At 56.2% G+C, this 57,671-nt stretch carries 47 protein-coding genes and 4 tRNA genes (1 of these 51 running past the window's edge); 17 read left to right on the forward strand and 34 right to left on the reverse strand.

Annotation, left to right across the window (positions count from 1 at the left end):
• Positions 1-137 precede the first annotated feature (137 nt).
• The 8 genes from ACOTW6_RS19905 to syd all read right to left on the reverse strand — a co-directional run bounded on the left by ACOTW6_RS19905 (position 138) and on the right by syd (position 8,472).
• A complete protein-coding gene (locus ACOTW6_RS19905; RefSeq protein WP_063132980.1) occupies positions 138-1,283 on the reverse strand; it encodes a glycerate kinase in 1,146 nt (381 codons plus the stop codon).
• A 77-nt stretch (positions 1,284-1,360) separates the two neighbouring features.
• The gene (gene gudD / locus ACOTW6_RS19910) at positions 1,361-2,698 is read right to left on the reverse strand and encodes a glucarate dehydratase (protein WP_032619132.1); all 1,338 of its coding nucleotides are present in this window, start codon (positions 2,696-2,698) and stop codon (positions 1,361-1,363) included.
• A gap of 15 nt (positions 2,699-2,713) precedes the next feature.
• Positions 2,714-4,054, reverse strand: a complete 1,341-nt coding sequence (locus tag ACOTW6_RS19915; RefSeq protein ID WP_026094263.1) for an enolase C-terminal domain-like protein — start codon at positions 4,052-4,054, stop codon at positions 2,714-2,716.
• Positions 4,054-5,409 carry a galactarate/glucarate/glycerate transporter GudP gene (gene gudP / locus ACOTW6_RS19920; RefSeq protein WP_213789025.1) on the reverse strand — a complete coding sequence of 452 codons (1,356 nt, stop codon included), beginning with the start codon at positions 5,407-5,409 and terminating at the stop codon, positions 4,054-4,056. The genes ACOTW6_RS19915 and gudP overlap by 1 nt, the downstream gene beginning before the upstream one ends.
• A gap of 308 nt (positions 5,410-5,717) precedes the next feature.
• Positions 5,718-6,167 (reverse strand): flavodoxin, encoded by a 450-nt coding sequence (locus tag ACOTW6_RS19925; protein WP_032619131.1) that lies wholly within the window; start codon positions 6,165-6,167, stop codon positions 5,718-5,720.
• A 15-nt stretch (positions 6,168-6,182) separates the two neighbouring features.
• Positions 6,183-6,968, reverse strand: coding sequence for a tRNA pseudouridine(65) synthase TruC (gene truC, locus ACOTW6_RS19930; RefSeq protein ID WP_062933161.1), 786 nt, complete (start codon positions 6,966-6,968; stop codon positions 6,183-6,185).
• Positions 6,965-7,294 carry a YqcC family protein gene (locus ACOTW6_RS19935; protein WP_017382834.1) on the reverse strand — a complete coding sequence of 110 codons (330 nt, stop codon included), beginning with the start codon at positions 7,292-7,294 and terminating at the stop codon, positions 6,965-6,967. Before ACOTW6_RS19935 ends, truC begins: the two co-directional genes overlap by 4 nt.
• Before the next feature lie 632 nt (positions 7,295-7,926).
• Complete coding sequence (gene syd / locus ACOTW6_RS19940) at positions 7,927-8,472, reverse strand: SecY-interacting protein (protein ID WP_213789024.1); 546 nt, start codon at positions 8,470-8,472, stop codon at positions 7,927-7,929.
• Between the two features lie 69 nt (positions 8,473-8,541).
• On the opposite strand from syd, the gene queF reads away from it, so the two are divergent.
• From queF to xni, 5 genes are all read left to right on the forward strand, one after another.
• Positions 8,542-9,384: an NADPH-dependent 7-cyano-7-deazaguanine reductase QueF gene (queF, locus tag ACOTW6_RS19945; RefSeq protein ID WP_047050207.1), complete on the forward strand. Its 843-nt coding sequence runs from the start codon at positions 8,542-8,544 to the stop codon at positions 9,382-9,384.
• 116 nt (positions 9,385-9,500) lie between these two features.
• Entirely contained in the window at positions 9,501-10,865 is a 1,365-nt protein-coding gene (ppnN, locus tag ACOTW6_RS19950) for a nucleotide 5'-monophosphate nucleosidase PpnN (RefSeq protein ID WP_003862748.1), read from the forward strand.
• Between the two features lie 504 nt (positions 10,866-11,369).
• On the forward strand, positions 11,370-12,659 hold the full coding sequence (locus ACOTW6_RS19955) for an HAAAP family serine/threonine permease (RefSeq protein WP_045907382.1): 1,290 nt from the start codon (positions 11,370-11,372) through the stop codon (positions 12,657-12,659).
• 62 nt (positions 12,660-12,721) lie between these two features.
• The gene (locus ACOTW6_RS19960) at positions 12,722-14,089 is read left to right on the forward strand and encodes an L-serine ammonia-lyase (RefSeq protein WP_047050212.1); all 1,368 of its coding nucleotides are present in this window, start codon (positions 12,722-12,724) and stop codon (positions 14,087-14,089) included.
• 112 nt (positions 14,090-14,201) lie between these two features.
• A complete protein-coding gene (xni, locus tag ACOTW6_RS19965; RefSeq protein ID WP_213789023.1) occupies positions 14,202-14,957 on the forward strand; it encodes a flap endonuclease Xni in 756 nt (251 codons plus the stop codon).
• Positions 14,958-15,014: 57 nt separating this feature from the next.
• Here the strand turns inward: xni and rlmM are convergent, their stop codons facing one another.
• The 4 genes from rlmM to ACOTW6_RS19985 all read right to left on the reverse strand — a co-directional run bounded on the left by rlmM (position 15,015) and on the right by ACOTW6_RS19985 (position 18,038).
• Positions 15,015-16,115 carry a 23S rRNA (cytidine(2498)-2'-O)-methyltransferase RlmM gene (gene rlmM / locus ACOTW6_RS19970; protein ID WP_063132983.1) on the reverse strand — a complete coding sequence of 367 codons (1,101 nt, stop codon included), beginning with the start codon at positions 16,113-16,115 and terminating at the stop codon, positions 15,015-15,017.
• Entirely contained in the window at positions 16,108-16,503 is a 396-nt protein-coding gene (locus tag ACOTW6_RS19975) for a DUF423 domain-containing protein (RefSeq protein WP_003862756.1), read from the reverse strand. The genes rlmM and ACOTW6_RS19975 overlap by 8 nt, the downstream gene beginning before the upstream one ends.
• Before the next feature lie 39 nt (positions 16,504-16,542).
• Entirely contained in the window at positions 16,543-17,460 is a 918-nt protein-coding gene (gene gcvA / locus ACOTW6_RS19980; protein WP_003862758.1) for a glycine cleavage system transcriptional regulator GcvA, read from the reverse strand.
• Positions 17,461-17,810: 350 nt separating this feature from the next.
• Positions 17,811-18,038: a YgdI/YgdR family lipoprotein gene (locus ACOTW6_RS19985; protein WP_015571738.1), complete on the reverse strand. Its 228-nt coding sequence runs from the start codon at positions 18,036-18,038 to the stop codon at positions 17,811-17,813.
• A 191-nt stretch (positions 18,039-18,229) separates the two neighbouring features.
• Between ACOTW6_RS19985 and csdA the strand changes: the two genes are divergently transcribed.
• Entirely contained in the window at positions 18,230-19,435 is a 1,206-nt protein-coding gene (gene csdA, locus ACOTW6_RS19990; protein ID WP_062933165.1) for a cysteine desulfurase CsdA, read from the forward strand.
• Positions 19,435-19,881 carry a cysteine desulfurase sulfur acceptor subunit CsdE gene (gene csdE, locus ACOTW6_RS19995; protein WP_015571740.1) on the forward strand — a complete coding sequence of 149 codons (447 nt, stop codon included), beginning with the start codon at positions 19,435-19,437 and terminating at the stop codon, positions 19,879-19,881. The genes csdA and csdE overlap by 1 nt, the downstream gene beginning before the upstream one ends.
• Here csdE and tcdA read toward each other — a convergent pair.
• Positions 19,872-20,678, reverse strand: a complete 807-nt coding sequence (gene tcdA, locus ACOTW6_RS20000) for a tRNA cyclic N6-threonylcarbamoyladenosine(37) synthase TcdA (RefSeq protein ID WP_015571741.1) — start codon at positions 20,676-20,678, stop codon at positions 19,872-19,874. The two genes, csdE and tcdA, sit on opposite strands and share 10 nt — an antisense overlap.
• Positions 20,679-20,753: 75 nt before the next feature.
• A complete protein-coding gene (gene mltA / locus ACOTW6_RS20005) occupies positions 20,754-21,851 on the reverse strand; it encodes a murein transglycosylase A (protein ID WP_015571742.1) in 1,098 nt (365 codons plus the stop codon).
• A 208-nt stretch (positions 21,852-22,059) separates the two neighbouring features.
• Here mltA and ACOTW6_RS20010 point away from each other — a divergent pair.
• The 4 genes from ACOTW6_RS20010 to ACOTW6_RS20025 all read left to right on the forward strand — a co-directional run bounded on the left by ACOTW6_RS20010 (position 22,060) and on the right by ACOTW6_RS20025 (position 22,499).
• A tRNA-Met gene (locus tag ACOTW6_RS20010) sits at positions 22,060-22,136 on the forward strand.
• A 44-nt stretch (positions 22,137-22,180) separates the two neighbouring features.
• A tRNA-Met gene (locus ACOTW6_RS20015) sits at positions 22,181-22,257 on the forward strand.
• Between the two features lie 44 nt (positions 22,258-22,301).
• Positions 22,302-22,378 (forward strand) — tRNA-Met (locus ACOTW6_RS20020).
• 44 nt (positions 22,379-22,422) lie between these two features.
• A tRNA-Met gene (locus ACOTW6_RS20025) sits at positions 22,423-22,499 on the forward strand.
• Positions 22,500-22,588: 89 nt separating this feature from the next.
• On the opposite strand, the gene amiC is transcribed toward ACOTW6_RS20025, so the two are convergent.
• Positions 22,589-23,842 carry an N-acetylmuramoyl-L-alanine amidase AmiC gene (amiC, locus tag ACOTW6_RS20030; RefSeq protein ID WP_017382840.1) on the reverse strand — a complete coding sequence of 418 codons (1,254 nt, stop codon included), beginning with the start codon at positions 23,840-23,842 and terminating at the stop codon, positions 22,589-22,591.
• Positions 23,843-24,069: 227 nt separating this feature from the next.
• Here amiC and argA point away from each other — a divergent pair, with 227 nt between their 5' ends.
• Entirely contained in the window at positions 24,070-25,401 is a 1,332-nt protein-coding gene (gene argA, locus ACOTW6_RS20035; RefSeq protein ID WP_015571744.1) for an amino-acid N-acetyltransferase, read from the forward strand.
• 33 nt (positions 25,402-25,434) lie between these two features.
• Here argA and recD read toward each other — a convergent pair whose 3' ends face one another.
• From recD to rppH, 12 genes are all read right to left on the reverse strand, one after another.
• On the reverse strand, positions 25,435-27,255 hold the full coding sequence (gene recD, locus ACOTW6_RS20040) for an exodeoxyribonuclease V subunit alpha (RefSeq protein WP_213789022.1): 1,821 nt from the start codon (positions 27,253-27,255) through the stop codon (positions 25,435-25,437).
• On the reverse strand, positions 27,252-30,794 hold the full coding sequence (gene recB / locus ACOTW6_RS20045) for an exodeoxyribonuclease V subunit beta (RefSeq protein WP_213789021.1): 3,543 nt from the start codon (positions 30,792-30,794) through the stop codon (positions 27,252-27,254). Before recB ends, recD begins: the two co-directional genes overlap by 4 nt.
• Entirely contained in the window at positions 30,791-33,673 is a 2,883-nt protein-coding gene (ptrA, locus tag ACOTW6_RS20050; protein ID WP_213789020.1) for a pitrilysin, read from the reverse strand. The genes recB and ptrA overlap by 4 nt, the downstream gene beginning before the upstream one ends.
• 139 nt (positions 33,674-33,812) lie before the next feature.
• Positions 33,813-37,187, reverse strand: coding sequence for an exodeoxyribonuclease V subunit gamma (gene recC, locus ACOTW6_RS20055; RefSeq protein WP_213789019.1), 3,375 nt, complete (start codon positions 37,185-37,187; stop codon positions 33,813-33,815).
• 12 nt (positions 37,188-37,199) lie between these two features.
• Positions 37,200-37,523 (reverse strand): prepilin-type N-terminal cleavage/methylation domain-containing protein, encoded by a 324-nt coding sequence (locus ACOTW6_RS20060; protein WP_003862776.1) that lies wholly within the window; start codon positions 37,521-37,523, stop codon positions 37,200-37,202.
• Positions 37,508-37,906, reverse strand: coding sequence for a DUF2509 family protein (locus tag ACOTW6_RS20065; protein WP_193135427.1), 399 nt, complete (start codon positions 37,904-37,906; stop codon positions 37,508-37,510). Before ACOTW6_RS20065 ends, ACOTW6_RS20060 begins: the two co-directional genes overlap by 16 nt.
• Complete coding sequence (locus ACOTW6_RS20070) at positions 37,903-38,463, reverse strand: prepilin peptidase-dependent protein (RefSeq protein WP_213789018.1); 561 nt, start codon at positions 38,461-38,463, stop codon at positions 37,903-37,905. The genes ACOTW6_RS20065 and ACOTW6_RS20070 overlap by 4 nt, the downstream gene beginning before the upstream one ends.
• The gene (locus ACOTW6_RS20075) at positions 38,454-38,918 is read right to left on the reverse strand and encodes a prepilin peptidase-dependent protein (protein WP_213789017.1); all 465 of its coding nucleotides are present in this window, start codon (positions 38,916-38,918) and stop codon (positions 38,454-38,456) included. The genes ACOTW6_RS20070 and ACOTW6_RS20075 overlap by 10 nt, the downstream gene beginning before the upstream one ends.
• Before the next feature lie 184 nt (positions 38,919-39,102).
• The gene (gene thyA, locus ACOTW6_RS20080) at positions 39,103-39,897 is read right to left on the reverse strand and encodes a thymidylate synthase (RefSeq protein ID WP_015571751.1); all 795 of its coding nucleotides are present in this window, start codon (positions 39,895-39,897) and stop codon (positions 39,103-39,105) included.
• 6 nt (positions 39,898-39,903) lie between these two features.
• Entirely contained in the window at positions 39,904-40,779 is an 876-nt protein-coding gene (gene lgt, locus ACOTW6_RS20085; protein WP_213789016.1) for a prolipoprotein diacylglyceryl transferase, read from the reverse strand.
• Between the two features lie 229 nt (positions 40,780-41,008).
• Positions 41,009-43,255, reverse strand: a complete 2,247-nt coding sequence (gene ptsP / locus ACOTW6_RS20090; protein ID WP_003862789.1) for a phosphoenolpyruvate--protein phosphotransferase — start codon at positions 43,253-43,255, stop codon at positions 41,009-41,011.
• A gap of 12 nt (positions 43,256-43,267) precedes the next feature.
• On the reverse strand, positions 43,268-43,798 hold the full coding sequence (rppH, locus tag ACOTW6_RS20095) for an RNA pyrophosphohydrolase (protein WP_003862791.1): 531 nt from the start codon (positions 43,796-43,798) through the stop codon (positions 43,268-43,270).
• 683 nt (positions 43,799-44,481) lie between these two features.
• Between rppH and mutH the strand changes: the two genes are divergently transcribed.
• The 3 genes from mutH to ACOTW6_RS20110 all read left to right on the forward strand — a co-directional run bounded on the left by mutH (position 44,482) and on the right by ACOTW6_RS20110 (position 46,694).
• Positions 44,482-45,174: a DNA mismatch repair endonuclease MutH gene (gene mutH / locus ACOTW6_RS20100; RefSeq protein ID WP_047051813.1), complete on the forward strand. Its 693-nt coding sequence runs from the start codon at positions 44,482-44,484 to the stop codon at positions 45,172-45,174.
• A gap of 128 nt (positions 45,175-45,302) precedes the next feature.
• Complete coding sequence (locus ACOTW6_RS20105; protein WP_003862794.1) at positions 45,303-45,521, forward strand: YgdI/YgdR family lipoprotein; 219 nt, start codon at positions 45,303-45,305, stop codon at positions 45,519-45,521.
• A gap of 132 nt (positions 45,522-45,653) precedes the next feature.
• A complete protein-coding gene (locus tag ACOTW6_RS20110; protein WP_015571754.1) occupies positions 45,654-46,694 on the forward strand; it encodes an NADP(H)-dependent aldo-keto reductase in 1,041 nt (346 codons plus the stop codon).
• A gap of 93 nt (positions 46,695-46,787) precedes the next feature.
• Here ACOTW6_RS20110 and lplT read toward each other — a convergent pair whose 3' ends face one another.
• The gene (lplT, locus tag ACOTW6_RS20115; protein WP_213789015.1) at positions 46,788-47,981 is read right to left on the reverse strand and encodes a lysophospholipid transporter LplT; all 1,194 of its coding nucleotides are present in this window, start codon (positions 47,979-47,981) and stop codon (positions 46,788-46,790) included.
• Entirely contained in the window at positions 47,974-50,133 is a 2,160-nt protein-coding gene (gene aas / locus ACOTW6_RS20120) for a bifunctional acyl-ACP--phospholipid O-acyltransferase/long-chain-fatty-acid--ACP ligase (RefSeq protein WP_213789014.1), read from the reverse strand. The genes lplT and aas overlap by 8 nt, the downstream gene beginning before the upstream one ends.
• A 616-nt stretch (positions 50,134-50,749) precedes the next feature.
• Between aas and galR the strand changes: the two genes are divergently transcribed.
• Positions 50,750-51,772 carry an HTH-type transcriptional regulator GalR gene (gene galR, locus ACOTW6_RS20125; protein ID WP_032669291.1) on the forward strand — a complete coding sequence of 341 codons (1,023 nt, stop codon included), beginning with the start codon at positions 50,750-50,752 and terminating at the stop codon, positions 51,770-51,772.
• On the opposite strand, the gene ACOTW6_RS20130 is transcribed toward galR, so the two are convergent.
• The 4 genes from ACOTW6_RS20130 to ACOTW6_RS20145 form a co-directional block, all read right to left on the reverse strand.
• Positions 51,727-52,203: a GNAT family N-acetyltransferase gene (locus ACOTW6_RS20130; protein ID WP_213789013.1), complete on the reverse strand. Its 477-nt coding sequence runs from the start codon at positions 52,201-52,203 to the stop codon at positions 51,727-51,729. The two genes, galR and ACOTW6_RS20130, sit on opposite strands and share 46 nt — an antisense overlap.
• On the reverse strand, positions 52,200-52,973 hold the full coding sequence (locus ACOTW6_RS20135) for a GntR family transcriptional regulator (RefSeq protein WP_003862809.1): 774 nt from the start codon (positions 52,971-52,973) through the stop codon (positions 52,200-52,202). The genes ACOTW6_RS20130 and ACOTW6_RS20135 overlap by 4 nt, the downstream gene beginning before the upstream one ends.
• 78 nt (positions 52,974-53,051) lie before the next feature.
• Entirely contained in the window at positions 53,052-54,479 is a 1,428-nt protein-coding gene (locus ACOTW6_RS20140) for a glycoside hydrolase family 1 protein (protein ID WP_213789012.1), read from the reverse strand.
• 7 nt (positions 54,480-54,486) lie between these two features.
• A complete protein-coding gene (locus ACOTW6_RS20145) occupies positions 54,487-55,812 on the reverse strand; it encodes a PTS sugar transporter subunit IIC (RefSeq protein WP_213789011.1) in 1,326 nt (441 codons plus the stop codon).
• A 299-nt stretch (positions 55,813-56,111) separates the two neighbouring features.
• Here ACOTW6_RS20145 and ACOTW6_RS20150 point away from each other — a divergent pair, with 299 nt between their 5' ends.
• A complete protein-coding gene (locus ACOTW6_RS20150) occupies positions 56,112-57,149 on the forward strand; it encodes a LacI family DNA-binding transcriptional regulator (RefSeq protein ID WP_213789010.1) in 1,038 nt (345 codons plus the stop codon).
• Here the strand turns inward: ACOTW6_RS20150 and lysA are convergent.
• Positions 57,119-57,671: the 3' portion of a diaminopimelate decarboxylase gene (gene lysA, locus ACOTW6_RS20155; RefSeq protein WP_213789009.1), read on the reverse strand. 710 nt of this gene lie beyond the right edge of the window; the window shows 553 of its 1,263 coding nt (coding positions 711-1,263); its start codon lies beyond the right edge, outside the window; its stop codon occupies positions 57,119-57,121. The two genes, ACOTW6_RS20150 and lysA, sit on opposite strands and share 31 nt — an antisense overlap.

A 57,671-nucleotide genomic window follows, 5' to 3' on the forward strand; every position in this document is an offset into this window, starting at 1 on the left:
ACGCTTGCGTACTACGACCGAAAAACCCAGAGTGTGCTCCGGATAGACTGAAAAGTGTTACCTATGTTCCCGGTCTGATCTGTCACCTATGTATCCGGTCATACACTTCGCTTACCGGGCCTACAAAAGCACGAACGTTAACGCGACATCCCCTGCCCCATCTTTATCACCGCCGCAATATTCCTTGCGGCCATCTGTACATTCTGTTGCGCATTTTCCAGCGCGTCCTCCAGCGAGCAGATGGTGTAAATCACGCTGAATACGGCATCCAGTCCGTGCTCATGCACCACGCCAACATCCGCCGTCAGGCTGCCGGCAATGCCGATAACCGGCTTGTTATAGCGTTTCGCGACTCTCGCCACGCCAACGGGCACTTTGCCGTGGATCGTCTGGCTGTCGATACGCCCTTCGCCCGTGATCACCAGATCGGCATCCGCGACCTGTTCATCAAGATGCAGGGCATCGGTGACAATCTCAATCCCCTGACGGAGCTGTGCGCCGCAAAATGCATACAGCGCCGCCCCCATTCCGCCAGCCGCACCGCCGCCCGCCAGGTTTAAGACGTCAATATCCAGATCCCGGGCGATAATTTTTGCGTAATGCGCCAGCGCGTTGTCCAGCGTCCTGACCATCTCCGGCGACGCCCCTTTCTGCGGACCAAATACCGCAGAAGCGCCAGTCTCGCCGATCAGGGGGTTGGTCACATCGCAGGCCACTTCAATTCGACAGTCTGCCAGCCGCTTATCCAGCCCGCTAAGATCGATATGCGCAAGGCTTGCCAGTTCGCCGCCGCCCGGCCCAACGGGCTGTGCTTTCGCATCCAGCAGTTTTACGCCCAGCGCCTGCACCATGCCTGCGCCACCGTCATTGGTCGCGCTGCCTCCAATGCCAATAATGATATGCTTAACGCCCGCATCCAGCGCATGACGGATCAGTTCCCCGGTTCCCCAGGAGGTGGTGATTAACGGGTTACGCTTTGCGGGAGCAACAAGCTCCAGACCGCTCGCTGCCGCCATCTCGATAAAGGCGCTTTTCCCGTCTCCGGATAACCCGAAAAACCCTTCCACCCGTTCACCCAAAGGTCCGGTAACGGGAACATGGACAAGACGCCCATGCGTGGCAGCCACCATCGCTTCCACCGTCCCTTCGCCACCATCGGCAACCGGTAATTTGACATAGTCCGCTGACGGGAAAATTTCGCGAAAACCGACCTCTATCGCCGTCGCCACCTCCAGCGCGCTCAAGCTTTCCTTATACGAGTCCGGAGCGATAACAATTTTCATAAGCCATCCTTACGCATGTTAGTTACGTTAAGCATACACCACGTAAGGGACCACTCATGGGAGCGGTCCCAATGCGCTTATCGTACCATGCACGGACGTTTATTGTCGAATGTCCACTCTGGGATCAGGTATTGCATCGCCAGCGCGTCATCACGCGCGCCCAGGCCGTGTTTCTGGTACAGCTCATGCGCTTTCATGACCTGATCCATATCCAGCTCAACGCCCAGCCCCGGCGTAGCAGGAACTTGCACCATGCCGCCTTTGATTTCAAACGGCTGTTTGGTCAGGCGCTGGTTGCCCTCCTGCCAGATCCAGTGGGTGTCGATGGCGGTAATGTTGCCCGGCGCAGCAGCCGCTACGTGGGTGAACATCGCCAGCGAGATGTCGAAGTGGTTGTTGGAGTGCGAGCCCCAGGTCAGGCCGAACTCATGGCACATCTGCGCCACGCGAACCGAACCCTGCATCGTCCAGAAGTGCGGGTCTGCCAGCGGAATGTCCACCGATTGCAGCGAGAGCGTGTGCCCCATCTGACGCCAGTCGGTCGCGATCATGTTGGTAGCTGTTGGCAGCCCGGTGGCGCGACGGAACTCCGCCATCACTTCACGTCCGGAGAAACCCTGCTCTGCGCCGCACGGATCTTCCGCGTAGGCCAGCACGCCTTTGAGCTGCTTACCGATTTTTATCGCCTCATCAAGCGACCAGGCACCGTTCGGATCCAGCGTGACGCGCGCCTGCGGGAAGCGCTTCGCCAGCGCGGCGATCGCCTCTGCTTCTTCTTCACCCGCCAGTACGCCGCCTTTCAGCTTGAAGTCATTAAAGCCATATTTTTCATACGCGGCTTCCGCCAGGCGCACTACCGCGTCCGGGGTCATCGCTTCATCGTGACGCACACGATACCAGTCGCATTTTTCGTCCGGCTGGCTCTGGTACGGCAGCGGGGTGAGTTTGCGGTTGCCGATAAAGAACAGGTAGCCGAGCATTTCCACTTCGCTGCGCTGTTGGCCGTCTCCCAGCAGGGAGGCGACATTGACGCCCAGATGCTGGCCCAGCAGATCCAGCATCGCGGCTTCAATGCCCGTGACCACATGGATAGTGGTGCGCAGATCAAACGTTTGCAGACCACGGCCACCCGCATCACGATCGGCAAAGGTCGTTCGCACGCGAGTCAGCACATTTTTGTACTCGCCCAGCGTTTTACCCACCACCAGCGGAATGGCGTCCTCCAGCGTTTTACGGATCTTCTCCCCGCCCGGGATTTCACCGACACCGGTATGCCCTGAGTTGTCCTTGATCACCACAATATTACGGGTGAAGAACGGCGCATGGGCGCCGCTCAGGTTCATCAGCATGCTGTCATGTCCCGCGACAGGAATGATCTGCATGGAGGTGACTACAGGGGTAGAAAATGTGCTCATCGTTCGATCCTTTTATCAGTGACGTCCAAATACAGGGCGCTTACGGTCAAATGTCCAGCCGGGGATAAGGTATTGCATCGGGCCTGCGTCGTTACGCGCGCCGCCCGGCAGTTTTTTATACGCTTCATGCGCCTTGTGGATCTGATCCCAGTCAAGCTCCACGCCCAGCCCCGGCGCATCCGGTACGGCAATGGTGCCGTTTTTGATTTCAAGTGGATTTTTGGTCAGGCGCGCTTCGCCTTCCTGCCAGATCCAGTGCGTATCGATGGCGGTCGGGTTGCCCGGCGCCGCCGCGCCAACGTGGGTAAACATCGCCAGCGAAATGTCAAAATGGTTATTGGAGTGGCAGCCCCAGGTGAGCCCCCAGTCATCGCACAGCTGTGCCACGCGCACCGCGCCGGAAAGAGTCCAGAAGTGCGGGTCCGCCAGCGGTATGTCCACCGCATTCAGCATCACCGCATGGCCCATTTCACGCCAGTTGGTGGCGATCATGTTGGTCGCAACCGGCAGCCCGGTAGCGCGGCGGAATTCGGCCATCACCTCGCGGCCAGAAAAGCCCTGCTCGGCGCCGCACGGATCTTCCGCGTAGGTCAGCACGTCGCCCAGCCCTTTGCACAGCGCGATAGCTTCATCCAGCAGCCAGGCGCCGTTCGGATCGACGGTGATGCGTGCCTCCGGGAAGCGTTTTTTCAACGCGCGCACGCTGTCAATCTCCTGCTCGCCGGGCAGAACGCCGCCTTTCAGCTTGAAGTCTTTAAAGCCGTAGCGATCCTGCGCCGCCTCTGCCAGGCGTACCACCGCTTCGCCAGAGAGCGCCTCCTGATGACGCAGGTGATACCACGCGTGGCTGCCCGGCGAGCGTTCCAGATACGGCAGATCGGTTTTCGTCCGGTCGCCAACGTAGAACAGATAGCCCAGCACCGTTACCGCATCACGCTGTTTGCCTGGCCCCAGCAGTTCGCAGACCGGCACGTTCAGCGCCTTGCCCAGTAAATCGAGGAGAGCCGCCTCCAGCGCCGCCACCGCGTTAACGCGCAGTTCAAACGTCCAGGCGCCTTTGCCGAAGGTATCAAAATCCGCCGACTGGTTGCCCTTATGCACCCGCTGAACCACCTTGTTCAGGCGGGCGACCTCCTGCCCAACCACCTGCGGGATGGCGTCGACCAGCGTCTGGTAAATCACCTCTCCGCCAGGCGCTTCCCCGACGCCGGTATTCCCTGCGCTGTCGGTCAGCACCACAATGTTGCGGGTGAACCAGGCGTTATGCGCGCCACCAATGTTGAGCAGCATGCTGTCCTGCCCCGCCACCGGAATGACCTTCATCTCCGTCACGATCGGGCTTGATTGCGTTGTCATCATCCACGCTCCCCAACAGGTTTTAGTTCGATTCGTTTGATGTCACCCACCAGCACCAGATAACTGAGTACCGCCACCAGCGCATGGACGCCTACATAAATCAGCGCGCCGTTGAAGGAGCCGGTGGTGCCGACGATGTAACCGATAGCGATTGGGGTGACAATGCCGGAAATGTTGCCAAACATGTTGAACAGACCGCCGCTCAGGCCGCTGATCTCTTTCGGCGCGGTATCTGCCATCACCGCCCAGCCCAGTGCGCCAATGCCTTTACCGAAGAAGGCCATCGCCATAAAGCCGATAATCATCCACTCCGCGCTGACGTAGTTACAGAACACCATGGTCATGGAGAGCAGCATGCCGAGCACGATTGGCGTTTTACGCGCAATATTCAGCGAACCGGTACGACGCATCAGCCAGTCGGAGATGACCCCGCCAAGCACCCCGCCCACGAAGCCGCAGATGGCCGGCACGGAGGCGACAAACCCCGCCTTCAGAATCGACATCCCACGCGCCTGCACCAGGTAAACCGGGAACCAGGTGATAAAGAAGTAGGTTAAGGCGTTAATGCAGTACTGGCCGAGATAGATACCGATCATCATTCGTGAGCCGACGAGCTGTTTGATCTGCCCCCATTTCTGGCTGAACGGAACTTTAGCTTTCTGGGTTTTCTGATCCATGTTGATCAGCGCCCCACCTTCAGCAATGTAGTCCAGCTCTTTCTTGTTCACGCCCGGATGCTGGTTTGGTTCGTGGATCACTTTCAGCCAGATGAAGCTGATGACGATCCCCAGCCCGCCCATGAAGAAGAAGACGTGCGACCAGCCCACTTCGTGCGTCAGCCAGCCCATGATTGGCGCGAAAATAACCGTCGCAAAGTATTGCGCCGAGTTAAAGATGGCTACCGCCGTTCCCCTCTCCTGCGCCGGGAACCAGGCGGCCACAATACGGCTGTTGCCAGGGAATGATGGCGCTTCCGCTAAGCCCACCAGGAAGCGGAGGGTAAAGAGCGCAATGATAATGCCGAAGCCGCTGAAGATATCCACGAAGCCCTGTAACAGGGTAAACATCGACCAGATGAAAATGGACCAGAAATAGACCCGTTTTGAGCCAAAGCGGTCCAGCAGCCAGCCGCCAGGGATTTGGCCGATTACGTAGGCCCATGAAAATGCGGAGAAAACATAACCCATACCCACCGGATCAAGTCCGATATCTTTTGCCATCTCAGAGCCGGCAATGGATAACGTGGCACGGTCGCCGTAGTTGAAAGAGGTGACGATAAACAGCATCACCACTATCCAGTAGCGGGCGTTGGTGCGCTTCTCAGCTCTGCTCGCTGCGTGGCTTAATGTACTCATTGTTGCACTCCTGAAACATAGCTTTCGCCTGGTTCATTCTGTACAGCACCTGTAGGGTAATCAGAATGAGAGATTTGTGTTTGGTTTTGGTACGGCCCGAAGCCGTTTTATAGTGACGGGAAAAGTATATGAAGGAGTGCCTCTTCACCTCACCGTGCAAAAACACAGTATTGAAGGGCGTGAGGGAGGTTGTTTAGGGCATAAGCCCAGAGGAGTGGAAGGTGGTTCACGGAAATGGCGTTTGGGGCGGGGTGTAATGCCGGGTGGCGGCGACGCCTGACCCGGCCTGGCATTGGTATAGCGCAGGGTTATTTAAGCAGCGTTGCCCAGTGCTCGACCCACGGGTTTGATTCGCTTTCTGGCTCAGGGTGTTCACCCGCATCAATCAGTAACATCTCTCCGACGCGCTGAGCGCGCTGTTCCTGCAACAGCGCGTCGAACTGCTTACCGCCGCCGCAGAAATTGGCGTAAGAGCTATCGCCGAGGGCGATGATGCCATAGTGAACATCTGGCTGATAGCCAAGCTGGTCTTTAATGCCCTGGAAAAGCGGGACGATGCTGTCCGGCAGATCGCCCTGCCCGGTGGTGGAGGTCACCACCAGAATGTATTTATCTTTATACTTTTCCCAGTCCGCCAGCTCCGGATCTTCATAGACCGTTGCTTTATGGCCCTGGTTTACGAGGATTGCTTCCGCTTCCTCCGCCACCAGCAGCGAGTTGCCGTACATCGTGCCGACAAAAATGCCTACTTCAGCCATGCTTTGCTCCCGTAATTATTGCGCTTGCTGTTCATCCTGAACGTTGCCTGCGGCAAACTCAACCCTTTCATTTTCGGGGAGTTGTCCCAGCCAGCCAAACTGTGACAGCGCCTGCATCCAGACCTCGTCCAGCCCCGCGCGAATAGTCAGCGGTTCGCCGGTAAACGGGTGCGTCAGGCGTAGCTCGCTGGCGTGCAGCATCAGCCGGTTACAGCCAAAGTGCTCTGCCGCGCTGCGGTTCTGGCGCAGATCGCCGTGCTTGCTGTCGCCGATAATCGGGTGGCGCAGATGTGCAAGGTGACGGCGAAGCTGGTGCTTGCGCCCGGTTTTGGGCAAAAGCTCAACCAGACTGTATCGCGTGGTCGGAAATTTGCTGGTCGCCACCGGCAGTTCTGTGGTCGCCATGCCGCGATAGTCGGTCACCGCAGGCTGCGGGCCTTTATCCTCGCGGGCAAATTTATCGGCGATTTTATCCAGTTCCTCCACCAGCGGATAATCAAGCGTGGCGGAGTCCGTCAGCCAGCCACGCACGATGGCGTGGTAGCGTTTCTGGATCTGGTGCTGTTCAAACTGCTGCGCCAGCAGGCGCCCGGCCTCACTGGAAAGCCCCATCAGCAGAACGCCAGAGGTTGGCCGATCCAGACGATGAGCAGTAAAGACGTGCTGACCGATCTGATCGCGCACGGTTTGCATGACCACCACTTTCTCATCGCGATCGAGCCAGCTTCGGTGCACCAGCCAGCCGGACGGTTTATTCACCGCCACTAACCACTCATCCTGATAAAGGATCTCAAGCGTCATGCATCGTCACCGGCGAAAAGCGCATCCAGCTTTTCCAGTTCCACCAGCATCATGGCACGCGCCGGGTGGGTCGCTTCCAGCGCCATTTCGTAATAGGGAGAGACGGCAAAAGACGCGGGCAACGCGTGGCCACCTTCCAGCAGCGCGTGCATACGCGGAATTAAGACCCACTGGAGCCACTCGAACGGGGCCAGCGTATCCAGACAAAACGGTTGGGTGCTGGCGAACGCGTCTGGCTGCGGCGCGTTATCCTGCCACAGCTGATGCTGGCGCATAAGGGCTTCGATGGCGTGCAACTGCGCACGAACGTTGTCGTGATGCGACATATATACCTCAACTGAAAAACGGAATGGCGCGAAGCATAGCATTGCGGAAGACAGAAATAAAAAAAGGGAGCACTGTAAAAACAGTGCTCCCGGTTCGTTTCGCAGCATTCCAGCTACAATACGTGCTCCCTGCTCATCCGTGACAACTTTTCCTGATGCCCGAAGGCCTGGTCATCCCTTTACCTTTTGCTTCCTGCTCACATCGTCCTGATGTGTAGGTTTCATCCTGAAACGTCCTGGCCATCCTGACCCACCGACCATCCTGACCGGCTCTCGTTCTCCTTCCTGGAGGTGTCCCTTACGCGTCCTGCGTGATCCACTTTGCTTCATCCTGAAGCCTTCCTGCGGCGTCATCCTGACGTGTTCCTGGTAAGAAACGCCATCATCCTGATGTTCGTTTCTCGTGTCGGCATCCTGTCGACACAGATAGAATCCGCTATTCTGCTTCGTCTTACAACCCACCTTGTGAGCAATGTAAGCCAGGCGAAACGGGGGATTTCCTTTCAGAAAACCACTAACTTGTTGAAAGAGAAGTTAATATTAATCTGAAATTCCTAAGACAATGCTAATTGTTTCGGCGATGTCTCACAGAGCGTGTAAGAGATCTCTCACACGCCCAGTAGCATCATGGATTACAGAAGCGGCTCAATTCGGGTAAGGAAATCCGCAAGTGAAGGCGCGAGAACGTCGCGGTTGCGGGTGCCGAGCGTCTCTTTAATGACCTCGCCAGACAGGTTGCAGACAGAAATGACGTCCAGTTCACTGTCGAGCGTCGCAATAAAGAGAGTCGGAGAGAGCTTAAGGCGTTTTTGCGTGACCAGGTGACCAATGAGGTTTTCCTGAACGCGTTGCAGATCGTCTTCGCTCCAGGTTTGCAGCAGCGTCAGCGGCTGTACTGCAAAACATGCAGTCATATCCCCGGCAAACTGCGTGGTATAAAATGCATGAAGCGCAGGTTGTATCACAAGGTCCATCGCGCGTTCAACCGCATTTACATTCTGCTCGCCCGTGAACGGTTTCGGTTGCCAGATAACGTAATCATCCTGCGAAGCGATAATGCACGGTGACGGCACGCCATATAAGTCAGCACTTTGCGGCCACGTCCCCCGCTTTTCATGCCAGGCATCGCAATAGCGGGTCGTGAAGGACGTCAGGGCATTTGCAGTTTCGATATCCACCGATTTCTCTCTTCTTGTAAGACAGGATAAACTCAGCCCATAAGTGTACCTGTAAAGTGGCTATGAAACATGTCTTACGAAAATCATCAGGCGTTAACGGGCTTAACGCTGGGTAAATCGACCGATTACCGCGACACCTACGATGCAAGCCTGTTGCAGGGCGTGCCGCGCAGTCTGAACCGCGATCCGCTCGGGCTGCACGCTGACGCGCTGCCGTTTGTCGGCGGCGACATCTGGACGCTGTACGAACTCTCCTGGCTGAATGCGCGCGGTCTGCCGCAGGTGGCCGTGGGCCACGTCGAGCTGGATTACGCCAGCGTAAACCTGGTCGAATCCAAGAGCTTTAAGCTCTATCTCAACAGCTTTAACCAGACCAAATTTAACAGCTGGGACGAGGTACAACAGACGCTTGAACGGGATTTAAGCGCGTGCGCGCAGGGGAACGTAACCGTCTCGTTATACCGTCTGCATGAGCTGGAAGGACAGCCCATTGCCCATTTCCACGGCACCTGCATCGACGATCAGGACATTGAGGTGGAAAGCTATGAATTTAGCACCGACTACCTGGAAAACGCGGCGGGCGGAAAAGTGGTCAACGAGACGCTGGTCAGCCATCTGCTGAAATCCAACTGCCTTATCACCCATCAGCCGGACTGGGGCTCGGTACAGATCCAGTACCGCGGCCCGCAGATTGACCGTGAAAAGCTGCTGCGTTACCTGGTGTCATTCCGTCATCACAACGAATTCCACGAGCAGTGCGTGGAGCGCATCTTCAACGACATCCAGCGTTTCTGCCAGCCCGAAAAGCTGAGCGTTTACGCCCGCTACACCCGTCGCGGCGGCCTGGATATCAACCCGTGGCGCACCAATAGCGATTTTGTGCCTGCCACCGGACGGCTGGTGCGCCAGTAAGATAAATATTTTCACAATATGCGGGCGGTATTCCGCCCGAAGTGTTGTGAAACGTCATAAGCCAGGGCTATTGTAATCAACAGGGAAAGACGATAATCGTCCCATAAGGAGCTCACTTGATTACACATATTAGCCCGCTTGGCTCTATGGATATGTTGTCGCAGCTGGAAGTGGACATGCTTAAACGCACCGCCAGTAGCGACCTTTATCAACTGTTTCGTAACTGTTCACTTGCCGTACTGAACTCCGGAAGCCTGACCGACAACAGTAAAGAGCTGCTGTCCCGCTTCGAAAGTTTTGATATCAATGTGCTGCGCCGCGAGCGCGGGGTGAAGCTGGAAGTGATCAACCCGCCGGAAGACGCTTTTGTCGACGGGCGTATTATTCGCTCACTTCAGGCCAACCTGTTTGCCGTGCTGCGCGACATTCTGTTTGTTAACGGACAGATCAGCAACGCCGGTCGTTTCCAGCATCTTGACCTGGAAAGTTCCGTTCATATCACCAACCTGGTCTTCTCTATTCTGCGTAACGCCCGTGCCCTGCACGTGGGTGAAGCGCCGAACATGGTCGTCTGCTGGGGTGGTCACTCCATTAACGAAACCGAATACCTGTATGCCCGCCGCGTGGGGACGCAGCTCGGCCTGCGCGAACTGAATATCTGTACCGGTTGCGGTCCTGGCGCGATGGAAGCGCCGATGAAAGGCGCGGCAGTAGGACACGCGCAGCAACGCTATAAAGAAGGCCGTTTTATCGGCATGACCGAGCCGTCGATCATCGCCGCTGAGCCGCCTAACCCGCTGGTTAACGAACTGATTATTATGCCGGATATCGAAAAACGTCTTGAGGCGTTTGTCCGTATCGCGCACGGCATCATCATCTTCCCGGGCGGCGTAGGTACGGCGGAAGAGTTGCTTTATCTGCTCGGGATCCTGATGAACCCGGCCAACAAAGATCAGGTTCTGCCGCTGATCCTGACCGGCCCGAAAGAGAGCGCCGACTACTTCCGCGTGCTGGACGAGTTTATCGTGCATACGCTGGGCGAAGACGCGCGCCGTCACTACCGCATTATTATTGACGATGCCGCAGAAGTGGCCCGTCAGATGAAAAAAGCGATGCCGCTGGTGAAAGAGAATCGTCGTGATACCGGGGATGCCTACAGCTTTAACTGGTCCATCCGTATCGCACCGGATCTTCAGATCCCCTTCGAGCCGTCGCATGAAAACATGGCGAACCTTAAACTCTATCCGGATCAGCCGGTGGAAGTGCTGGCTGCCGACCTGCGTCGCGCCTTCTCTGGCATCGTGGCGGGGAACGTGAAAGAGGTTGGGATACGCGCAATTGAAGAGTTTGGCCCGTATAAGATCCACGGTGACCCGGAGATGATGCGCCGCATGGATGACATGTTGCAGGGCTTTGTCGCTCAGCACCGCATGAAGCTTCCGGGCTCTGCCTATATTCCGTGTTACGAAATCATCAAGTAAAGCGACATTTCTCTCCTCTCAAGCCGGATCGTCATCCGGCTTTTTTATTCGTGATGCAATTCATAGCGATCTTCAATATTATTAACAAACCTGACGCCTGCGCAAACGATTACCTCGTTTTTAAAACCGTAAATAATCAGCCTTAATCGAAATTACCCGCCAGAAAATCCTAAAATCCCATTTCTTTACAGCGAAAGACACCTATATCGCGGCTCGACCTTTTCGAAAACATGTCGTTAATGGTAGCCTTCGCGCCCGTAAATTCTCTTTGATGTTTTTTTAACAGATAAATGGTCTAAAGATACCCACATCACAAGTGGATTATTGCATTTGGGATCGCGATCACTGATAGATTCATAACTAGAATGTATCTTTCCGCCCGCCAATAGTTACGGGCAAAAATTATTAAAAAACCGTCACTGAACGAATTTCATATTACCGTCAGGCACTTTTTCATCGGATTTGACTAAAAACCTGACAATTTGCTTCCTCCAGGAGATACAGATGGAAACCACTCAAACCAGCACCGTTGCTTCGATTGAATCCCGAAGCGCCTGGCGCAAAACGGATACCATGTGGATGCTTGGCCTGTACGGCACAGCAATCGGCGCTGGTGTACTGTTCCTTCCTATCAACGCAGGTGTCGGCGGTATGATCCCGCTGATCATCATGGCTCTCATCGCCTTCCCGATGACCTTCTTTGCACACCGCGGCCTGACCCGCTTCGTGCTGTCCGGTAAAAACCCGGGCGAAGACATCACTGAAGTCGTTGAAGAACACTTCGGCGTCGGCGCAGGTAAGCTGATTACCCTGCTCTACTTCTTCGCGATTTACCCGATTCTGCTGGTGTATAGCGTTGCTATCACCAACACCGTTGAAAGCTTTATGATGCACCAGCTTCAGATGACCCCGCCGCCGCGTGCGATTCTGTCCCTGATCCTGATCGTCGGTATGATGACCATCGTGCGCTTCGGCGAGCAGATGATTGTGAAAGCGATGAGCGTGCTGGTGTTCCCGTTTGTTGCAGCCCTGATGGTGCTGGCTCTGTACCTGATCCCACAGTGGAACGGCGCTGCGCTGGAAACCCTGTCTCTCAGCAGCGCATCCACGACCGGCAACGGTCTGCTGCTGACCCTGTGGCTGGCAATCCCGGTGATGGTGTTCTCCTTCAACCACTCGCCAATCATCTCTTCCTTCGCGGTAGCGAAGCGTGAAGAGTACGGCAATGGCGCAGAGAAGAAGTGCTCCAGCATCCTGGCTCGCGCGCACATCATGATGGTACTGACCGTCATGTTCTTCGTGTTCAGCTGCGTGCTGAGCCTCTCCCCGGCGGATCTGGCGGCGGCGAAAGAGCAGAACATCTCTATTCTGTCTTACCTGGCAAACCACTTTAACGCACCGCTGATTGCGTGGATGGCGCCGATCATCGCGATTATCGCCATCACCAAATCCTTCCTGGGCCACTACCTGGGCGCACGTGAAGGCTTCAACGGCATGGTGATTAAATCTCTGCGCGGTAAAGGCAAGACCATTGAAATCAACCGTCTGAACAAAATCACTGCGCTGTTCATGCTGGTGACCACCTGGGCGGTAGCCACCCTGAACCCAAGCATTCTGGGCATGATTGAAACCCTGGGCGGCCCGATTATCGCGATGATCCTGTTCCTGATGCCGATGTACGCGATTCAGAAAGTGCCTGCGATGCGTAAATACAGCGGCCATATCAGCAACGTGTTCGTTGTTGTGATGGGCCTGATTGCCATCTCCGCTATTTTCTACTCGCTGTTCAGCTAATACCTCCTGCGCCGTCTGCGGACGGCGCACTTCTCCCCTCTGACTGAAGCAATGGACGCATCATGATTAGCGTATTCGATATCTTCAAAATCGGTATTGGTCCTTCCAGCTCTCACACCGTCGGACCAATGAAAGCCGGTAAACAATTCACGGATGACTTGATTGCACGCGGCATTTTGCACGACATCACCCGCGTGGTTGTCGATGTATATGGTTCCCTTTCCCTGACCGGTAAAGGCCACCATACCGATATTGCCATTATCATGGGGCTGGCGGGTAATCTGCCGGATACCGTAGATATTGATGCAATACCTGGCTTTATCCAGGACGTGAACACCCATGGTCGTTTGCTGCTGGCGAACGGCGAGCATGAGGTTGAATTCCCGGTTGATCACTGCATGAATTTCCATGCGGATAACCTGTCGCTGCACGAAAACGGCATGCGCATTACCGCGCTGGCCGGCGACAAAGCGGTTTACAGCCAGACGTATTACTCCATCGGTGGCGGGTTTATCGTCGACGAGGACCATTTTGGTCAAAGCACTAATTCTGCCGTTGACGTGCCGTACCCGTACAAAAACGCGGCCGACTTACAGCGTCACTGCCAGGAGACAGGCCTTTCTCTCTCCGGCCTGATGATGAAAAACGAGCTGGCTCTGCACAGCAAAGAGGAGCTGGAACAGCACTTCGCTAACGTCTGGGAAGTGATGCGCAGCGGCATTGAGCGCGGGATCACCACCGAAGGCGTGCTGCCGGGTAAACTGCGTGTTCCGCGTCGTGCGGCTGCGCTGCGCCGCATGCTGGTCAGCACCGACAAAACCACCACCGACCCGATGGCCGTCGTCGACTGGATCAACATGTTCGCGCTGGCGGTGAACGAAGAGAACGCCGCGGGTGGCCGCGTTGTCACCGCGCCAACCAACGGGGCGTGCGGCATTGTTCCGGCGGTTCTGGCGTATTACGACAAGTTTATCCGTGAAGTGAACGCAAACTCACTCGCGCGCTACCTGCTGGTCGCCAGTGCGATTGGCTCACTGTACAAGATGAACGCCTCAATTTCCGGCGCGGAAGTAGGCTGTCAGGGTGAAGTGGGCGTCGCCTGCTCTATGGCGGCGGCGGGTCTGGCCGAATTGCTGGGCGCAAGTCCTGCGCAGGTTTGTATTGCGGCGGAAATCGGCATGGAACATAACCTGGGGCTGACCTGCGATCCGGTCGGCGGACAGGTTCAGGTGCCATGCATCGAACGTAACGCCATCGCCTCTGTGAAAGCGGTGAACGCGGCCCGTATGGCGCTGCGTCGTACCAGCGAACCGCGCGTCTGCCTCGACAAGGTTATCGAAACCATGTACGAAACCGGTAAAGATATGAACGCCAAATACCGCGAAACCTCCCGCGGTGGTCTGGCGATGAAGATCGTCACCTGCGATTAAGCCTCTCAGGAAGCCTCGTTTTGCGAGGCTTCTTCCTGTTTTCCCCACCATTCATAGTTTCATGCTGCGCTCAGTGTTACCCTTCACCCATTAGACAGAAGGGAGATTATCTGTGGCCGTTCATTTGCTTATCGTCGATGCACTTAACCTGATTCGCCGTATTCATGCGGTACAGGGCACACCCTGCAAGGACACCTGTTTACACGCGCTGGAGCAGCTCATTCGCCATAGCGAACCCACCCACGCTGTTGCCGTATTCGACGATGAAGCACGCAATACCGGCTGGCGGCACCAGCGCCTGCCGGACTACAAAGCCGGGCGTGCGCCGATGCCGGACGATCTGCACGCAGAAATGCCCGTGATCCGCGCGGCCTTTGAGCAGCGCGGCGTTCCGTGCTGGGGCGCCCACGGTAATGAGGCTGACGATTTAGCCGCAACGCTGGCAGTTAAAATCGCGAGCGCCGGGCATCAGGCGACCATCGTTTCAACCGACAAAGGCTACTGCCAGCTGCTCTCTCCAACGATCCGCATCCGGGACTACTTTCAAAAACGCTGGCTGGACGCGCCATTCATTGCCAGCGAGTTTGGCGTATCGCCTGCGCAACTGCCGGATTACTGGGGGCTGGCGGGGATCAGCAGCTCTAAAGTGCCGGGTGTCGCCGGTATTGGCCCCAAAAGCGCCGCACAGCTGCTGACGGAGTTTCAGAGTCTGGAAGGAATTTACGCCAGGCTTGATGAAGTGCCGGAAAAATGGCGCAAGAAGCTGAAGGCGCATAAAGAGATGGCGTTTATCTGCCGGGAGGTAGCGACGCTACAGACGGATTTACAGCTGGACGGGAATTTACAGCAGTTAAGGTTAGAGCGTTAAAACAACCACACGATTTTGTAGGCCCGGTAAGCGCAGCGCCACCGGGCGTTACAAACGTTATCGCTCGTCGCGACGCCCACCCACGGCCGCCCACCAGCGACGGATATGCACCGTCACTTCTTCGCGGTCGTGATAAAGCTGACGCGCCTGGATTTCCGCGTTAATCCCGTGTTCGTCCAGCTGCTGCTGAATATAGGCCAGGTTCTGCGACACCTCTTCGTAGCGCTTTTTCATCGGCAGCTTGAGGTTGAAAATCGTCTCACGACACCAGCCGTTCACCAGCCAGGAGGCCATCAGCGCCGCAACTTTTGCCGGTTTTTCTACCATGTCGCACACCATCCAGGAGATGTTGTTGCGGTTCGGGCGATAGCGGAAGCCGTCCTCACGCAGCCAGGTGACCTGCCCGGTATCCATCAGGCTTTGCGCCATCGGGCCGTTATCCACAGACGAAACCCACATGTTGCGTTTCACCAGCTGATAGGTCCAGCCGCCCGGGCACGCGCCAAGGTCGACGGCATACATGCCGTTTGCCAGACGTTCGTCCCACTCGTCCGCCGGGATAAAGACGTGAAACGCCTCTTCCAGCTTGAGGGTTGAACGGCTCGGCGCGTCTGCCGGGAAGCGCAGACGCGGGATCCCCATAAAGAACGGCGAGTTATTGGTGGTATACGAGTAGCCTGCGTAGCAACATCCTGGCGCAATAAAGAAGATATGCACAACCGGACGCTTTGCCGTTTCGTAGTTAGTCAGCACGCCCGCATCACGCAGCGCCGCGCGCAGCGGCACGGTGAACTTACGGCAGAACTTCATCAGCTCTTTGCTTTCGTTGGTGTCGGCCACTTCCACGCGCAAATCGCCGCCCTTCTCCACCACGCCCTGCAACAGGCCAACAATCGGCGTGATGCGATCTTCCGGCGGAAGATCTTTCAGCAGTTCACCCGCGACAAACATCTGACGGGCGAAAATCAATGAGCTGAACGGCAGTTCGCGCGCCAGCTTGTCGGCATCATCAGGCTGATAGCATTCAAATACCACATAGCCCGCGTTCTCTTTGACGCGAGCGAATCCGAAGACTTCACGCTTCGCCGCTTTATCGGTGATTTCCGCGGCGCACTCTTTCTCAAACCCCGGGCGACAATATAAAACAACCTTATTCATGAACAACGCCCTTGCGTTTCAGACGGATAGCTCCGATAAACATTAACACCCAACCCGCCAGGAAGCTGACGCCGCCGACAGGTGTAACAAACGCCCACAGGCGTAAATGCGACAGCGCCAGACAGTAAAGACTGCCGCTGAACAGTACGGTACCCAGCGCCAGAAAGACGCTGCTCCAGTAAAACCAGATGCTGATGCGGCGCTGCATCGCCACCGCCAGCCCAAAAATCGCCAGCGTGTGGAACGCCTGATATTCAAGGCCGGTCTGGATCCAGCCCATCTCCACAACGCCCAGAGATTTGCTTAAGACATGCGCGCCAAACGCGCCCAGAGCTACAAAAATAAAGCCACTCACCGCGGCGAAAATCAGCATGAATCGGCTGGTCATGTTTAAGTCCTGAATTGATGCGTGCCCGGCACACAAACGTTATTGTTCATACCTGAAGCGGAATTTTTCTTGCTCGCTTGCCGCTTTCGCCAGTATCCACTGCCGGAAAGCGGCTATTTTACCCAGTTCTGCCTGACTGTCATGACAAACCAGATAAAATGCATTCTTGCTGACCAGTACATCGTTAAATGGGCAAACCAGACGGCCTGCCTCAATTTCGGACTGCGCCATAACGTTGTTTGCCAACGCCACGCCCTGCCCGTGAATGGCAGCCTGTAGCACCATCGCGCTGTGGCTAAAAATGGGACCCTGCTGCACGTTTATATGATTAAGACCTAACTGGCGGGTATAAGTTTGCCAGTCGCGACGCGACGCATCGTGCAAAAGCGTATGTTGCGCCAGATCGGCTGGCGTTTTGAGCGCTTTATCCCCCGTCAGCAGCAGCGGTGAACAGACCGGCAACAGATATTCTGCGTATAATTTTTCCACACGCAAGCCCGGCCAGTTACCGCGACCGTAAAAAATCGCCACGTCCACATCATCTGCAAGCTTGTCTTCCTGACGGTCCACCGCCTGGATTCGGACATCGATTCCCGGATAAGTTGAGTTAAAGCTTGAGAGTCGCGGCACCAGCCACTGAATGGCAAAACTGGGCAATAAACTCACAGTCAGAGCGCCTTTTGCACTCCGGGCCTGAAGTTTACGAGTGGCCTCCGTCAGCTGGGAAAAAATCTCTTTAATATCCTGAAAATAGCTCTGCCCCTCTTCGGTCAACAGCAACGAACGGTTGCGTCGACGGAACAGCTTAAGCCCCAGAAAATCCTCCAGAGACTTGATTTGATGACTTACTGCGGCCTGCGTCACAAAAAGCTCATCGGCTGCGCGGGTGAAGCTGAGGTGGCGTGCTGCTGCATCAAAAACACGTAATGCATTAAGGGGTGGCAATCGCTTGGACATGGTTATCTGGCTTAGATGTTAACGAGATTTAACATATAGGAAACAACGTTTAACCTATTAGTTTTTTTTATCTGAGCCATTATAATTTGTCCGTTGAGGAACTACCAGCAAATACCTATAGTGGCGGCACTTCCTGAGCCGGAACGAAAAGCTTTTTTTGGAATGCGTGTTCTGAAGGGCTTTTGGCTTACGGTTGTGATGTTGTGTTGTTGTGTTTGCAATTGGTCTGCGATTCAGACCACGGTAGCAACGCTACCAATTTTTCACTTCCTGTACATTTACCCTGTCTGTCCATAGTGATTAATGTAGCACCGCCAACTTGCGGTGCTTTTTTTTCGCTTATCTAACTGTTAATGCTCGATTTCCTTCATCTCTTTCACGTCACTGCGGTTGATCTGCTGTTTGTTCCCGTTAGCATCTTTGTAAGAAATCATCCCGGTATCATTATCGGTTGTCGGTTTCCCTTCAGAGACGATAGATCGACCATCGTTGGTATGCATTACGTAGTTATTACCAGAACAGGCGCTCAGGGCAAAGGTCAACGCACAGGCAGAAATGATTGCAGCTGTCTTTTTCATGATTATCTCCTTTAGCAATTAATGCTATTCAAACCTCGATTTATAACAGGCTAAAACATCCGCCTAACACTATTTAGCATAACCTGCTTTTTCAGACTCGCCAGGATAAGCAGACAAATCTGATAGATATCAACTTCCTTGCCCTGCCGATGAATTTGCGCGACGATCGTAGAATCGATATGAGGAATTCCATGAACGCTTTCAGTCCTGCGCAGTTTCGCGCACAGTTTCCTGCGCTGGCCGATGCCGGCATTTATCTTGATAGCGCCGCCACGGCCCTTAAACCGCAGGCGGTGATTGAGGCAACCCGCCAGTTTTACAGCCTGAGCGCCGGGAACGTGCACCGCAGCCAGTATGCCGACGCGCAGCGCTTAACGGCGCAATACGAAGCCGCACGGGATCAGGTCGCGCGCCTGATCAATGCTGACAGCGGTAAGAACATCGTCTGGACGCGGGGCACCACAGAGGCCATTAACATGGTGGCGCAATGTTACGCGCGTCCGCTGTTGCAGCCCGGGGATGAGATCATCGTCAGCGAGGCGGAACACCACGCCAACCTGGTACCCTGGCTGATGGTGGCCGAACAAACCGGGGCACGGGTTGTAAAGCTCCCGTTGGGTGCGGACTTCCTGCCTGACATGGCGCGTCTGCCTGAGCTGATTACGCCGCGCAGCCGTATTCTGGCGCTGGGGCAGATGTCCAACGTCACCGGCGGCTGCCCGGATCTGGCGCGTGCCATTGAGATTGCCCATGCCAGCGGCGTGGTGGTGATGGTCGACGGTGCGCAGGGTGTGGTGCATTTTCCGGCTGACGTTCAGGCGCTGGATATCGACTTCTATGCCTTCTCAGGACACAAATTGTACGGGCCAACCGGTATCGGCGCGCTGTACGGCAAAGCTGAACTGCTGGCCCGGATGACGCCGTGGCTCGGCGGCGGCAAGATGATTACCGAAGTCACCTTCGACGGTTTTAAAACGCAGGATGTACCCTACCGCCTGGAAGCCGGTACCCCAAACGTGGCCGGGGTTATCGGTCTGAGCGCAGCGCTCGAATGGCTGGCAGAAACGGACGTGGTTCAGGCTGAAAGCTGGAGCCGGGGTCTGGCGACGCTGGCGGAAGAAGAACTGAAAAAACGTCCGGGTTTTCGTTCGTTCCGCGTCCAGGACTCCAGCCTGCTCGCCTTTGATTTCGCGGGCGTGCACCATAGCGACATGGTGACGTTGCTTGCCGGATACGGCATTGCCCTGCGTGCCGGACAGCACTGCGCCCAGCCGCTGCTGGCGGCCATTGGCGTGAGCGGTACCCTGCGCGCCTCGTTTGCACCGTACAATACAAAAAGCGACGTCGATGCGCTGGTTTCCGCCGTCGACCGCGCCCTGGAATTACTGGTGGATTAATGACAAGTTCAGCTTTAGCCGGGCACCCGTTCGGCACCGTTATTACTGAAGAGACGTTAAAACAGACCTTCGTCCCGCTCACGCAGTGGGAAGATAAATATCGTCAGCTGATCCTGCTGGGTAAACAGTTGCCCACGCTGTCAGACGAGCTGAAATCACAGGCGAAGGAGATCGCAGGCTGCGAGAACCGCGTCTGGCTTGGGTTTAGCGTATCCGGAGAGAAACTGCATTTCTTCGGCGACAGCGAGGGACGCATTGTTCGCGGTCTGCTGGCGGTGCTGTTGACCGCAATCGAAGGGAAAAGCGCCGCAGAGCTGCTGGCGCATTCTCCGCTGGCGCTGTTTGATGAGCTGGGACTTCGCGCGCAGCTTAGCGCCTCGCGCGGTCAGGGACTGATTGCGCTAAACGACGCGGTACTGGATGCCGCCCATCAGGCTCAGGCCTGACGTTCCGCCTTCGCCATCATCTTCTTCAGGGCGTGAGAGACCGCCACAAAGCCGAAGGAGGCGGTCACCATGGTGGCCGCTCCAAACCCTGAGGCACAATCCATCCGCTTTGGCCCTTCCGCCGTGCTTTTCATTGCACAGACCGAACCATCCGCCTGCGGATAAACCAGCGCTTCTGTCGAGAACACACAGTCCACGCCCAGCTTGCCTTTGCTATTTTTCACCACGTTGAAGTCGCTTTTTAAGCGCTCGCGTAGCTTAGCGGCCAGCGGATCCTGAATGGTCTTCGCCAGATCCGCCACCTGGATCTGCGTCGGATCAATTTGTCCACCCGCGCCGCCCGTTGTCACCAGCGGCACCTTGTAACGACGACAGTAAGCGATCAGCGCCGCTTTTGGCCGCACGCTGTCGATGGCATCAATCACATAGCTGTAGCCTTTGCTCATGTACTCCGCGACGTTATCTGCCGTCACAAAGTCGTCGATCACCGTCACACTACACTCCGGGTTGATGAGACGAATACGCTCCGCCATCACCTCGGACTTCGCCAGACCGACGTTATCACGCAGGGCGTGGATCTGACGGTTAGTGTTAGTGACGCAGACGTCATCCATATCAATCAACGTAATTGCGCCAATGCCGGTTCTCGCCAGCGCTTCTGCCGCCCACGAACCCACACCACCAATGCCCACCACGCAGACATGCGCATCCGCGAACAGTTGCAGGGCTTTTTCACCATATAACCGTGCCGTGCCGCCGAAACGCTGGCGCCAGGCATCGCTGATTACCACAGACATAAAACCTCAGATGTAAAAAGGGTGAGGTATTCCTCACCCTGAACCGTAATCCGTCTTGCCCTCAGAATACCACAATCAGCCGCTGAATACGTTTCCGGTACCCGGCGCTGCCTTCAGCACCCACACGCGTCCGTAGTGGTTATACCAGCCTGCACGATGGCCGGCATCCGGGCCGATGCCCTGATAAATGTCGAAGTGCTGGCCTTTGATCGCCCCACCCACGTCCAGCGCCACCATCAGGCGTAATTCATACTTGCCATTGAATTTGCCGTTGTTGTCGAGGAGTGGAACTTCCGCCAGCAGCGTAGTACCTGCCGGGATAATCGAACGATCCGATGCCACAGAAGCGCGGCCAATCAGCGGGACGGCGCTCGCCCCTTTCACCGGCGCAAAGTTCTGCGGTTTGAAGAAGACAAACGATGGGTTCTGCTCAAGCAGCTCACGCACTTCCGCTTCGCTGTGTTTTTCGCCCCACTCGCGGATCGCCTGCATCGACATATCTTCTCGTTTCACTTCGCCACGGTCGATGAGTACCTTACCGATGCTGCGATAGGCATGGCCATTTTTCCCGGCGTAGCTAAAGAAGTTCAGCGGCGAGCCGTCGCCAAAATCAATATAGCCGCTGCCCTGCACGTCCATAATGAAGTTGTCCATCAGGGAGTTGCTGTAGGCCAGCACGTAATTTTCGCTCAGCGCGCCAGCGTAGATCTCGGCGCGGGACGGCAGACGACCGCGTTTCGGCGGCATACGGTAAATGGGATACTGGAACTCGCCCTGGCGTGTGTGTCGCGCCTGGACAACCGGGGTGTAGTAACCGGTAAACTGGACGTTACCGTAGTTATCCGCCCCCTCCATCTGCCAGGCATCGATACCAAACTGGCGCATATTGCGGGTATCACCGCCTGCACGCAGCCAGTCCTGCACGGCGCTATAGACGTTGTTCTGCGAACCGTATAAACGCGGAGAAGCAGTGCGGATCTGGTAGACCTGCTCGGAGAAGTCTCCGGCATTGATCGGAGCGCCCACGGCGTCTGGCTGGTTAACTAAAGAGAAAGGCTGGGATAACTTCCCGTCTTTATACTGTTGACCGCGATCGGTCGGTTTGGAAGAGCAGGCCGCAAGAATCGCCACCATTGCGCCTGTCATCAGATACTTCGCCCAACGTCCTTTCATTATATCTCGTCTTTTAGTTGCCCAATTCCGCGAGATGAAGATAACAAACCCACCGTGTTAATGAAATGCAATCGCCTTCCCTTTGGCAAATTCTGCACAAAAAATAGTCCAAAGTGGCTTTTGCCGTTCATTTTGCATACAAAATAATGAATTATGTGAAAAAGGGGTTGCATCACAAACCTATCCGAGTATAGTGCGCTTCCACGGACGCGGGGTGGAGCAGCCTGGTAGCTCGTCGGGCTCATAACCCGAAGGTCGTCGGTTCAAATCCGGCCCCCGCAACCAATTAAAATTTGATGAAGTATCTTCTACGACTGTAGAAAGACGGACGCGGGGTGGAGCAGCCTGGTAGCTCGTCGGGCTCATAACCCGAAGGTCGTCGGTTCAAATCCGGCCCCCGCAACCAATCAAATTTGAAGAAGTAAGTTTCTACAAGTGTAGAAAGACGGACGCGGGGTGGAGCAGCCTGGTAGCTCGTCGGGCTCATAACCCGAAGGTCGTCGGTTCAAATCCGGCCCCCGCAACCAATCAAATTTGAAGAAGTAAGTTTCTACAAGTGTAGAAAGACGGACGCGGGGTGGAGCAGCCTGGTAGCTCGTCGGGCTCATAACCCGAAGGTCGTCGGTTCAAATCCGGCCCCCGCAACCAACACTTCTTAAAACAATAAACACCCTGAAGGGTGTTTTTTTGTATCTGGCGTTTGTGAAAATGCCGGGCATGATACCCGGCTTAATGCCCTACCCCCGCCGCGCCAGCGTTTCCCCGTCTGAGAAGTAGGCCCGGATCCCCGCCAGAATCGACTCCGCCACTTCCTGCTGGAATTTAGCCGTCTTGAGCTTACGTTCCTCTTCCACGTTACTGATAAACGCGGTTTCGACCAGAATGGATGGAATATCTGGCGCTTTCAGGACCGCAAATCCGGCCTGCTCGACGCTGTTTTTGTGCAGCTTGTTGACCCGGCCCAGCTTGCCCAGCACCGCTTTACCAAACTTCAGGCTGTCGGTAATGGTCAGCGACTGCACCATATCAAACATCGTATGGTCGACGTAACGGTCGCCACTTTTGCTCACACCACCGATTAAATCCGAGGCGTTCTGCGTGTCCGCCAGGTATCTCGCGGCGGTGCTGGTCGCCCCTTTCGTTGACAGGGCAAACACAGAGGAGCCGCTCGGCTGGCGGCTGGTGAAGGCATCCGCGTGAATAGAGACAAACAGATCCGCGCGCTGCTTTTGCGCTTTTGCCACGCGGACCTTCAGCGGGATAAAGACATCTTCGTTGCGCGTCATGTAGGCGCGCATATTGCCCTCTTTGTCGATCAACGCCTTCAGACGACGGGCAATTTGCAGCACCACATCTTTTTCGCGGGTGCGATATTTCCCGACTGCGCCGGAATCTTCTCCGCCGTGGCCAGGATCGAGCATGATCACAATCGGGCGATCGCGCCCCGCCTTGCCCGGCTGTGGGCCACTTTGCGCTGGCGGAACCTGGCTGTCGAGATCGCCTTTGTTGTAATCCTCAAGTAATGCCAGAAGCGGATCCTGAATATCCGTCGCATTCGCCGGATAGAGATCCATCACCAGACGCTCCTTAAAGGCGGCTACAGGCGCAAGGGCAAAAAGCTGAGGTTTCACGTTCTGCTTCAGCTCAAACACCATGCGCACGGTTTGCGGATCGAACTGCCCGACGCGCGCCGATTTAATAAACGGATCGTCGCCACGGATCTGAGCTGCCATGCCTTTAAGCACGGAGTTGAGGTTCACACCTTCGAGATCAACCACCACACGTTCAGGATTGCTGAGGGCAAATTGCTTGTATTTCAGCACGCGATTGGACTCGACCGTCACGCGCGTATAGGTCGACGACGGCCAGACGCGCACCGCGACTACCTGGCTTGTGGCGGCAAGACCCACCTGGCTGACGCTAAGCAACCACATCGCCCCGGCCCCTTTTAACAGGCGGCGGCGGCTTATTGCTGAATTGGATCCCGACATGCTTCTCCCGAGCAAGAAATCTGATTGATGAACAAAACGCCCAAATTGACCGAAAACTTTAACGAATGACGCATAAACTGTCATCTATAAAAGGGTAAACAATCATACGTTAACGCACGGATTACTTATTATTTTCTGTGGGTCGCAGAAAATTTAGGCTTGCACACGCGGCCACAATCGAATAAAAATACAGAAATTACGAATAAACATTCACTAAGGGTTGTGTCATGGTTAAGGAACGCAGAACCGAACTGGTCCAGGGATTCCGCCATTCTGTTCCCTATATCAACACCCATCGGGGAAAAACGTTTGTCATCATGCTTGGCGGCGAAGCCATTGAGCATGAAAACTTTTCCAGCATCGTCAATGATATCGGCCTGCTGCACAGCCTCGGCATCCGTCTGGTGGTGGTGTATGGCGCACGTCCGCAAATCGAAGCCAACCTGGCCGCTCATCACCATGAGCCGATCTACCACAAACACACGCGCGTGACGGATGCGAAAACCCTCGAGCTGGTCAAACAGGCGGCGGGTCTGTTGCAGCTCGATATCACCGCCCGCCTGTCGATGAGCCTGAATAATACGCCGTTGCAGGGCGCGCACATCAACGTGGTGAGCGGCAACTTTATCATCGCTCAGCCGCTCGGCGTGGACGATGGCGTGGATTACTGCCACAGCGGCCGCATCCGCCGTATTGATGAAGAAGCCATTCACCGCCAGTTAGACAATGGCGCGATCGTCCTGATGGGACCCGTTGCCGTCTCCGTAACGGGTGAAAGTTTTAATCTGACCTCAGAAGAGATTGCCACCCAGCTGGCCATCAAGCTGAAAGCGGAAAAAATGATCGGCTTTTGCTCCTCACAGGGTGTCGTGAACGATGAGGGCGTGATTGTGCCAGAACTTTTTCCGAATGAAGCCCAGGCGCGCGTCGAAGCGCTGGAAGCAGAAGGCGATTACTATTCCGGTACCGTGCGTTTTCTGCGCGGCGCCGTTAAAGCGTGCCGTAGCGGGGTGCGCCGCAGCCACCTGATCAGCTATCAGGAAGACGGCGCGCTGTTGCAGGAGCTGTTCTCCCGGGACGGGATCGGTACGCAGATCGTCATGGAGAGCGCCGAGCAGATCCGCCGTGCCACCATCAACGATATCGGCGGCATTCTGGAGCTGATCCGTCCGCTGGAACAACAGGGCATTCTGGTTCGCCGCTCCCGCGAACAGCTGGAGATGGAGATCGACAAGTTCACCATCATTCAGCGCGATAACCTGACCATAGCCTGTGCGGCGCTTTATCCGTTCCCGGAAGAGCAGATTGGCGAAATGGCATGCGTCGCCGTGCATCCTGATTACCGTAGCTCCTCACGGGGGGAGCTGCTGCTTGAACGCGTGGCGGCACAGGCGCGCCAGATGGGTCTGAGCAAGCTGTTCGTGCTTACCACGCGCAGCATTCACTGGTTCCAGGAGCGCGGCTTCACGCCAGTGGATATTGATTCCCTGCCGGAAAGTAAGAAAGAGATGTACAACTACCAGCGCCGCTCGAAGGTGTTAATGGCGGACCTGGGATAACAGTCACCCTCTCCTGCTGGAGAGGGCGTTCACTCAGACAGATTCAAATATCACGCTTAATCCGCTTCTGCGCTCGGTACGGGTGGCTATCGCCTGACTCAACACGCGCTCATCCGCATACAGCGACAGACGCTGGCGCGCACGGGTAATGGCGGTGTAGACCAGCTCGCGGGTCACAACCGGCGACAGCTGGGTCGGCAGGATCAGCGCCGCATGGTTGAACTCGGAGCCCTGAGATTTGTGTACCGTCATCGCCCATGCCGTTTCATGCTCTGGCAGGCGGCTGGGCTGGACGGACTTCACGCTGCCGTCCGGTAGCTGGAACCAGACGCGCAGTCCGTTACCGCGATCGAGCGCAATGCCGATATCGCCGTTGAACAGCCCCAGCGCACTGTCGTTGCGGGAGATCATCACTGGCCGGCCCTCATACCATCGCGAATGCAGCTGACGGTTAATTTTGCGCTTCTGCACCAGCAGCTGCTCCAGCCTGTCGTTCAGGCCCGTGACGCCAAACGGCCCTTCCCGCAATGCGCACAGAAGCTGGTATTCGCCAAATGCGGCGATGACCTGCCCGGGCTGACTGCGCTGCTGCACGCAGCTCAGAAAATGCTGGTATCCCTGGAGAGCCTCCTCAAGCATAGCCTGATACTCTTCCCCGCTTTGCAGCGATTTCTTTTCAATGTCAGTGAAGGAACCGTCAAACACCGTACGCGTGGCGTGCCTGTCGCCACGGTTGACCGCCGCAGCCAGCTGGCCGATGCCGGAGTCGCTACCGAAACGGTAGCTTTTTTGCAGCAGGCACAGGCTGTCACGCAGTGCGCCCGCGATCGGCGTGTGATCGGGTTCAAGCGAGCAACCGGTCAGACGGGCGAGCTCCTGCGCCCGCGCGGGGGTATAACCGTAACTGGCATAGGTACAGATATCTCCCAGCACCGCCCCGGCTTCTACAGAGGCGAGCTGGTCGCGATCGCCCAGGAAAACCACGCGCGCATGGGGTGGCAGCGCATCGATCAGGCGCGACATCATGGTCAGGTCGATCATGGAGGCTTCATCTACCACCAGCACGTCCAGATGCAGCGGATTGCCCGCATGGTAGCGCAGCCGCTGGCTACCCGGCTGCGCGCCGAGCAGACGGTGCAGAGTACTTGCTTCTCCCGGGAAAAGCGCAAGCTGCTCCTGGGTGAGCGGCAGCTGTTGCATCGCGCCGCCCAGTGATTCGGTCAGACGCGCCGCGGCCTTCCCGGTGGGCGCCGCCAGACGAATACGGCATCGCTGCTCGCCTGAAAGCTGTATCAGGGCTGCCAGCAGCTTTGCGACGGTCGTTGTTTTCCCCGTTCCCGGGCCGCCGGATATCACCGAGATCCGCCGCGTCAGGGCGACGGCTGCCGCCACTTTCTGCCAGTCTGTGGCCTCACCGGAGTCAAACAGCCTGTCCAGCGTCTGACGAAGCTGCGCTTCGTCGCAGGGAAGCGGCGCATTGGTCTCACTAAAGAAACGCGCTACCGTCAGTTCGTTTCGCCACAGGCGGTTCAGGTATAAGCGCTCCCCCGTGAGGATCAGCGGTGCCTGGTTGTCTCCCGGCCCGACGGCTGACGATTCACGCAAAATTTTCTGCCAGTCCACCCTTTCCCCCAGCAGCGCAAAGCAGGACTGGAGGACAGGCGGCATTTTCTCGTCAACCACCAGACGCGAGAGCGGCAGACACACATGCCCCTCTCCGGCGTCTTTACTCAACAGGGCAGCGGCAAGCATCACGGCGGGCTGGTCAGCGGCAATCATTATGGCAAACTGCACGTCCAGCTGACGCAGCACGCGTTGCTCTACCGCATCCAGCAATAAGTCCTGCATCGTCATGCCATCTCCTCCGTGTTTGCTGCAAACAGGTTATCCATTTTATTAATCAATTCCGCATCCGGACGGGTGCTGAAGATCCCGGAGCGCGGATCGGCAGCATCAACCCCGCGCAGGAACAGGTAGATGACGCCGCCAAAATGATCGTCGTAGCGGTAATCCGCAATACGGTGGCGCAAATAGCGGTGCAGCGCCAGGGTATAGAGCTGATATTGCAGATCGTAGCGATGCATTTGCATGGCGGCCGCCATCGCCTGCTGGGTATAGGCTTCGCTGTTCTCGCCCAGCCAGTTTGATTTGTAATCCAGCAGGTAATACCGTCCTTCGTGACGGAAGACCAGGTCGATAAACCCTTTCAGCATGCCCTGCACCTGACGGAAGTTCAGCGGCGGGCAACCGGCTGACAGCGGATCGTACTGACGGATAAGCGCATCGAGCGCGTCGGCCTTAAGCGGGCCTGCGACAGGCAGATAAAACTCCATCTCAACCTGCTTATTTCTGGCCGTTAACTGGCGAAGAGAGAAGCCCTGCGCCGTCAGCGGCGCCTGCAAAATGGCGTTGATCCAGTCAGTGAGAACGGGCTGCCAGTGCGCGTCATAGCCTCCGCTCTGCAACATCTTCAGCACCCACTCCTCACTGACAGGCTGGGTGAAATCAAGCTCTTCAAAAAGGCTGTGCAAAAAGGTGCCCGGCGACGCGCCGCGTGGGAACTGATGCGGAGTTAACGTCGGTTCAACCGGAACATCGCCCACCCCTGCGGCATCCACGTCCAGCTTCGGCATGAGATCCTGCGCAATACTTTGCCCGTGCTGTTGCAGACCAGAATAGCTGGTGACGCGCCAGTCGTCGGCAAGCACCCGTGTGATCTGGCGCGCGTTAAGATCGGTCGCGGGCTCTTGCGCCATTTCCCAGCGGCTGTTGTCTGGCAGGGAGGGGATATGCAGGGCGATATCGTCTCCGCAAAGCGACTCAATACAGAGGCGCAACCCCGCCGCATCTTTCGGCTCACCACGCTGAATAAGCCGCCCTAACGCGCTTAAATGGAAATCGCTTTCCCCTGTTTTCTCCCCGCGACGGCGGAAAACCGGCGCGACACCCAGGCTGCAATGCCAGACAGAACGGGTCAGCGCCACGTAAAGCAGGCGCAAATCCTCCGCCAGACGCTCCGCTTCTGCCAGCTCAACGCTGGTTTCCGCCTTGCTGAGATCGAGCACCGCATCGAAAGTCTCTCGGTCATGATAATAGGCCTGATCCTGAACGCGGTAGTTGGCGATAAAGGGCAGCCAGACCAGCGGATACTCGAGACCTTTCGATTTGTGAATGGTGACGATTTGCACCAGATGCTTATCGCTCTCAAGACGCATCTGCTGGCTTGAGGCGTTACTGTTTGGATCCGCGATTTGCTGCGCCAGCCAGCGCACGAGGGCATGTTCACTTTCAAGCTGGGTGCCGGCTTCCTGCAACAGTTCGCTGATGTGTAAAATATCGGTAAGACGCCTTTCACCGCCGGATGACGCCAGCATATTTTCGGCAAGCTGACGCCGCGTCATCAATTCGCGCAGCATCGCCATGACGCCGCGTTTTTGCCAGCGTTCACGGTAATGGACAAACTCTTCCACCACCGCATCCCATGCGTTTTCGTCATGGTTGAGCTCATCAATATCGCGCGCGTTCAACCCCAGCATAGAGCTGGCCAGCGCGCTTCGAAGCGTATTTTCGCGCTCTGGCGCCAGTACCGCCTGAAGCAGCCAGAGCATTTCCTGGGCTTCCAGCGTGTCGAACACGCTGTCGCGGTTAGAGAGATACACTGACGGAATATCCAGCAGCGTTAGCGCATCGCGGATTAGCGCCGCTTCCTGACGACTGCGCACCAGCACGGTAATATCAGAGGCTTTAACAGGATTTGCCTGTTCCCCCTTCCACAGCAGCGCCTCGCCGCGCGCGCCTGCGCTCAGCCAGTCACGGATTTGCGCGGCGCAGTGCTGGGCCATCGCCGCCTGATAGTCGGCAACCCCATAGCCTTCCCCTTCCAGCAGCCAGAAGGTCATGGCGGGTTGCACCGCGCCACTGACTTCGAAGCGCAGGGATGCGTTTTTTGGGGCGGATTTCACCGGCAGGAAAGGGATTTCATTGAACATGAACGCCGTCTCCATACGGCTGAACAGCGCATTGACGCTCTCAACCATCCCCGGCGCGGAACGCCAGTTGGTGTCTAACGTGTAATGTGCGACAACCTCACTACGGGCTTTCATATAGGTGAAGATATCTGCCCCACGGAAGGCATAAATCGCCTGTTTAGGATCGCCAATCAACAGCAGGGCCGTGTCGGGCTGCTGTCGCCAGATGCGGCGAAAAATGCGGTACTGCTGAGGGTCGGTGTCCTGAAATTCGTCAATCATCGCCACCGGAAAACGGGTACGGATCGCGCTGGCGAGCGCTTCACCATTCTCGCTGGACAGCGCCTCGTCCAGGCGGCTTAGCATGTCATCAAACCCCAGCTCGCCCCGGCGACGTTTTTCGCGCGCGACGGCCTGGCGGATCTCCGTCATGGCGCGGGTGATCATCAGGTCATTGAGCGTTAATGGCTCCGCTAGCAGCGCTTCAATCGCCACAAACAGGGGATGCTCAGGCACAATGCCGTCGGCTTTGGTTCGCTCAGTCAGAAAGCTCTGCGAAAATTTTTCCAGTGCGTCCGGAAGCTGGTAGCCCCGCGTCTCCTCCTGGGCCCAGGCGCTGATCTTTTCGATCCACTTTCCCTGGTTCCCACGGTTGAACTTGCGTCTGTCGATGCCTGAGTTTTCGATGATTGCATCAATTTCACCAACCGACTCATTCCACTTCTGCTTAAGCGCGGCAATTTTGGCGACGATCTTTTCATGGCGCGAGGCCAGCGTTTCATCGGCAGGCGGCGGAGATTTAATGACCGGCGCTTCGCCTTGCAGGTAACGGTCGATGGCGCGAAGAAGCTCTTCCGGACCTTTCCACAGGGCGTGAACCGCTTCGGCAATGTCGCGCTGCAACGGATAACAGTGACGACGCCAGAAATCCGCACAGGCCTGATAGCGAAGCTCGGATTCATCTTCAATAAGCTGCTGCTCAAAGAGCATGCCGGATTCAAACGCATTCAGGCTCAGCATGCGCTGACAAAAACCGTGAATGGTGAAGACGGACGCTTCATCCATTTGCCGCTCGGCCAGCAGCAGCCATTGCGCAGCCTGTTGTTTATCCGCAATCTCGTCCAGCAGGCTGGCGTAGAGGGGGTTATCCGTCGTCTGACGCAGACAGGCGATGCGCAGCTCATGAATGTTGCTGCGAATACGGCCACGCAGCTCGGCAGTGGCCGCTTCGGTGAAGGTTACCACCAGCAGCTCTTCCACGCTTAACGGGCGCGAAAAAGCGGCGTTGCCGCCGAGCCCCAACAGCAGACGCAGATAGAGCGCGGCGATGGTATAGGTTTTTCCCGTTCCCGCTGAGGCTTCAATCAGTCGCTCACCCTGTAGAGGTAAACTTAGGGGATCAAGCGGCTCAGCGGTATGGGTCATTCTTTCTTACTCCAGGGCATAGTTTGTTGCAGCGCGCTGACGCTCTTCCAGACGGTCCACTCTTTTGATTTTACGTAGTCCGTTTTCCCGTTCTGGCTGCCAGAAACCTGAGACAGGATGGCCATACCCTGCGGTTTTACTACCGCCTGATGGAAGAAATCGGCAACCTTTTGTGGCGTCAGCTGTTTTATTTCGGCCACTATTTTATCACGCGAATCAAATTTCATATTACCGCGATCAAAATCTTTGCTCAGCTGCGAGGCCTCTTCACCCAGCGTCTGCGGCGGCTGCATCACCTGGGCGATAACCGCCTGCTGGATCTGGGCAAACTCTTCCGGCTTCATGGCACGCAGTTTTGCTTCCGCCTGCGGGAAGAACGCCTGATAACGTTGCCACAGGTAAGCGGGTTGCTTGTCGCTGCTTTGCAGAAGGAAGCCCAGCCCCCACTGACGGCCCACATTCATGGAGAAAGCGAACACCGCATAGCCCAGCTGTTCTTCGGTGCGTAGCTGGTTGTAAAACCACGGCTGAATAATTTGACCGAGCACCGCACTCTGGGCTGAGCTGGTAAATTCGTCATAACCGACAGGGACAAACACCGCGGCCAGCGCGGAATCCGTGCTGCTTCCCGCTTTTTCGAAGATCACGTTCTGTTTTTTCTCTACCAGCACATCCTGGTTACGGCACCACTCATCGCCTTTTGAACCCAGTTGCGCCCGGACGTTTTGCGCCAGCGTTTTAGCCTGATCTTCGCTCATATTCCCTACAATCAGGAACTCAGGACGGGTATTGGTTTTCAGCGCATCACGGTAAGCCAGCACCTCTTTTAAGGTGACTGAGGGCAATAACGCGCGGCGATCTTCGCGCTGGAAGTACGGAATTTGCGACAGCATCTGTGCTGGCATAATCGCCTGATCGTAGGCTTTACCCTTCTCGGCAGAATCCATCATCTGGGCATACCAGGACTTAGCCTGCTCGAGCTGTTCTTCCGTAGGCGTATAGCTGAAATAACCGTCCAGCAGCGCCTGGAACAGCTGCGGCAAACGCTGGGTATAGCCGTTGGCATTCACCATCAGGCCGTTATTGGCGTTAGTGGAGAAACTGATACCGCCAACGGCAGCCTGATTGCTGAGCTGATCGAGGGCAATACCGGCCAGATAATCGTTAAGCGCAAACAGTACCTGGTTTCTGGCGCTGTCCATTGCTTTAGGATTACGCAACACCACGCTGACATCCGCTTTTGGCTCGTCGGCGAAATAGCGGCTTGGGGTGTAGACCACGCGCAGCGTCGGCTCATCAACAATCAGCTCCGGATGCGGATACGCCTTTGCGGGTTTGATCAGCGAGAAATCGTCCGGGATGTAGGGGTTAAGCTCCGGTAACTTCAGCGCAATTTCCCCGGCCTTTTTCTGCCAGTCCGCGAAGGTCTGTTCGCTGATTTTTTCAACCTGATACGGGGCATCAACGAAGTAGGCCATTTTGTTATGCGGTTCGTTCGGGCTGATATACCAGACGCGGGCATTCTGCGGAGTCATCATCGCCAGACGCGCTTTGAGCGCTCCGGCGTCATACTGGTCGGCAATATTTACCGCATCCAGCGTATGTTCCACCGGCACGCGGATCATGGTATCTGCCAGCCACTCAACGTAGTCCATATCACGCGTGATAGAGGGATAGCGGAAATCGAGATCCAGCACGTGCGCCAGCTCGTCAAAGTAGCGTTTATCGACCCCTTTGTCGCGCAGCAGAGAGAGATAACTGAAAATGGCCGCAACGACGTCGTCCCGGTGAGCCAGCCCTTTATCGGTCAGCGTCGCGGAGATGGCCAGCACGCCGCTATTCCCGTTTACGACGGGATCGGAGTCAGCGCGAATACCTTCCACCAGCCCCTGCTTTTGCAGCCAGTCGGAGAGCGTACCCGGGCTGCGGTTGCCGATAAGATAGGTCACCAGCTCGTCGGTTTTGCTGCGGAACTGCGCCGTGTTGTTATCAATACGGAATTCAACGCGTAACACCTTGCGCGGCAAGGCTGGTACATAGTGAATAACAATGCCTTTTTGCGCGTCTGTGACAACCGGCACGTTAATCTGCGGCAGATCGATATTTTTATTTGGCACCCTGCCGTAGGTCTGCGCGGCCAGGTTTGCCAGCGTCGGCAACGGTTTATTGCTGTAGATAACCGCTTTCATCAGATTGGCGGAATAGTATTTTTCACGAAACGCATGCAGCGCATCGAGCACCGGGCTACCTGGCTTGTCGCTCAGCGTTTCAAGGTTGCCGCCTGAGAAGCGCGAACCCGGGTGCGCCGGATTGATGGTTTCAGCGCTAACCTGCGCCATGCGCATACCATCGCGCGTACGCGCCATCGTCAGTTCGGCGTTCACGGCATTGCGTTCACGGTCAGCGTATTTTTTATCCAGCAGCGGTGCGGCGATGGCATCCGCCAGACGGTCCACCGCCCCGTCAAGCGCATCATTTTCCACTTCCAGGTAAAACGCGGTGCGATACGGCGCAGTGCTGGCGTTGTGGCTGCCGCCATGCATTTTCAGAAATTCGGACAGGCTGTCAGGCTGTGGGTATTTTTTAGAGCCCATCAGCGTCATGTGCTCAAGGTAGTGCGCCAGTCCCGGATGGGCGTCAGGATCTTCCAGCGAACCCACCGGCACAACCAGCGCGGAGAGCGATTTCACCGCCTGAGGATCGGAAACCAGCAGCACGGTCATCCCGTTATCAAGACGAATCGCCTGATACTGACGGGTGTCCTTATCGCTCTTACGGATTGTTTCCTTGACAGGTTGCCAACCGGAATCGGCCTGAGTGACGGGAGCCCAAAGGGCGACAAACAAAACAAACGCTTTGAACAAGGTGCTGCCTGGCATTACGACCTCTTTATCACGGCTACATCATTAACAACGTGCGTGCTGGACACGCCAGCATCTCTTTCTTTGGGTACATCAGTCCGTGATAAGAGGTGCATCATAAATGAACACCTCATGCTGCGCAATTTTTATACAACGCTCAGGACTGATTAAATTTGAACAACGGTAACAGGTAGCGTTGCGCCTCCTGGGTGATAATGTCGAAATAGTCTGGCTCCAGCGTTCGCCATAAACGTTGATACCAGACATCGTCACCTTCGCCACGTACCATCATGTTCCCTTCGTAGGCCTGCAAAAACTTGCTGCGCGCTTTCTGGAGCGAAGCCTCATCCGTTAACATGGCATCATTCTGCGCGTCGTAACAGGCTTTTATCCATGCTCCCCCACTTTCAGGCAGCAAAAGCAGAGGTTTGTTCATGCCCTGACGGTAACCTTCAATATAAAGCGACAGATACGTCAACGCCTGCTCAGGCTCCATCGGCGGGAAGCGCCATTCGCCGTCCTTACGGACAAACAACCGGCTTTCACCTTCGTGACCACTCGCACTGTAGACAAGATGTTCGAGCCAGAGTTGCAGGCCATGTGAAACGCTGAGCATGGATGGGCGCCAGCGCAGCAGCCCGTCAGACTGCACGTGCGTGAGCCAGCCGCTGAGGTGCATACCGTTACAATCGAGGTCGATTTCAATGCTGCTCGCCGGCTGCCGACACGCGATAACGCGGTCAGCAAGCGCTCGCATCTCCTCGCACTGGGCATCCCAGACGATTTCACCGAATGCACCATACGGAAGTAATCCCGACGCCCTGTAACGTCGGAACAGTTTACTGGCGTCTTCTTCGTCAACCAGCGCATTCAGAAGCTGGGAATTAAGCTTAAAACGCTCCAGCCCATCAAGAATAAACGGTTCCGCATCGGGGATTTCGCTCTCTTCAGAGCGGAAATTCACCTGCAAGCGTTGCTGGAAAAACGCCCGAACCGGGTGCGCCCAAAAGCGCTGTAGCTGCTCAAACGTGAGGGTGTCTATGGCGAGCGGTTCGAGCGCCTGAATAAAATCGGTTTGCGGTGTCCCCTCGTTCTTCGCGGCGGGAAGCCACTCGCGGGCATAGCTTTGCAGTTCATCAGGAACGTAGTTGACAGGATCAAACGGCATACGGCTATGGTGACAGGTGATATGCGCTTTCACCCGACGTTCGCTTTCGTCGCAGTTGCAGGCTTCATCGCCCGGCAGATAGTGGCTCTGTCCAATATAGTCCACCAGCTCCTGCACCAGCACAGACGGGAAACGCTCGCTGTTATCCTGAATTGAACGTCCGATGTAGCTGATATACAGCCTGCTTTGCGCAGACATCAGCGCCTCAAGGAAGAGATAACGGTCATCATCGCGGCGGCTGCGGTCGCCCCGCTTCGGTTGTGCGCTCATGAGATCAAAGCCCAGAGGCGGCAGCGCACGCGGATAAATACCGTCGTTCATGCCAAGCAGACAGACCACTTTGAACGGGATTGAACGCATTGGCATCAGGGTACAAATATTCACCGGCCCCGCAAGGAAGCGCTGGCTGATGCGTTCCTGATCGAGACGTTGCGTCAGCTCATCACGCAGAAGCGAAAGGGGAACCGCTTCGTGATAGTGCGAATTAACCCCCTCATCAACGATGGCCTGCCACTGCTTCTCGATAAGCGCCATGGCGGCTTCAGTTTCGCTGTCCGGCAGGAAGAAATCATTCAGCATTTCGCGGCAAACTGGTAGCCACTCTTCGAGCGGGCGGGGCTGCATCAACGCACGGCGCCAGCGGTTGAGCTGCATAAGCAGCGAGGCTAAGTGACCAACCAGTTCCGCGATCAACCCACTGGATTCATCGTACGGCAGCACGTCATTCCATTCGCCGTGGATGCTCTCCATCGCATACCCCAGCAGCATGCGCGTCAGGCCAAACTGCCAGGTATGCTGGCCGGTCGCAGGGAGTTCGAACTCCTGGACGTTATCATCGTCGATACCCCAGCGGACACCGGATTCGTTGACCCACTGGCGCAGATAGCGCAACCCCTCTTCGTTAATGTTGAAACGTGCGGCCAGAACTGGCACATCCAGCAGTGCCAGCACATCCTCAGAGATAAACCGGCTATCAGGCAGCGAAAGCAGGCTGATAAAGGCCTGTAGCGCCGGGTGTGACTGACGAGCGCGACGGTCAGAGATGGCGTAGGGCAGATAGCGGTCGCCCGTTGCGCTGCCAAATACCGCCTGAATAAACGGGCTGTAGCTGTCGATATCCGCCACCATCACCACGATATCGCGCGGCGTCAGGGTTGGATCGTCCTGTAACATGGCCAGCAGGCGGTCATGAAGAATTTCAACTTCACGCTGTGGGCTGTGGCAAACGTGGATCGCGATACTGCGATCGTCAGGATCCAGTTTTCGCTTCTTATCGCTTCGCGCAAACTCTTCGGCAGTGATCCCGGCAACGGCACGGTTTTCTAAATCCAGAATATCAAGCTGAATATTGTGCAGCAGGCTGTCCGGCGTAATATCCGCAAACGCATCCACATCCCCTTCTCCCGAGGAGGTGATATCAGAAAGCAGATAAATATAGTCGCGTCCGAGCTTGCCCCACGAGGCAAGCAGCGGGTTCGGCAGGTTTTGAATCCCCTCTTCATCAAAAAGCTGCGCTGCATTTTCACTGTCTTTAAACAGCGGCACGGCGCGTTCCTCAAAGAGGCGTTTTCTCTGACGGGTGACCAGCCGTGAAAGCCAGCGCGGATCCTGAATATCCCCCCAATAGTGCCGACACGGGTTGGTAAAAAGGATATGGATATCAGTGTGCTTACCGAGCGCTTTTAGTGCGTTCAGGTAGACAGGCGGCAGCGCGGAGATACCGCAAATGAACACGCGTGACGGCAAACGGGCTGGCCGTTCTGCACTGTTCTCGAGTATCGAGATAAAGCGATCGTACAAGTTAGCACGGTGCCACTTAGGCTGACCGAGTTTCCCGGTATGCTCGACCAGCGCTTTCCAGAGCGGTGCCTGCCAGATTTGCGCTTCCGGTAACCCATCGACTAATTCTCCCGCTTCCCAGCGAATCAGCCAGTCTGCACGGTAAACCAGATACTGGTCATAGAGGTCGGCAGTACGTGAGGCCAGCTGGAAAAGTTTACGCTTATCGGTGTCGTCATTCAGGTAGTGCCGCAGCATGGCAAACTCATCATGCGCCAGCATGTCCGGCAGCAGCGTCATCAGTTTCCAGGCCATGCTTTGTTTGTTGAAGGCGCTCTGCTCAGGGATATCCGGCAGGACGCGAACAAACATCTCCCAGATAAAGCTCGCGGGCAGCGGAAAATCGATGTTCGCCGCAATGCCAAATTTCTGCGAAAGGGACATTTGCAGCCACTGCGCCATACCGGTGCTCTGCACCAGCACCATTTCTGGCTCAAACGGATCGTCAAGACGCTGTTGCTCAACGATATACTCCATCAGTGCTTCCAGCACATCCAGACGATTTGAGTGGTAAACCCTTAGCATAAACGCTCCCGACTAGCGGCTAACCGGGCAGTGCAGACGCGTCAACGCGCCCTGCCGCCCCATAGGAGAAATTAGTGTGACCGTGATGCTGACACATCCGGACTGTGTTGTCTGCCCCCGACTGACCTGCCAGCCCGGCGGGAGCGTTAATGTTGAGATCTGCGACTGATTCCACGCATGATGCCATAGCTGACGATACTGGCTAAGCGCCGCATACCGGGCTGCCAGCGCGCGATGATAGCCGGATAACGCCGTCACAACCACAACCAGCAACATCATTGCCAGCAAAACCTCAACCATGCTAAATCCTTTTTGTCTGCTCAGGGTAACTGACATAGCGTACTTTCCTTAAGGGGGCAGAAATCACTCCAGCCGTGGGCGGAAAAGCGTATCTGCCCTTCCGCGATGTCCCCGCCTTGCCATAGCAACAGATCGTCATTTCCGGCAATAAGCAACACACGCGCCCCAAACAGCCTTACACAGACCCGCAAACGTTGTGTCTGTTTGCACTGAACCTCTGGCTGTAAAGCCCATTCCTGAACGCGCCCCCACTCCAGTGCAGATTGCACGACAGCCTGCTGGCGAACAGACAAACTCTCGCCACTCACCAGCGTGCTAAAGGTTTGCAGCTGCTGATTTAATCCGGTGAGGATCAGCGTGCCGAGCACCAGCAATAGCAAGACCAGCGCCAGCGATGACATGCCCCGCTGACGATTCACAGATTAAACCCTGTTACGGTGTGGCGAGCCGAAAAGGGTGCGGTCAGTTCACCTTTGCGGCGGGCACGCAGCTCGATACTGATGACCGGCGTAAAGCCAGGTCGATCGGTTTTAGTGACCATAAATTGCTCTATCAGGACCCGATCCGGGTCGGTGAGCTTATCCCAGCCCTTACCGTCACAGGATGTGGCGCCCCGCAGCGTTTCAAGCGATCCGGACTCAAGCCGGAATCCCGTACTGTCATTTTCTGACGCGGAGCTATCCCACTGGCCGTTGCTGTTTGCATCCCATTGCACAATCGCACATCGTCCTTGCCTGCCGATGATCATCCCCTGCCCCTGGCAATGCCCGGCACAGTATCCTGCCCTCTGAAACTGTTTACCGATCGCGAACAGTCGTTGCCAGACCTCATCCTCCAGTTCCTGCTGCCCGGATTGCAGTAAAACACCCCGCTGTAGCCCCGGTAAAAAACGTGACGTGCTGAGTAACAGAATGCTGCTTATCGTCATTGCAATCAGCACTTCCAGCAGGGAGAACCCTCTTCGATTTACTGGCATGCACCTTCTCCTGCGGCATTACACAGCCTGATACGTCCGCCATTTGAGACAATAACCCACCACGCACCGGCGCGGCTCTGCACGCGGATATGTCCGGCCCACGCGGTATCCCTTAAACCGTAAAATCCCAGCGCAGGCGTTATGTCGCTTATCGTGACCCCGGGCCATATCGGCTTCATCACGAACGGTCCGCCGCTGTCACAACCGGTCACCGCTGAACTGGCCAGACACTCCTTTTCACCGTCGTTATGCAGCGCGATCCTGTGCTCGCTGTTGTGACGGTTGGCGTCATTGCGCAAAAACACCAGGTAATCCCGCACCTGGCAGGCGGTTTGCCAAAGCCGCTGCCGCTGCTGCCAGCTGTCCCAGCCATAGAGCCCTGTGGCGCTGAGGATCACTGTCAGCGAAACGGCGATAAGGGTTTCGATAAGCGTAAAGCCTTGTTCATTTTTCATGGCGGGAGTGTGGCGGAATTGCAGAAACGGTGCGAGCGTCAAACCAGAACTTTACGAGCCGCTTTCCGGAGATTTTTACCCGTTGCAACGAGTTGCATCGTCTCTGGAAACAGGCTCGAAAAACAAAACGGACGTGAAAAAAAACCGGCGCTAAAGAGCACCGGTTGTGTCAGGATTTGCCGTATCAGATGGCGACAGGAGCTTTAATGCCGGGATGCGGGTCGTAACCCTCAATCTCGAAATCATCAAAACGGTAATCGAAGATCGATTCCGGTTTACGTTTGATCACCAGCTTCGGCAATGCACGCGGTTCGCGGGTCAGCTGGAGATGCGTCTGTTCCATATGATTGCTGTAGAGGTGGGTATCACCGCCCGTCCAGACAAAATCGCCCACTTCAAGATCGCACTGCTGCGCCATCATGTGCACCAACAGCGCGTAGCTGGCGATGTTAAACGGCAGGCCGAGGAACACGTCGCAGGAGCGTTGATAGAGCTGGCAGGAGAGCTTGCCGTCCGCCACGTAGAACTGGAAAAACGCGTGGCAAGGCGCCAGCGCCATTTTATCCAGTTCACCCACGTTCCAGGCAGAAACAATGATACGGCGCGAGTCCGGATCATTTTTCAGCTGGTTCATGACGGTCGTGATCTGGTCAATATGGCGGCCGTCCGGGGTAGGCCAAGCACGCCATTGCTTGCCGTAGACCGGCCCCAGGTCGCCGTTCTCATCTGCCCACTCGTCCCAGATGGAGACATTGTTTTCATGCAGATAAGCAACATTGGTATCGCCTTGCAGGAACCAGAGCAGTTCATGAATGATCGAGCGCAGATGGCAGCGCTTCGTTGTCACCAGAGGAAAGCCTTCTTGCAGATTGAAGCGCATCTGGTGGCCAAAAATGGAGAGCGTACCGGTGCCGGTGCGGTCGTTTTTCGGCGTGCCCTCGTCGAGCACTTTTTTCATCAATTCAAGATACTGTTTCATGATTCCTCAGGAAAGTTGTTGCTGTGGACGACGACGATACGCCCAAATCATCATAATGGCACCCGCGACAATCATCGGGATGGAGAGGATCTGCCCCATGCTGATGTACTGTACCCATTCACCGGTAAACTGCGCATCCGGCTGGCGGAAGAACTCGACGATGATACGAAACGCGCCGTAGCCAATCAGGAACAGACCAGAGACAGCCCCCATTGGACGCGGTTTGCGGATATACAGATTCAGGATGATAAACAGCACCATGCCTTCCAGCGCCAGCTCATAGAGCTGTGACATATGGCGCGGCAGAACGCCGTAGGTATCGAAAATGGACTGCCACTCAGGATGCGAAGGCAGCAGCGCGATATCTTCCGCGCGGGAGCCCGGAAACAGCATGGTAAACGGCACGCTCGGATCGACACGCCCCCACAGCTCACCGTTGATGAAATTGCCCAGACGCCCTGCGCCCAGCCCAAACGGGATTAACGGCGCAATAAAATCAGCCACCTGGAAGAAGTTGCGTTTAGTGCGTCTGGCGAAGATCACCATGACCAGGATCACACCAATCAGCCCGCCGTGGAAGGACATCCCGCCGTCCCAGACGCGGAACAGATAGAGCGGGTCGTTCAGGAATACGGGGAAATTATAGAACAGGACATAACCGATGCGACCGCCCAGGAACACGCCGAGGAAACCGGCATAAAGCAGGTTTTCCACTTCGTTCTTCGTCCAGCCGCTGCCTGGACGACTGGCGCGACGGCCAGCAAGCCACATGGCAAAGACGAAGCCCACCAGGTACATCAGACCGTACCAGTGCAGCGCTACAGGTCCTATTGAGAAAATAACCGGATCGAATTCCGGAAAATGCAGATAACCACTGTTCATCTGTCACCACAAGATGTTGTTATTCCGCTGAAAGTGGACAGCGGGTGAATTGCATTCCCGCCGTTGGCAGGTGCTCCAAAGTTGCGAATCATAGCATAAGGCAGGCGCGGAGGATGCGCCTGAGATGTAAAAGATGTGTATAGGGTTTCATGCGCGCTGTTCCCCCCTCACCCCATTCCTCTCCCTCAAGGGAGAGGGGGTCGTCCGAGCCGTCATTATTTTGTGGGGATCAGCGGCCGCCGCGGATCAAACCGCCCATGCCGCGTCGCTCCATAAACGCAGCCACCTGATGGCGCACTTCGGCTGCCAGCTGTGCTTCCAGGCTACGCGCGGCCAGTTCGCGCGCCTCATCTTGTTCGATGTGACGTAACAGGTATTTCACACGCGCAACGGAACGTCCGTTCATTGACAGGTGACGGAAACCGAGACCAATCAGGATCGCCACGCACATTGGATCGCCGGCCATTTCACCGCACAGGCGGAGGTCGATATTATGCTGCTCGGCTTCGCGGGCGATCATCGCCAGGGCACGAAGCATCGCCGGATGCAGGCTGTCGTAGATGCTGGCAACGCGCGTGTTGTTGCGATCGACCGCCAGAATGTATTGCGTTAAGTCGTTGGTGCCAACAGAGATAAAATCAACCCGGGTCGCCAGCTGCGGCAACATAAAGACCATCGAAGGCACTTCAAGCATCACGCCGATACGGGGTTTAGGGATCGCATAGCCGATCATCTCTTCTACTTCGCGCCCTGCACGTTCTATCAACCGCCGCGCTTCGTCGATCTCGTCAATACTGGTGACCATCGGCAGCAAAATGCTGAGATTCCCCGTGGCCGCGTTGGCACGCAGCATGGCACGAACCTGGATAAGGAAGATTTCCGGCTGATCGAGGGTTATGCGGATCCCACGCCAGCCGAGGCAGGGATTCTCTTCGCTAATGGGCATATAGGGCAGTTGCTTATCCGCGCCGACGTCCAGGGTGCGTAACGTGACGGGTTTGTCGTTAAACATCTGCAACATGCCCTGATACTGCGCCACCTGCTCCTCTTCTGACGGGAAGCCGCTTTGCAGCATAAACGGTATTTCGGTGCGGTAGAGGCCGATGCCATCGATGCGGCTGCCGAGCTTCTCTTCATGCTCGGGGCTTAAGCCAGCATTGAGCATCACCTTCACCCGCTCACCGCTCTTGAGCTGCGCGGGCAGGTTGACGTCATCTTCCGCCAGCTTGCTTAATTCATTCTCTTCGCTGATAAGACGCTGGTACTCCTGAAGGAGCACCGGTTCAGGATCCACCAGCAACTCACCGCGATATCCGTCCACCACCAGCGTACGGCGATGCAGTACGGAGGGCTGAATATCCGCCCCCATAACGGTAGGAATACCGAGCGCGCGCACCATAATGGCGGCATGGGAGTTAGCTGCGCCATCGCGCACCACCACGCCCGCCAGCCTGTCCTGCGGTAATTCCGCCAGCGTCGTCGCCGAGAGTTCATCGGCCACCAGCACAAACCGGTTCGGCCAGGCATTCGCCCCCTGAATAGTATCATCAAGGTGGAACAGCAGACGTTGCCCAAGCGCACGTAAATCGCCGGCGCGCTCTTTCAGATAACCGTCAGTCAGCACCGCAAACTGCTCGGCAAATTTTTCAATGACCTTTTTAACCGCCCACTCTGCCACCGAACCTTTATCGACCTCGGCAAATAACTCACGACGCAAACGCGCATCGGAAAGCAGGTGTGAGTAGAGGTCGAAAATGGCCGCCGTCTCTTTTTGCGCGCCAGCGGCAAAGCGTTTGCTGTAGCGACGAAACTCATTCGCCGCCTCTTCCAGCGCAGCGGTAAGCCGTTCGCGCTCAAGCGCTTCATCCAGCGTCGAGGCTTCGTAGACCTGCTCCATCAGCGGGAGCGTGGCATCCATCCAGCCTTCGGCAATCGCGACGCCCGGCGAGGCCGGAAGCGCGCGGATGCGGGTATGACGATACTGCCCAAAAAGGGCTGCCAGCTGAGACTGAGAGAGGATCGCAGCCATTTGCGTTGCCAGCGTGACGAGGAAGGACTCCTCGCTTTCGTCGTACTGACGCAACTCGCGCTGCTGGACAACAAGCACGCCAAGCAGTTGACGACGCTGAATAATCGGCACGCCAAGGAAAGCGCGGAACCGCTCCTCTTTGACGGAAGGGATATATTTGAAGCTGGGGTGTTTTTGCGCATCGGCAAGGTTGATTGGCTCCGCCAGTCGCCCGACCAGGCCAACAATACCTTCATCAAACGCGAGCGTGACGGTGCGTCCCCGTGGTTTTTTTAAACCGCGGGTTGCCATCAGGTAGTAGCAACGTCGGTCATGGTCGGCCAGGTAGACCGAACAGACCTCGGTTTCCATCGCAAGACAGATGTCCGTCACCAGAATATTCAGCGCCTCGTTGAGGCGAGGCGCACTGGCAACCTTTTCAACTATTTCTCGCAAGCGGGTGAGCATGATTTGCGTAGCTTAACCTCTTTTACGTCGCCAGGCAGGTGCGCTCTGTGGCTTCGGAGGCGTCTCCTGAAGCTGCATCACGACACTTGCGAACTCTTTCATCACCCTACGATATACATCGCGCTTAAATGACACGACCTGACGAACCGGATACCAGTAGCTTACCCAGCGCCAGCCATCAAACTCTGGCGTGCTGCTGGTTTGCATATTGATATCTGAATCGTTGCCCACCAACTGCAAAAGAAACCACTTCTGTTTCTGGCCGATACAAACCGGCTTTGTGTCCCAACGCACCAAACGTTTCGGTAACTTGTAACGCAACCAGTTGCGGGTCGAAGCCAGGATGCGAACATCTTTTCGGCTTAAACCAACCTCTTCAAACAGCTCCCGGTACATCGCTTGTTCTGGGGACTCTCCAGGATTGATCCCGCCTTGCGGGAACTGCCAGGAGTGCTGACCATATCGCCGGGCCCACATCACCTGGCCCTGACGATTACAAATTACTATTCCTACGTTTGGGCGGTAGCCATCGTCATCAATCACCGGACTACCCCAAACTAAATCTGATATATGAATGATTGTTTCACACTACAGGGAGGCGGTAAACCACTCTCTTACAGGCCTGCAACCTAATAACATTTGAATAACTCACAATTTAGTGAGGAGTTATAAACAGATGGGGGCGACAGAGACCATTTTTATTCACCTTTTCTGTGGATATAGTTGTGAAGAAGTACGGAATTACCGATGAACAACCTTGTAACACGACGAAACGACAATTTACCCTGCTTATAATTAATCATTTAAATTCAAAACATTATATTGGAATTAAGGGTGCCAGAGGCGATTAACGTGACGATCGTCACATCAAAGATCCTCCTGCTGATGAAAGATCGAACAGCGTCGGTTTTATCCACAGATTGTGCCAATAAGTTAGGCACAATTTGTGTGAAAATTCGATTTTCATCGCACGTCAAGGCTGTAAATTGAAACAGTAGTGGCAGTTATTCCCAGTTATCCCATTTTTCTGTGGATAACATGGTGTAAGATCCTGTTTATTGTCAGTGACCAGAATTGCACAACCTGTTTTTTAGCCGCCGCGCGACAGGTTGTAGTCTAAAAAAGATGAAATAAATCATACGCATGGGATATTCACTCAGAAAAAGGTAAACTCTGTCCACAAGGGATAAAATATCAGCTCATTTTTTAATCAAAAGGTTGTTAGCATGCATTCTCTCGCCCCACTGCTCTCCCCTCCCGTCAGTGAAGCCCAGTTGTTCCAGCAGGCGCAACGTCTGGCAGGCTATTCACTGGGCGAGCTGGCCGTGATGGCGGGGTTGACGATACCCAACGATCTAAAGCGTGATAAGGGCTGGATCGGCGTATTGCTGGAACGCTGGCTGGGCGCAAGCGCGGGCAGTAAACCCGAGCAAGATTTTGCGGCGCTGGGGGTGGAACTGAAGACGATCCCCATCGATAGCCAGGGGCGGCCGCTGGAAACCACCTTTGTCTGCGTTGCGCCGCTCACGGGTAACAGCGGAGTGACCTGGGAAACCAGCCACGTCAGGCATAAGCTGAAGCGGGTATTGTGGGTACCCGTTGAGGGCGACAGGCAGATCCCGCTGGCAGAGCGTCGCGTTGGCGCCCCGCTGCTCTGGAGCCCGAATGAAGAAGAAGAGAGACAGCTTTCCCAGGACTGGGAAGAGCTGATGGACATGATTGTGCTGGGACAGGTTGAGCGGATCACCGCCCGGCATGGCGAAGTGCTGCAACTTCGCCCTAAAGCCGCCAACAGCAAAGCGCTCACTGAAGCGGTAGGCGCACAGGGCGAACCGATCCTGACGCTGCCGCGCGGTTTCTATCTTAAAAAGAATTTCACCGGGGCGCTGCTGGCACGCCACTTCCTGTTGAAAACATAGTTTTTTACTAATTTTGCGCTCCGGCTAACATAATCTCCTCCTTTTTAAGATTTCCCCCCTTTCACCTGTCGTAATATCAGGTTATTACTACACTATGATTTGATACGAGCCAGGTGAGGATGAGAACGATGAAAAAATGGGCAGTAATTATCTCAGCAGTCGGTTTAGCGTTTGCGGTATCGGGTTGTAGCAGCGACTATGTCATGTCAACGAAAGATGGTCGTATGATCCTGACCGATGGCAAACCCGAAGTCGACGACGATACCGGTCTGGTGAGTTACCGCGATCGCGAAGGCAATCAAATGCAGATTAATCGCGACGAAGTCTCCCAGATCATCGAGCGTTAAACAGATAAAGGTCAGTAGCTTGCTGGCCTTTTTGATTTTTTCCTTCCCCTTTTGCCTTCCCTCTGCCATGTTTATATTCCTTTGTCGGGAGGTTCCTGACGCAGTCTGTATGTCAAAAAAAGGAAACCGGCTATGCATTATCACCGTATCCCCCACAGCGCTCTGGAGATCAGCCAACTGGGGTTGGGCACCATGACTTTTGGTGAACAAAACAGCGAAGCCGATGCCCATGCACAACTCGATTACGCCGTCAGCCAGGGCATTAACCTGATTGACGTGGCGGAGATGTACCCCGTTCCTCCCCGCCCGGAAACACAAGGTCTTACTGAAACTTATGTCGGCAACTGGCTGGCGAAACGCGGCAATCGCGAAAAGCTGGTCATCGCCTCTAAAGTCAGCGGCCCTTCCCGTAATAACGATGCCGGGATCCGCCCTAACCAGATCCTCGATCGCAAGAATATCCGTGCCGCGCTGGATGCCAGCCTCAAGCGCCTGCAAACCGACTATCTCGATCTTTATCAGGTGCACTGGCCGCAGCGTCCGACGAACTGCTTCGGTAAGCTTGGCTACACCTGGAACGAAAGTGCTCCGGCCGTTACCCTGCTGGAAACGCTGGAAGCGCTCACGGAGTGCCAGCGGGCGGGTAAGATCCGCTACATCGGCGTTTCCAACGAGACGGCGTTTGGCGTGATGCGCTATTTGCATCTGGCCGATAAACACGACCTGCCGCGCATCGTGACCATTCAGAACCCGTACAGCCTGCTGAACCGCAGTTATGAAGTGGGTCTGGCGGAGGTGACGCAGTACGAAGAGGTGGAGCTGCTCGCCTACTCCTGTCTGGGCTTCGGTACTCTGACGGGCAAATACCTGAACGGCGCGAAACCGGCTGGCGCGCGTAACACGCTTTTCAGCCGCTTCACCCGCTACAGCGGCGAGCAGACGCAAAAAGCCGTTGCGGCCTATGTGGATATCGCGAAACGTCACGGACTCGATCCGGCGCAGATGGCGCTGGCCTTCGTGCGTCGCCAGCCGTTTGTGGCGAGTACCCTGCTCGGCGCCACGACGATGGATCAGTTGAAAACCAATATTGAGAGTTTCCATCTGAACCTGAGTGAAGAGGTATTAGCGGAGATTGAAGCGGTGCATCAGGTATACACCTACCCGGCACCGTAATAAAAGCAAAACGGCAACGCACGTTGCCGTTTTTAGGGTTTTCACCCTCTCCCTGTGGGAGAGGGCCGGGGTGAGGGCATCAGGCCGCACAATTCAACGACGACGCTGCCAGACCCACAGCCCGGTAATCGCCAGCGCGAACAGCGCGCCGAATCCTACCCCGATTGCCACGACCGGCGCACCTGCTTTTACCGCCAGCGAGTAAATCCCCAGCATCAGTAACATCGCCATGTTTTCACCAAGGTTTTGCACCGCAATGGCGTTGCCCGCCCCAACGGTTTGCTTGCCGCGCTCCTGTAACAGCGCGTTTAGCGGCACCACAAAGAAACCGCCTAACATGCCGATCAGCAACAGCAGGGCATAGGCAGGCAATAGGGCATGTTGCAGGGAGAAGAACAGAACGCCGACGCCGATCAGGATCCCCGCAGGCATGCAGCGCGCGACGGTTTCCAGCGTCACCAGTTTTGCCGCAGCCCCGGCCCCGACAACAATCCCGACGGCGACCATGGCATTCAGGTAAGTCGGCGTGGCGTTGTCAGTAATGCCCAGCGCCACCGGCACCCACAGCACCAGCAGGAAACGCAGCGTAACGCCGGCCCCCCAGAACATGCTGGTGCCCATCAGCGAGAAGCGTGTTTCACCGTTACGCCACAGTACGCGGCAGGCGTTGAAGAAGCTGCCGGTCATGGGCCCGAAGCGCCAGGATTGCCCCGGACGCGCCACGTCCAGTTTGGGGATAAACAGGTTGGCGATCACCGCGCCACCGTACATCAGGGCGCAGATGCCAAGCGCGGCGAGCACATGCCAGTCTGCCAGTACGCCTCCCGCCACCGAACCCAGCAGAATAGCCGCAATGGTGGAGGACTCCATCAGGCCGTTGGCCTTCACCAGCTTATCACCGGTGGTGAGCTCACCCAGAATACCGTACTTCGCCGGGGAGTAGGCTGCCGCACCAATGCCCACCAGCGTGTAGCCGACAAACGGGTTGATACCAAAGCAGATACTTGCCGCGCCCAGAAGCTTAAGGCTGTTGGCAAACATCATGACACGACCTTTCGGGAAGCTGTCCGCCAACTGGCCGACAAACGGCGCAAATACGATGTAAGCACCCACAAACACCATCTGTAGGATCGGCTGGCTCCAGTCGGGATAAAACTCAGCTTTCAGCAATGCCAGCGTGGCAAACAGCAACGCGTTATCGCCGAACGCGGAAAGAAACTGGGCGGCGATAACCGCCATCATACCTTTCGACCAGATTGAAGTGTTAGTGTGCACTGACTCACGCATTTTGCTGTTCCGCCTCTTCAACCATGCCCTTCAGGGTCACGAAATCGGGTTTACCGCTGCCCAGCACCGGTAACTGTTTGAGGTAACGAATATCGCGGGGAACCGCCAGCTCGGGGATACCGTGTTCGCGTGCATACCTGAGCAGCGCGTCACGTTTCATTTCACCGTCTGTCGTGAAGAGCACCAGCGCCTCGCCTTTACTGGCATCACTTTTCACCACGGTCGCATGCATTTTCTCCGCCGAGACTGCGGTCGCCAGCGTCTCGACCATTTCAAGAGAGACCATTTCCCCGGCGATTTTGGCGAAGCGTTTTGCACGTCCCTGGATCTGCACGAAGCCCTGATCGTCGAAGCGCACGATATCGCCCGTGTCGTACCAGCCCGTTTCAACCTCGCCATTGACGTTCTCGGCCGTCGGCGCCTCAAGCACGCCCGGGTTTTCCACACGCAGATAGCCGTTCATGACGTTCGGCCCTTTCAGCTGAAGACGTCCGCCGTCTTCAATACCCGGCACCGCCAGCAGACGTGCGTCCAGCCCCGGCAGAATGCGGCCAACCGTTCCCGGTTTTGCCGCCATCGGAACGTTGATGGAGACCACCGGCGCGCACTCCGTCACGCCATAGCCTTCCAGAATGCGCAGGCCAAACTTGTCCTGCCAGATCTGGCGCGTGCTGTCCTGGAGTTTTTCCGCCCCCGCCACCACGTAGCGCACGCGGAAGAAATCATACGGGTTAGCGAAGCGCGCGTAGTTTCCGAGGAAGGTGGACGTCCCGAACAGCACCGTGCAGTTACGGTCATAGACCAGCTCCGGCACAATGCGGTAGTGCAGCGGGCTTGGGTAGAGGAACACCTCGGCACCGGTCAACAGCGGCGTAAAGAGCCCCACGGTCAGACCAAAGGAGTGGAACAACGGCAGCGCCGACATAAAGCGATCGTTGGCGGTAAAGTCAGCGATGGTTTTAATCTGTTCGACGTTCGCCAGAATGCTTTTGTGACTGTGAACCACACCTTTCGGGTTGCCTTCAGAGCCAGAGGTAAAGAGGATAATGGCATCATCCTCCGGCTGCTGCTTAACCTGCGCCAGACGCGGCATCAGCAGGAGCGCGAAAATCCACAGCTTGTCGGCGGTCGTGACGTCTGCTTTCAGATCTTCCAGGAACACCCAGCGCACCTGCGTCAGCTGTTCCGGCAGGTGCCACAGCTTGCCTTTATCCAGGAACTGGCGGGAGGTAAAGACGGTGTTGATTTGCGCCGCGGTAATCGCGCTGGAGAGCCCTTTCACGCCCGCCGTGTAGTTCATCATCGCCGGAATGCGGCCCCGGGAGACGGCACCAAAGATCACCGCCGCGCTGATACCCGCGTTTGGCAGCATCAGGCCGATCTTTTCGCCCCGTTTGCTGTACTTTTCCAGAATACGCCCGACAAACAGCGTTTTGGTCAACAGCTTACGGTAGGTATCTGGCGTAAAGTTGATGTCTTCGATGCAGTTTTTCTTCGCACCGTAGCGATACTGGGCCGACAGCAACGATTCATACAGCGTTTCGCGCGGGCGAACGGCCATGCGCGCTTCCATCATAATCTGGTGCAGCATTTCCCCGGCGATTTTACGGCGGTCGCGCGCACGCGGCGCCTCGGGCATCGGCAGTGACGTCGGCGGTAATATATGCAGGGTAATTTTCGGGAACAGACGCTGCTTCACCAGCCCTTTCAGACGGCTGAAAAAGGTCAGCTCAGCCCCGTCGATGCGTAGCGGCACGACGGTGGCCTGAGACTTCGCCGCGACAAAACCGGCCCCGTCGTAAATTTTCATCAGGGAGCCCGTCACTGAAATCCGCCCTTCCGGGAAGATAACCACCGGGCGCCCCTGCCCAACCAGACGCACCAGATGTTTAATCATCATCGGTTTGGTTGGGTCGAGCGGGACAAAATCAATCAGCGGCTTGAGCCAGCGCATGTACCATTTTTCACTGATGGAGCTGTACACCGCGAAAACGGGCCGCACGGGCAAAAACAACGCCAGCAATACGCCATCAAGAAAAGAGACGTGATTCGGTGTGATAAGAACACGCTCGCCATAGAGTGCCTGCGTATCGCCAGTCACGCGGATGCGAAACAGGACCCGGAACAGTGTGCGGAAGAACCCAAAAAGCATTTCAACTCCCTTTGCCAGCCAGTGTGAAAGGTATAAATGGTGGCAGATTACACGAGAAGTAGTGAGGGAGCGATAGCAAAAACAGAGGCGAAAAAAAACCTGCGCATCCGCGCAGGTTGGTGCAAGAGAAGAGTACGAAAACGTACCAGGAATACTCACCAATCAATACCTCTGGGATCTTGATTGTGACCTCCGGCGACAGGCTTCGCCAGCGGGAAAACGCAAGGGAATGAGCCGAAGTGCAACCAGGTGTGAATATTCTCTTTTGCTGTTACAGGTTGAACTTACAGGCAAAAAAAACCTGCGTAAAACGCAGGTTGGTGTAAATCGTGTTAATCAACCGAAGTTGATTCCACCTATCAATACCTCTGGGATCTCGACTCTAGCAATTCACAACGCATCGTTGCTAACGGACAATCGCAACAGCCTGAGGCAAAGTGTAACTAAAGGTTCAGATTGACATTATTCAGACATGACTGGCCGTGTAACGATTACACCGCGAGGGATGTTCTGCTTCACGTTTGCAGAGGACGCTTACCCGCTCCCCTTGAATGCGCGCCGCTTTTCCGCAACACTAGTTAGTGTGTAAACGCTTACCCCTATAAGAAGGTATCGAATGGCGACAATTAAGGATGTGGCTCGTCTGGCCGGTGTTTCCGTCGCGACCGTCTCCCGCGTGATCAACAACTCCCCTAAAGCGAGTGATGCATCGCGCCAGGCCGTGCAGGACGCCATGGAAAACCTGAATTATCACCCTAACGCCAACGCGCGCGCCCTTGCCCAGCAGTCGACAGAAACCATCGGGCTGGTGGTCGGGGATGTATCCGATCCGTTTTTCGGTGCGATGGTCAAAGCCGTAGAACAAGTCTCTTATCACACCGGTAATTTCCTGCTGATTGGTAATGGCTACCACAATGAACAGAAAGAGCGCCAGGCCATTGAGCAACTGATCCGTCATCGCTGTGCGGCGCTGGTGGTCCATGCCAAAATGATCCCCGACGCCGAGCTGATCCATCTGATGAAACAGATACCGGGGATGGTAATTATCAACCGTATTATTCCCGGTTTTGAAACCCGCTGCGTGGCGCTCGACGACCGTTACGGCGCATGGCTCGCAACCCGTCATCTGATCCAGCAGGGCCATACCCGAATTGGTTATCTGTGCTCCAACCACCCAATTTCCGATGCGGAAGATCGCCTTCAGGGCTATTACGACGCGCTGCGTGAAGCCGGTCTGCCGTGCAACGATCGTCTTGTGGCGTACGGAGAACCGGATGAGAGTGGCGGCGAGCAGGCGATGACGGAGCTGCTGGGCCGCGGGCGGAATTTCACCGCCGTGGCCAGCTATAACGACTCCATGGCCGCCGGCGCAATGGGCGTGCTGAATGATAACGGGATTGACGTCCCGGCAGAAATTTCGCTGATTGGCTTTGATGATGTGCTGGTATCGCGCTACGTGCGCCCTCGCCTGACCACCGTGCGCTACCCGATTGTGACCATGGCAACGCAGGCGGCAGAACTGGCGTTAGCGCTGGCCGAGCATCGCCCGCCACCGGAAATTACCCACCTGTTCAGCCCAACCTTAGTGCGCCGTCACTCGGTGGTATCGCCCGCGGAAGCCGTGAGCGAACAGCGATAGAGATGGACGATTTTATCCGGGTATTCCAGCGCATCGCCGATGTAGTGCCAGCCGTAACGTTCGTAGAAGTCGCGGCAGGCAGACCAGAGATGAAGCTCGTGATACCCGGCGCGTCGCGCGTAGCCGATAACATGCTGCTGAAGTTTTCCCGCCAGCCCGTTTCCCCGGGCGGCTTCATCGACATATAGCGCAGCCAGCCAGGGGTGGAGATCCTGCCGGGAAATTAAATCGCAACGCCATAACCCAACCGTGCCCAGCAGCTGGTCATCCTCAACGGCAATAAAGGTGAGCGGTAACTCGCCCGGCGTCAGGCTGTGCTCGACAATGCTCTGGAAAAAGGCACGCGGCATACCTTCACCAAACGCGTTCCAGATCCAGTCGATCACCTGCTGTGTAAACTGCGGCGCAGCGTGAAGCGGCAGTATATTCACACCAGCTTCCCCTGGAAAAGGGGGACCGATTCAAAGAGATAGCCGTCAAAATCGGGCGCGTCTTCGTCTGACAGCTCAAGCAGGCTCTTTTTGACGTTTTCAAGATGCTGGAACATCGCCTGCCATGCCCCCATCACGTCGCGGCGGCGGAGCGCAGCGAGAATGGTTTGCCTGTCGCCGAGCCATTTCAGCCGCCAGGCGCGACTGGCGATGTGGCCGTTGAACTGCTGCCACAGCGGGCTGCTGTCCATGTGATGCCAGACGCTTTCAACGGTCGCCAGCAGCATCTGGTTTTGTGTGGCCCCCGCCAGTACCAGGTGGAACATTTTGTTGTTGTCCTGGCTGCGATCGTCGGCGGCAATTGCCCGTTGCTCCTGCTCGATGATGCGGCGCAGGTTGTCGATATCCGCCCGCGTCGCCATTTTTGCGGCAAAGGCGGCAATGTTGCTTTCAAGCAGCTGACGCGCCTGGAGAATTTCAAACGGACCCACGTCACTGTTCAGAAAACGCTCTTCCTCGTTTTCATGCTCCTCCGGAATGCGCATCACGTACACGCCAGACCCCTGGCGAATATCCACCGTCCCCTGTAGCTCAAGCATCAGCAGCGCCTCGCGCACGATAGTGCGGCTCACGCCATACGTCTCGGCGATGTTGCGCTCCGGCGGCAGACGCGATCCCACGGGATAATGCCCCTGGATAATCTGCGCCCGTAAATCCTCGCCAATCTCCTGGTACTGTTTTTTTTCCGGCAGGATGACAGCCTTATCCACGTTTTCACCTGTGTTTTTCAGTTAATGCGCGGGCCGGACGTCCTCCCGGCCAGTTTTTGCGCTATTTTACCAGAAGGCTTACTTCCATTCATCGTCAACCCTGAGCGTCAGCACACGCTCATCGCGCAGCTGGCGGAACCAGGACGCTGATTTCTTTGCCCGCCGTGCGCGATGGTTTTCAAGGTCGATCTCAATAAGCCCGTAGCGGTTTTTAAACGCGTTCATCGGGGAGACGTTGTCGGTGAACGCCCACAGCATATAGCCGTGGCAGTTAGCCCCCGCCTCCCGCGCCAGCAGCGTGTAATAAAGATGTTCGCTGATAAACGCGATGCGGTACGCGTCATCGATAATCCCGTCGCGATTGCGAAACTGCGCTTCATTCTCCACGCCCATCCCGCTTTCCGCTACAAACCAGTCAATGTTGCGATAGTCGTTTTTAATCCGCATAGCCATGTCGTAAATAATGCGCGGGAAGATCTCCCAGCCGCGGGAGGTGTTCATCCTCCGCCCCGGCAGCTCGAACGGCTCGTAGTAGTACGCCGGATGGAACGGCGTCTCCGGGTGCCAGGCGCGGGATGGCGCTTTGACGCGATGCGGGTAATAGAGGTTAATGCCCAGCTCGTCGACGGTGTTGTCGGCAATCAGCGCCAGCTCGTCAGCCGTGTAATCCCACCGCACCTGATGCTGCGCCAGCAGGGTAAAAAGCGCCTGCGGATAGCGTCCGTGTACCAGCGGGTCGAGAAAGACGCGGTTATAGAACAGATCGTACATCTCTGCCGCCCGCACGTCGTGCGGCGCGCGCGAGCGCGGATAGGTCACTTCCGGGTTAAGAATACAGCCCACCGTGCCGTTATACCCTTTCTCACGAAACAGCTTCACCACTTTCGCCGTCGCCAGCACCTTATGGTGGTTCCACTGCATCCAGGTGCTGGTGTTCTGCTCATAGGGCCAGCGCAGCGCGTCGAGGTAGACGCGCGTCTGGACCACAATCGGCTCGTTGAAGGTAAACCAGCGGGTGACTTTGCCGTGAAAGCGCTCAAACACCTTTTCCGCATAGCGAACGAACAGCCCGACGACATGCTTCGACGCCCAGCCGCCGTAGGTCTCCAGCAGCACGCCCGGCAGCTCGTAGTGTTCCAGGCAAATCATTGGCTCAATGCCCTGACGGTGCATTTCATCGAACAGCGCGTCGTAGTACGCGGCGTACTCCTCGTCTACCGTCGCATTTTCATAGTCGGTTAAAAATCGTGACCAGTTGATGGAGGTACGATAGTGCGTCAGGCCCGCCTGCTTCATCAGCGCCACGTCTTCGCGAAAGCGATTGATAAAGTCGGTTGCCACCGCCGGGCCGTAGCCGTTGTGCCAGACGTGACGATCGTTCTTGTACCAGAGATCGATCCACGAATCCTGCCCCGGCTTTTTGCCGCTCCAGCCCTCGGTCTGCCAGGCCGATGCCGCCGCGCCCAGCATAAAATCTGGCGGTATGGTTATCTGTTTTATGCTCATCCTGTCCTCATGCGTTATCGGTGGCTTGTTGCAGTGCGGCCTGATCTGCGCGGCGTGAGGCAATTTTCACAAACGGCAGATAGATAATCACCGCGGTCACGATGCAGATAAACTGGGTGATCACCGCCCCCATGGAGCCCGCGGTGGACAGCCAGGCGTTGATCAGCGGTGGCGTGGTCCAGGGCACCATCACCACGGCTTTCCCGGCAAATCCGGTCACGGTGGCAAAGTAGCCAATCGAGCCCGTCACCAGCGGCGTGATGATGAACGGGATAGCCAGGATCGGGTTGAGCATGACTGGCATACCGAAGATCACCGGCTCGTTGATGTTAAAAATACCCGGGCCGATGGAGAGCTTGGCGATCTCCTTCATCTCTTTACGTTTGGTGGCAATCATGACGGCTATCAGCAGGCCGATGGTCAGGCCAGAGCCGCCGATGCTCATATAGACGTCCCAGAACGGCATGGTGATGATGTTTGGCACCTCTTTGCCCTGCTCGAACGCGCTCATGTTAACGGTGATTGCCCCCAGCAGCAGCGGCTCGCGGATCGGCTTGATCATCTGGTTGCCGTGGATACCAATCACCCAGAACAGCTGGGCGACAAACATCAGCAGCAGGATCCCCGGCAGGCTTTGCACCACCCGCTCCAGCGGCTGTTGCACCACCTGGTAAACCGCGTCGTAGAGATACATTCCGGTAACCTGATGAAACACGAAGCCAAAGGTGGCGATGGCGGTGGTGGTGATAATGGCCGGGAGCAACGCAGAGAACGACGCGGCGACGTTCGGCGGCACCGTGTCCGGCATCCTGATTTTCAGCCCCTTGCGGTTTTCCAGCCAGCAGTAAATCTCCACTGACAGGATGGCGATAAACATGCCGAGGAACAGGCTGCGGGTATCCGAGAACTGGCGCAGCAGCACGTCTTTCACCACGTGCATCTCGCCGTCCACCAGCATTGCCACCGTCGTCGGCGTCACGCAGATAAAGCAGATCACCGCCAGCAGGCCGGGGAACAGAGACTTAATGCCGTTAATACGCCCCAGCTCAATGCCGATTAAAAACACCGCGCCGATGTTGAGAAAGTTGAGCGTGGCATAGTTGAGCGCGCTGGTGATCGGCTTCAATGCCGCAAGAAACGACAGCGACTGAAAGCTCGCCAGGCCGTTTTTCGGATCCAGCACCATATTGGAGATCAGTACCGAGAACGCCCCCACAATGATGACCGGCATTAAGGTAATAAACGCAGACTTAATCGCCTGGATATAGCGATAACTGTTGAAGGTGGTGGCAAAACTGCCCAGAGCGTCGATCAGTTTTTCCTGAAATGCCATAGGGTAATACCTCAGTAAAAGGGCTTTTATTGAATAAGATGGACAGCCGGATACTATTGGTATGCCAAAAATAGCGTCCACAGGCGCTTTGTTCTGTGATTAAGCTCTCAATGAGGTAAGAGGTATTCCAGATTGCGATTTATCACCATTTTGGCATGCCAATGACAGGCATTTATCCCGCGGGCAAGGATCGTTACCGAAAAGCGTGATCGTTATGGGGTTTTGCCCTTCCCACGTCGCTTATGCGCCGGATGGTCTGTGTTAAACTGCAAACCATTACGTGGAAACAGGAATTTCGAATGGCAACAATGCTGGATGTCTCACTGCGTGCGGGCGTGTCGAAGGCCACCGTTTCGCGCGTGCTGAACGGCACAGGTCAGGTTAAAGAGAGCACGCGTCAGCAGGTATTTCGCGCGATGGAGGAGCTGGGCTATCGTCCGAACTTTCTCGCGCGTTCGCTGGCTAACCAGACCAGCAACAGCATTGGGCTGGTCGTCTCGACGTTCGACGGTTTTTACTTTGGTCGTTTGCTACAGCAGGCGTCACGGCAGACCGAAAAGCACGGTAAGCAACTGATTGTTACCGACGGTCACGACGCCCCTGAACAGGAAGAACAGGCGGTGCAGATGCTCGCCGACCGCAAGTGCGACGCCATCGTGCTGTACACGCGTTACATGAGCGAAAAGACGATCCTGAAGCTGATCAACAGCGTGCAGACGCCGCTGGTGATCATTAACCGTGAAGTGAGCCAGGCGGCGGATCGCTGCGTGTTCTTTGAACAGCAGGACGCGGCCTTCAAAGCGGTGGATTACCTGATAAGCCACGGCCACCGGGAGATCGCCTGTATCACCGTCCCGATCCACACGCCAACAGGTAAAGCGCGACTGATGGGCTACCGTAAGGCGCTGGAGAAGCACGGTATTCGTCTCGACGAGCGGCGGATTAAATACGGCGATGCAGGCATGACGCGGGGTTACGAGCTGTGCAAGGAGCTGATTGCGGAAAAGACATCGTTCAGCGCCCTGTTTGCCTGTAACGATGATATGGCCCTGGGCGCCTCCAAAGCATTACACCAGGCCGGGCTGAAGATCCCGCAGGATATTTCGCTGTTTGGTTTTGACGATGCCCCCAGCGCAAAGTGGCTGGAGCCTGCCCTGTCGTCGGTGTATCTGCCGATCGACAACATGATCGTCACGGCGATCGACCAGGCGATCCGGCTGGCAAAAAACCAGCCGGTTGAAGCGATCCCGCCGTTCACCGGCACCCTGGTGTTACGCGATTCGGTGACAACAGGGCCCTGGTTTAATCAGACCAGCTCTAACGACAGCAGCTCCTGAATGGTCTGGCGACGGCGAATCAGCCGCGCCACGCCGTTATCAAACAGCACTTCCGGCAGCAGCGGGCGGCTATTGTAGTTGGACGACATAGACGCCCCGTACGCACCGGTATCATGCAGCACCAGATAATCTCCCGGTTTTACCTCTGGCAGCGAACGGGTTTCGACTTTCCCGCCTTCCTGCTGAGTAAAGACGTCACCGGATTCACACAGCGGGCCAGCAACAACGGTCTCGATGCGCGGGGCGTTGACCAGATCGCGGCCATCGGCGGCAAGCGCGGTGATGTGATGATAGCTGCCGTACATGGACGGGCGCATCAGATCGTTGAAGCCAGCATCAATCAGCACAAAGTGACGGCTTCCCATCTCCTTCACGCTCCGCACCTGCGCCACCAGCACGCCAGCTTCGGCGACCAGGAAACGACCCGGCTCAATCTCCAGCTTCACCGCATGACCCAGATGGGCGGCGATGCTGTCACGCGCGGCGCTCCACAGGCCGTAATAGTGATCTGTGTCGATCGCC

Origin of the sequence: Enterobacter cloacae complex sp. IR5403 (assembly GCF_049238705.1) — a bacterium.
In the GTDB taxonomy this organism is placed as follows: domain Bacteria; phylum Pseudomonadota; class Gammaproteobacteria; order Enterobacterales; family Enterobacteriaceae; genus Enterobacter; species Enterobacter hormaechei_C.

Excerpts from the sequence above, each read along its gene's own strand:
- ACOTW6_RS19925 (WP_032619131.1), bottom strand. The coding sequence starts at position 6,167 with ATGGCTGAAGTAGGCATTTTTGTCGGCACGATGTACGGCAACTCGCTG.
- ACOTW6_RS19985 (WP_015571738.1), bottom strand. The coding sequence starts at position 18,038 with ATGAAAAAGACAGCTGCAATCATTTCTGCCTGTGCGTTGACCTTTGCC.
- aas (WP_213789014.1), bottom strand. The coding sequence starts at position 50,133 with ATGCTTTTTGGGTTCTTCCGCACACTGTTCCGGGTCCTGTTTCGCATC.
- gudP (WP_213789025.1), bottom strand. The coding sequence starts at position 5,409 with ATGAGTACATTAAGCCACGCAGCGAGCAGAGCTGAGAAGCGCACCAAC.
- ACOTW6_RS19905 (WP_063132980.1), bottom strand. The coding sequence starts at position 1,283 with ATGAAAATTGTTATCGCTCCGGACTCGTATAAGGAAAGCTTGAGCGCG.
- ACOTW6_RS19960 (WP_047050212.1), top strand. The coding sequence starts at position 12,722 with ATGATTAGCGTATTCGATATCTTCAAAATCGGTATTGGTCCTTCCAGC.
- lgt (WP_213789016.1), bottom strand. The coding sequence starts at position 40,779 with ATGAACAGTGGTTATCTGCATTTTCCGGAATTCGATCCGGTTATTTTC.
- ACOTW6_RS20075 (WP_213789017.1), bottom strand. The coding sequence starts at position 38,918 with ATGAAAAATGAACAAGGCTTTACGCTTATCGAAACCCTTATCGCCGTT.
- csdA (WP_062933165.1), top strand. The coding sequence starts at position 18,230 with ATGAACGCTTTCAGTCCTGCGCAGTTTCGCGCACAGTTTCCTGCGCTG.
- ptrA (WP_213789020.1), bottom strand. The coding sequence starts at position 33,673 with ATGCCAGGCAGCACCTTGTTCAAAGCGTTTGTTTTGTTTGTCGCCCTT.
- ACOTW6_RS20140 (WP_213789012.1), bottom strand. The coding sequence starts at position 54,479 with ATGAGCATAAAACAGATAACCATACCGCCAGATTTTATGCTGGGCGCG.
- amiC (WP_017382840.1), bottom strand. The coding sequence starts at position 23,842 with ATGTCGGGATCCAATTCAGCAATAAGCCGCCGCCGCCTGTTAAAAGGG.
- lplT (WP_213789015.1), bottom strand. The coding sequence starts at position 47,981 with ATGCGTGAGTCAGTGCACACTAACACTTCAATCTGGTCGAAAGGTATG.
- ACOTW6_RS19935 (WP_017382834.1), bottom strand. The coding sequence starts at position 7,294 with ATGTCGCATCACGACAACGTTCGTGCGCAGTTGCACGCCATCGAAGCC.
- tcdA (WP_015571741.1), bottom strand. The coding sequence starts at position 20,678 with ATGTCTGTGGTAATCAGCGATGCCTGGCGCCAGCGTTTCGGCGGCACG.
- recD (WP_213789022.1), bottom strand. The coding sequence starts at position 27,255 with ATGACGATGCAGGACTTATTGCTGGATGCGGTAGAGCAACGCGTGCTG.
- rlmM (WP_063132983.1), bottom strand. The coding sequence starts at position 16,115 with ATGAATAAGGTTGTTTTATATTGTCGCCCGGGGTTTGAGAAAGAGTGC.
- mutH (WP_047051813.1), top strand. The coding sequence starts at position 44,482 with ATGCATTCTCTCGCCCCACTGCTCTCCCCTCCCGTCAGTGAAGCCCAG.
- thyA (WP_015571751.1), bottom strand. The coding sequence starts at position 39,897 with ATGAAACAGTATCTTGAATTGATGAAAAAAGTGCTCGACGAGGGCACG.
- ACOTW6_RS20150 (WP_213789010.1), top strand. The coding sequence starts at position 56,112 with ATGGCAACAATGCTGGATGTCTCACTGCGTGCGGGCGTGTCGAAGGCC.
- recB (WP_213789021.1), bottom strand. The coding sequence starts at position 30,794 with ATGACCCATACCGCTGAGCCGCTTGATCCCCTAAGTTTACCTCTACAG.
- csdE (WP_015571740.1), top strand. The coding sequence starts at position 19,435 with ATGACAAGTTCAGCTTTAGCCGGGCACCCGTTCGGCACCGTTATTACT.
- mltA (WP_015571742.1), bottom strand. The coding sequence starts at position 21,851 with ATGAAAGGACGTTGGGCGAAGTATCTGATGACAGGCGCAATGGTGGCG.
- ACOTW6_RS20145 (WP_213789011.1), bottom strand. The coding sequence starts at position 55,812 with ATGGCATTTCAGGAAAAACTGATCGACGCTCTGGGCAGTTTTGCCACC.
- galR (WP_032669291.1), top strand. The coding sequence starts at position 50,750 with ATGGCGACAATTAAGGATGTGGCTCGTCTGGCCGGTGTTTCCGTCGCG.
- ACOTW6_RS20105 (WP_003862794.1), top strand. The coding sequence starts at position 45,303 with ATGAAAAAATGGGCAGTAATTATCTCAGCAGTCGGTTTAGCGTTTGCG.
- ACOTW6_RS19975 (WP_003862756.1), bottom strand. The coding sequence starts at position 16,503 with ATGACCAGCCGATTCATGCTGATTTTCGCCGCGGTGAGTGGCTTTATT.
- ACOTW6_RS20110 (WP_015571754.1), top strand. The coding sequence starts at position 45,654 with ATGCATTATCACCGTATCCCCCACAGCGCTCTGGAGATCAGCCAACTG.
- recC (WP_213789019.1), bottom strand. The coding sequence starts at position 37,187 with ATGCTAAGGGTTTACCACTCAAATCGTCTGGATGTGCTGGAAGCACTG.
- ACOTW6_RS20070 (WP_213789018.1), bottom strand. The coding sequence starts at position 38,463 with ATGCCAGTAAATCGAAGAGGGTTCTCCCTGCTGGAAGTGCTGATTGCA.
- queF (WP_047050207.1), top strand. The coding sequence starts at position 8,542 with ATGTCTTACGAAAATCATCAGGCGTTAACGGGCTTAACGCTGGGTAAA.
- ACOTW6_RS19955 (WP_045907382.1), top strand. The coding sequence starts at position 11,370 with ATGGAAACCACTCAAACCAGCACCGTTGCTTCGATTGAATCCCGAAGC.
- argA (WP_015571744.1), top strand. The coding sequence starts at position 24,070 with ATGGTTAAGGAACGCAGAACCGAACTGGTCCAGGGATTCCGCCATTCT.
- ACOTW6_RS19915 (WP_026094263.1), bottom strand. The coding sequence starts at position 4,054 with ATGACAACGCAATCAAGCCCGATCGTGACGGAGATGAAGGTCATTCCG.
- gcvA (WP_003862758.1), bottom strand. The coding sequence starts at position 17,460 with ATGTCCAAGCGATTGCCACCCCTTAATGCATTACGTGTTTTTGATGCA.
- truC (WP_062933161.1), bottom strand. The coding sequence starts at position 6,968 with ATGACGCTTGAGATCCTTTATCAGGATGAGTGGTTAGTGGCGGTGAAT.
- gudD (WP_032619132.1), bottom strand. The coding sequence starts at position 2,698 with ATGAGCACATTTTCTACCCCTGTAGTCACCTCCATGCAGATCATTCCT.
- ptsP (WP_003862789.1), bottom strand. The coding sequence starts at position 43,255 with ATGCTCACCCGCTTGCGAGAAATAGTTGAAAAGGTTGCCAGTGCGCCT.
- ACOTW6_RS20060 (WP_003862776.1), bottom strand. The coding sequence starts at position 37,523 with ATGTCAGTTACCCTGAGCAGACAAAAAGGATTTAGCATGGTTGAGGTT.